The organism is Streptomyces sp. NPDC048295, assembly GCF_040652135.1.
Taxonomy (GTDB): Bacteria; Actinomycetota; Actinomycetes; order Streptomycetales; family Streptomycetaceae; genus Streptomyces.
In genome coordinates, this window is the sequence record NZ_JBEZLL010000007.1 from 55,953 (window position 1) to 113,623 (window position 57,671).

Annotated in this window: 40 protein-coding genes (2 of these 40 cut by a window edge); 19 read left to right on the forward strand and 21 right to left on the reverse strand. The window is 71.9% G+C overall.

Going from position 1 to position 57,671, the window contains the following annotated elements:
- Nucleotides 1-684, reverse strand: partial view of a Gfo/Idh/MocA family oxidoreductase gene (locus AB0D53_RS12520; RefSeq protein WP_362444077.1) — the 5' portion only. 228 nt of this gene lie to the left of the window's left edge; the window shows 684 of its 912 coding nt (coding positions 1-684); its start codon is at nucleotides 682-684; the stop codon falls past the left edge of the window.
- Nucleotides 685-892: 208 nt separating this feature from the next.
- Between AB0D53_RS12520 and AB0D53_RS12525 the strand changes: the two genes are divergently transcribed.
- The 5 genes from AB0D53_RS12525 (at nucleotide 893) to AB0D53_RS12545 (ending at nucleotide 6,674) form a co-directional block, all read left to right on the forward strand.
- A complete protein-coding gene (locus tag AB0D53_RS12525) occupies nucleotides 893-2,368 on the forward strand; it encodes a hypothetical protein (RefSeq protein ID WP_362444080.1) in 1,476 nt (491 codons plus the stop codon).
- Nucleotides 2,365-3,525 (forward strand): hypothetical protein, encoded by a 1,161-nt coding sequence (locus tag AB0D53_RS12530; protein ID WP_362444083.1) that lies wholly within the window; start codon nucleotides 2,365-2,367, stop codon nucleotides 3,523-3,525. The genes AB0D53_RS12525 and AB0D53_RS12530 overlap by 4 nt, the downstream gene beginning before the upstream one ends.
- A gap of 102 nt (nucleotides 3,526-3,627) precedes the next feature.
- Nucleotides 3,628-4,662, forward strand: coding sequence for a glutamine synthetase (glnII, locus tag AB0D53_RS12535; RefSeq protein WP_362444086.1), 1,035 nt, complete (start codon nucleotides 3,628-3,630; stop codon nucleotides 4,660-4,662).
- 133 nt (nucleotides 4,663-4,795) lie between these two features.
- Nucleotides 4,796-5,707, forward strand: a complete 912-nt coding sequence (locus AB0D53_RS12540; RefSeq protein ID WP_362444089.1) for a hypothetical protein — start codon at nucleotides 4,796-4,798, stop codon at nucleotides 5,705-5,707.
- A gap of 346 nt (nucleotides 5,708-6,053) precedes the next feature.
- The gene (locus tag AB0D53_RS12545; protein ID WP_362444092.1) at nucleotides 6,054-6,674 is read left to right on the forward strand and encodes a winged helix-turn-helix domain-containing protein; all 621 of its coding nucleotides are present in this window, start codon (nucleotides 6,054-6,056) and stop codon (nucleotides 6,672-6,674) included.
- Nucleotides 6,675-6,761: 87 nt separating this feature from the next.
- Here the strand turns inward: AB0D53_RS12545 and AB0D53_RS12550 are convergent, their stop codons facing one another.
- The gene (locus AB0D53_RS12550; RefSeq protein ID WP_362444810.1) at nucleotides 6,762-8,852 is read right to left on the reverse strand and encodes an MMPL family transporter; all 2,091 of its coding nucleotides are present in this window, start codon (nucleotides 8,850-8,852) and stop codon (nucleotides 6,762-6,764) included.
- Between the two features lie 299 nt (nucleotides 8,853-9,151).
- Here AB0D53_RS12550 and AB0D53_RS12555 point away from each other — a divergent pair, with 299 nt between their 5' ends.
- Together AB0D53_RS12555 and AB0D53_RS12560 are read left to right on the forward strand one after the other, a co-directional pair.
- Complete coding sequence (locus AB0D53_RS12555; RefSeq protein ID WP_362444095.1) at nucleotides 9,152-10,420, forward strand: sensor domain-containing protein; 1,269 nt, start codon at nucleotides 9,152-9,154, stop codon at nucleotides 10,418-10,420.
- Nucleotides 10,405-11,052, forward strand: coding sequence for a response regulator transcription factor (locus AB0D53_RS12560; protein ID WP_329813825.1), 648 nt, complete (start codon nucleotides 10,405-10,407; stop codon nucleotides 11,050-11,052). The genes AB0D53_RS12555 and AB0D53_RS12560 overlap by 16 nt, the downstream gene beginning before the upstream one ends.
- Before the next feature lie 49 nt (nucleotides 11,053-11,101).
- Here the strand turns inward: AB0D53_RS12560 and AB0D53_RS12565 are convergent, their stop codons facing one another.
- A complete protein-coding gene (locus AB0D53_RS12565) occupies nucleotides 11,102-12,766 on the reverse strand; it encodes an alpha-L-fucosidase (protein ID WP_362444099.1) in 1,665 nt (554 codons plus the stop codon).
- A gap of 156 nt (nucleotides 12,767-12,922) precedes the next feature.
- A complete protein-coding gene (locus tag AB0D53_RS12570; RefSeq protein WP_362444102.1) occupies nucleotides 12,923-13,414 on the reverse strand; it encodes a MarR family transcriptional regulator in 492 nt (163 codons plus the stop codon).
- Between the two features lie 82 nt (nucleotides 13,415-13,496).
- Here AB0D53_RS12570 and AB0D53_RS12575 point away from each other — a divergent pair, with 82 nt between their 5' ends.
- The 3 genes from AB0D53_RS12575 to AB0D53_RS12585 all read left to right on the forward strand — a co-directional run bounded on the left by AB0D53_RS12575 (nucleotide 13,497) and on the right by AB0D53_RS12585 (nucleotide 18,957).
- Complete coding sequence (locus AB0D53_RS12575; RefSeq protein ID WP_362444105.1) at nucleotides 13,497-14,042, forward strand: carboxymuconolactone decarboxylase family protein; 546 nt, start codon at nucleotides 13,497-13,499, stop codon at nucleotides 14,040-14,042.
- A gap of 160 nt (nucleotides 14,043-14,202) precedes the next feature.
- Nucleotides 14,203-17,301 (forward strand): alpha-N-acetylglucosaminidase TIM-barrel domain-containing protein, encoded by a 3,099-nt coding sequence (locus AB0D53_RS12580; protein WP_362444109.1) that lies wholly within the window; start codon nucleotides 14,203-14,205, stop codon nucleotides 17,299-17,301.
- A 528-nt stretch (nucleotides 17,302-17,829) separates the two neighbouring features.
- Nucleotides 17,830-18,957 carry a hypothetical protein gene (locus tag AB0D53_RS12585; protein ID WP_362444113.1) on the forward strand — a complete coding sequence of 376 codons (1,128 nt, stop codon included), beginning with the start codon at nucleotides 17,830-17,832 and terminating at the stop codon, nucleotides 18,955-18,957.
- Between the two features lie 135 nt (nucleotides 18,958-19,092).
- Here the strand turns inward: AB0D53_RS12585 and AB0D53_RS12590 are convergent, their stop codons facing one another.
- Nucleotides 19,093-19,818 (reverse strand): BTAD domain-containing putative transcriptional regulator, encoded by a 726-nt coding sequence (locus tag AB0D53_RS12590; RefSeq protein WP_362444116.1) that lies wholly within the window; start codon nucleotides 19,816-19,818, stop codon nucleotides 19,093-19,095.
- Between the two features lie 452 nt (nucleotides 19,819-20,270).
- Here AB0D53_RS12590 and AB0D53_RS12595 point away from each other — a divergent pair, with 452 nt between their 5' ends.
- From AB0D53_RS12595 to AB0D53_RS12610, 4 genes are all read left to right on the forward strand, one after another.
- Entirely contained in the window at nucleotides 20,271-22,205 is a 1,935-nt protein-coding gene (locus AB0D53_RS12595) for a hypothetical protein (protein WP_362444119.1), read from the forward strand.
- Between the two features lie 77 nt (nucleotides 22,206-22,282).
- Entirely contained in the window at nucleotides 22,283-23,188 is a 906-nt protein-coding gene (locus AB0D53_RS12600) for a metal-dependent hydrolase (RefSeq protein WP_362444122.1), read from the forward strand.
- Nucleotides 23,189-23,190: 2 nt separating this feature from the next.
- Entirely contained in the window at nucleotides 23,191-24,273 is a 1,083-nt protein-coding gene (locus AB0D53_RS12605; protein ID WP_362444125.1) for a PDR/VanB family oxidoreductase, read from the forward strand.
- Between the two features lie 83 nt (nucleotides 24,274-24,356).
- The gene (locus tag AB0D53_RS12610; protein WP_362444128.1) at nucleotides 24,357-25,079 is read left to right on the forward strand and encodes a TetR/AcrR family transcriptional regulator; all 723 of its coding nucleotides are present in this window, start codon (nucleotides 24,357-24,359) and stop codon (nucleotides 25,077-25,079) included.
- A gap of 14 nt (nucleotides 25,080-25,093) precedes the next feature.
- Here AB0D53_RS12610 and AB0D53_RS12615 read toward each other — a convergent pair whose 3' ends face one another.
- The 8 genes from AB0D53_RS12615 to AB0D53_RS12650 all read right to left on the reverse strand — a co-directional run bounded on the left by AB0D53_RS12615 (nucleotide 25,094) and on the right by AB0D53_RS12650 (nucleotide 41,155).
- Nucleotides 25,094-27,130 (reverse strand): NB-ARC domain-containing protein, encoded by a 2,037-nt coding sequence (locus tag AB0D53_RS12615; RefSeq protein ID WP_362444131.1) that lies wholly within the window; start codon nucleotides 27,128-27,130, stop codon nucleotides 25,094-25,096.
- Between the two features lie 187 nt (nucleotides 27,131-27,317).
- The gene (gene pulA / locus AB0D53_RS12620) at nucleotides 27,318-32,633 is read right to left on the reverse strand and encodes a pullulanase-type alpha-1,6-glucosidase (protein ID WP_362444134.1); all 5,316 of its coding nucleotides are present in this window, start codon (nucleotides 32,631-32,633) and stop codon (nucleotides 27,318-27,320) included.
- A 211-nt stretch (nucleotides 32,634-32,844) separates the two neighbouring features.
- Nucleotides 32,845-34,575 carry a carbohydrate-binding module family 20 domain-containing protein gene (locus AB0D53_RS12625; RefSeq protein WP_362444139.1) on the reverse strand — a complete coding sequence of 577 codons (1,731 nt, stop codon included), beginning with the start codon at nucleotides 34,573-34,575 and terminating at the stop codon, nucleotides 32,845-32,847.
- 410 nt (nucleotides 34,576-34,985) lie between these two features.
- The gene (locus AB0D53_RS12630; RefSeq protein ID WP_362444813.1) at nucleotides 34,986-36,032 is read right to left on the reverse strand and encodes a LacI family DNA-binding transcriptional regulator; all 1,047 of its coding nucleotides are present in this window, start codon (nucleotides 36,030-36,032) and stop codon (nucleotides 34,986-34,988) included.
- Nucleotides 36,033-36,190: 158 nt separating this feature from the next.
- On the reverse strand, nucleotides 36,191-37,867 hold the full coding sequence (locus AB0D53_RS12635; protein ID WP_362444142.1) for a glycoside hydrolase family 13 protein: 1,677 nt from the start codon (nucleotides 37,865-37,867) through the stop codon (nucleotides 36,191-36,193).
- 114 nt (nucleotides 37,868-37,981) lie between these two features.
- Nucleotides 37,982-38,848 (reverse strand): carbohydrate ABC transporter permease, encoded by an 867-nt coding sequence (locus AB0D53_RS12640; RefSeq protein ID WP_362444145.1) that lies wholly within the window; start codon nucleotides 38,846-38,848, stop codon nucleotides 37,982-37,984.
- On the reverse strand, nucleotides 38,845-39,861 hold the full coding sequence (locus AB0D53_RS12645) for a sugar ABC transporter permease (protein WP_362444148.1): 1,017 nt from the start codon (nucleotides 39,859-39,861) through the stop codon (nucleotides 38,845-38,847). Before AB0D53_RS12645 ends, AB0D53_RS12640 begins: the two co-directional genes overlap by 4 nt.
- A 19-nt stretch (nucleotides 39,862-39,880) precedes the next feature.
- Nucleotides 39,881-41,155, reverse strand: coding sequence for an extracellular solute-binding protein (locus AB0D53_RS12650; RefSeq protein ID WP_362444151.1), 1,275 nt, complete (start codon nucleotides 41,153-41,155; stop codon nucleotides 39,881-39,883).
- 358 nt (nucleotides 41,156-41,513) lie between these two features.
- Here AB0D53_RS12650 and AB0D53_RS12655 point away from each other — a divergent pair, with 358 nt between their 5' ends.
- Nucleotides 41,514-42,551 carry a LacI family DNA-binding transcriptional regulator gene (locus AB0D53_RS12655; RefSeq protein WP_362444154.1) on the forward strand — a complete coding sequence of 346 codons (1,038 nt, stop codon included), beginning with the start codon at nucleotides 41,514-41,516 and terminating at the stop codon, nucleotides 42,549-42,551.
- 150 nt (nucleotides 42,552-42,701) lie between these two features.
- Nucleotides 42,702-43,661 (forward strand): phosphatase PAP2 family protein, encoded by a 960-nt coding sequence (locus AB0D53_RS12660; RefSeq protein WP_362444157.1) that lies wholly within the window; start codon nucleotides 42,702-42,704, stop codon nucleotides 43,659-43,661.
- A 28-nt stretch (nucleotides 43,662-43,689) separates the two neighbouring features.
- On the opposite strand, the gene AB0D53_RS12665 is transcribed toward AB0D53_RS12660, so the two are convergent.
- Together AB0D53_RS12665 and AB0D53_RS12670 are read right to left on the reverse strand one after the other, a co-directional pair.
- Nucleotides 43,690-45,288: an amidohydrolase gene (locus AB0D53_RS12665; protein WP_362444160.1), complete on the reverse strand. Its 1,599-nt coding sequence runs from the start codon at nucleotides 45,286-45,288 to the stop codon at nucleotides 43,690-43,692.
- Between the two features lie 11 nt (nucleotides 45,289-45,299).
- Nucleotides 45,300-46,784, reverse strand: a complete 1,485-nt coding sequence (locus AB0D53_RS12670; RefSeq protein WP_362444163.1) for an APC family permease — start codon at nucleotides 46,782-46,784, stop codon at nucleotides 45,300-45,302.
- Nucleotides 46,785-46,924: 140 nt separating this feature from the next.
- Between AB0D53_RS12670 and AB0D53_RS12675 the strand changes: the two genes are divergently transcribed.
- Nucleotides 46,925-47,539, forward strand: coding sequence for a TetR/AcrR family transcriptional regulator C-terminal domain-containing protein (locus tag AB0D53_RS12675; protein WP_362444166.1), 615 nt, complete (start codon nucleotides 46,925-46,927; stop codon nucleotides 47,537-47,539).
- Between the two features lie 333 nt (nucleotides 47,540-47,872).
- Here AB0D53_RS12675 and AB0D53_RS12680 read toward each other — a convergent pair whose 3' ends face one another.
- Entirely contained in the window at nucleotides 47,873-50,863 is a 2,991-nt protein-coding gene (locus AB0D53_RS12680) for a bifunctional [glutamine synthetase] adenylyltransferase/[glutamine synthetase]-adenylyl-L-tyrosine phosphorylase (RefSeq protein ID WP_362444170.1), read from the reverse strand.
- Between the two features lie 134 nt (nucleotides 50,864-50,997).
- On the opposite strand from AB0D53_RS12680, the gene AB0D53_RS12685 reads away from it, so the two are divergent.
- Entirely contained in the window at nucleotides 50,998-51,510 is a 513-nt protein-coding gene (locus tag AB0D53_RS12685) for a pyridoxamine 5'-phosphate oxidase family protein (RefSeq protein WP_362444173.1), read from the forward strand.
- Here the strand turns inward: AB0D53_RS12685 and AB0D53_RS12690 are convergent.
- From AB0D53_RS12690 to AB0D53_RS12705, 4 genes are all read right to left on the reverse strand, one after another.
- The gene (locus AB0D53_RS12690; RefSeq protein WP_362444176.1) at nucleotides 51,503-52,324 is read right to left on the reverse strand and encodes a putative protein N(5)-glutamine methyltransferase; all 822 of its coding nucleotides are present in this window, start codon (nucleotides 52,322-52,324) and stop codon (nucleotides 51,503-51,505) included. The two genes, AB0D53_RS12685 and AB0D53_RS12690, sit on opposite strands and share 8 nt — an antisense overlap.
- A gap of 195 nt (nucleotides 52,325-52,519) precedes the next feature.
- Nucleotides 52,520-53,578: a hypothetical protein gene (locus AB0D53_RS12695; RefSeq protein WP_362444179.1), complete on the reverse strand. Its 1,059-nt coding sequence runs from the start codon at nucleotides 53,576-53,578 to the stop codon at nucleotides 52,520-52,522.
- Nucleotides 53,575-54,876, reverse strand: coding sequence for an MFS transporter (locus AB0D53_RS12700; RefSeq protein ID WP_362444182.1), 1,302 nt, complete (start codon nucleotides 54,874-54,876; stop codon nucleotides 53,575-53,577). The genes AB0D53_RS12695 and AB0D53_RS12700 overlap by 4 nt, the downstream gene beginning before the upstream one ends.
- Complete coding sequence (locus tag AB0D53_RS12705) at nucleotides 54,876-56,222, reverse strand: discoidin domain-containing protein (protein WP_362444185.1); 1,347 nt, start codon at nucleotides 56,220-56,222, stop codon at nucleotides 54,876-54,878. Before AB0D53_RS12705 ends, AB0D53_RS12700 begins: the two co-directional genes overlap by 1 nt.
- A 520-nt stretch (nucleotides 56,223-56,742) precedes the next feature.
- Between AB0D53_RS12705 and AB0D53_RS12710 the strand changes: the two genes are divergently transcribed.
- Nucleotides 56,743-56,943 carry a hypothetical protein gene (locus tag AB0D53_RS12710; RefSeq protein WP_362444188.1) on the forward strand — a complete coding sequence of 67 codons (201 nt, stop codon included), beginning with the start codon at nucleotides 56,743-56,745 and terminating at the stop codon, nucleotides 56,941-56,943.
- Between the two features lie 221 nt (nucleotides 56,944-57,164).
- Here AB0D53_RS12710 and glnA read toward each other — a convergent pair whose 3' ends face one another.
- A protein-coding gene (glnA, locus tag AB0D53_RS12715) for a type I glutamate--ammonia ligase (protein WP_072483343.1) crosses the window boundary here: on the reverse strand, nucleotides 57,165-57,671 show its 3' end. 855 nt of this gene lie beyond the right edge of the window; the window shows 507 of its 1,362 coding nt (coding positions 856-1,362); the start codon falls outside the window, past its right edge; the stop codon is at nucleotides 57,165-57,167.

Here is a 57,671-nt window from a genome sequence, read left to right on the forward strand (position 1 = left end):
GGTCACCGTGCTGGACGCGCCGGAGGAGTGGCGGAGGACGAGGTGCGTGGTGTCGGACGGGCCGCGGGCCGCGGTCAGCCGGGTCACGTCGCCCAGCACCGGGATCAGGACCGACAGGACGTGCGGGCCGACGTCCCACAGGCCGCCCTTCTCGCGGCGCCACGGCGAGGCGGCGTACTCGTTCGTCGCACCCGGGGCGAACAGTGCGCCGATCCACTCGGCACGGGCGGTGAACCAGCCGTCCACGGCGGCCTGTTCCTCGATCCAGGCGGATGTCTCGGCCGCGAACCGCAGGGTGCAGAAGACGACGGAGGCGATCCCGGTCTGCTCGGCGGCCCGGACGACCTCGCGGGCGCCCGCGACGGTGGTCGCGACCGGCTTGTCCAGCAGCAGATGGCGGCCGGTGGCCGCGGCGCGGGCGGCGAGCGGGGCCTGGACGTCCGGCGGCAGGGCGAACGCGACGGCGTCGCTGGCGGCGAAGAGCTCGTCGATGCCCGCCTCGCCGCTGTACGCCGTGGTGCCGTGCGCGGCGGCCAGCTCCTTCGCGGCCTCGGGGCGGCGGCCCCAGACACCGCTCAGTGCGACGCCGGGGTGGGCGGCGAGGGCGGGGGCCTGGGTGTTCCGGGCCCAGGGGCCCGTACCGACGAGGCCGATGCGCAGGGGGGTCGGGGGAAGTGTCGTCATGGGGCAAGTCTGCCGGGTCGGCCGGGCCCACCTCGTATTGAGTTGGCGCGGGGCGCTGTCGGTGGCTACGTTTGCGGGGCCGGCCGCGGGACTCCGGCTGCGACTTCCGGGACTTGCCTCTGAAGCACTGATTTCGCTGTTCGCGCCCCCATTCCCCGGCCGGCGCTCCGCCCGGGTGCACGGCGGCGCGTGACTCCACGGGGGAACCATGACCACCAGCACCGGAACCGACGCCGGTCTCGTCGCCGCCGAGGACGTGCTGCTCTTCGTCAACGCCGCGATCACCGCGACCGGGCAGCGCGAGTTCCGCTCGACCGCGTACGAGCAGCGGCTCTCGCTGGACTTCCTCCACGAGTACGTGCGGGTCAACTACCGCCGGGTGTACGCCGCCGCGCTCGCCCTCGACATCAACGACCACAACGCCGCGCTCGTCGTCCGGGGCCTGCTGGAGCACGCCGCCGACGCGAGCCCCGGGGAGAAGCGCACCGAGGGCCGGCTGATCGCCGCCCGGCTGGCGAAGCTGCCGCCGCAGCGCGTGTACCGGCTGTTCCGGGCGCTGCGCGCGGCCGGGGTGAACAACCGGCGCACCCGCGCGATCATGCGGGACTGGCTGGCCGCCCGGCCCGACCCGGCGCACGACGCGGTGAAGTACCGCTCCGGGCTGAAGACCGCCGCCCGCCATGTCCACCTCCGGTTCGGCGGGCCCGGGGAGCCGGACGAGACGGGGGACTTCCTGTTCCGGCCGGGATACCGGACGAGCTACCGGCACGGGCTGCTCGACGCCTGGCGGCGGGCCCACTACGAGCAGGGGGCCGTGGAGGAGCTGCCGTTCACCGTCGCCGAGGGCTTCGCCGCCCGGCGCGGGATGAAGCGCGAGGTGTTCCTGGAGCGGATGGCGCCGCGGATGACCCGGCTGGAGCGGCTGCGGACCCTGGGGCAGCGCGCCGCCGGGGACGACGCACGGCTGCCCGCGGACGTGGACCTGACCGTGATGCCGCTGACCCGGCTCGCCCTGTACGTCCTGTCGCTCGGCTTCGAGGCGCGCAGTGCGCACCGCGCGGAGCTGACCCGTGCGCTGCGCTCGGCGGCCCGGCGCGCGGCGGGGCCGCACGCCGGGGGCTGGGGCCGGGTCGCCGCCGTGCTGGACGACAGCTACTCGTCGTCCGGGTCGGGCGAGAAGCGGCGCCGGCCGCTCGCCGTGGCGCTGGCCTGCCACTTCCTGCTGGAGGCGCTCGCCGCGCCGGGCGCGTACACCCCGCTGTGGACATCGGGCCGCACCGATCCGCTGCTGGCCAGGCCCTGGGGGCCGACCCCGCTCGGCAGCCGTGTGCTGGACGCGCTGGAGCTGGGCCCCGACCGGCTGGTCATCGTCTCGGACGGCTGGGACAACGCGCCGCCCGGACTCGCGGGCGAGGTGCTGCGGGTCTGGCGGACCCGGCTCGATCCGGACCGGCGCACGGCGGTGGTGCATGTGAACCCCGTATACGACGCGGACGGTTTCGATGTGCGGCGCCTGGCGCCGAGCGTGCCCACGGCGGGTGTCCGGGACGCGGAGGATCTGCCGGCCCTGGTGGAGATCGCGGGGTTCGCCGAGGGACGTACGGGAGCGGCGGCGCTGTACGCCTATCTGGACCGGCAGGTGGCACGTTTCGTGAGCGACGACGGGACAGGAGCGGCATCGTGAACAGGCTCGAAACGACCGGGCTCGCCACCCGCCCCGCCCAGGTGTGGGGCGGCATCCGGCTGGTGCCGCTGGTGCGCGAACAGCCCGTCGAGGGGCTGCGGCTGCACGAGGAGCTCTACGCGGACCACGGGTACGGCGTCGTGGACCTCGGGCCGCGCACGCACTACGCCTCGGTCGTCCCGCACGGCTTCGTCGCCGACTGGTCCGGCGAGGGCGAGCAGTCCGCCGCGTACGGTACGCAGCTCGGCGCCGCGGCGGGCTCCGGGGCCGGCAGGCGGCCGGCGCCCCGGACCGCGCGGCTCCACCGCCACCGCCACCACCGGATGGCGAAGCGCCGGCCCGGCGACCGGCTGCGTTTCCTGCCGCTGCACCTCGCGCTGGAGGGCTATCTGGCCCTGCACTTCGGCGGCCCCTCCGTCGCCTGGGAGGAGTGGTCGCGGCAGGCGCTGCGCGACGGGCTCTCGCCGCGCGCCGAGGACGCGTACATGGGGTGGTCGGTGCGCGGGCTCGGTGACGCGCTGCGGGTCTTCGAGATCCATCCCGGCCAGTGCGGAGTGATGGTGTACGCGGCCGACGCGCTCGCCGCCGCGTTCGTGCTGCCGCACCCGGACGACTACCGGCTGCTGCACCCGTCGCTGGTCGAGGACCTGTACGGCGAGCTGATCCACCAGTACGCGCTGTACGGCGCTCCGGTGCCGGAGTTCGCGGCGCGGATACCCGACGGTCCGGGGCTGCGGTCGCTCGCCGCGCTGCGGGCGGCGGCGCGGGAGTGCGAGCGGGAGTGGGCCGAGGCGCACGACACCCTGTTCGCGGGTGAGCTGCTGGACAGCTCGTACGCCTTCGACCGGGTGTACCGGATGGGTTCGTTCACGCTGTGGCGGTTCCTGCCGCCGTTCCGGACGGGCGGGGCGGGGCAGCACATCGGTGAGACGATCACCGATCACAAGGGGCAGGTCGCGTACCTGAAGACGTTCCGGCTGTCCGAGGCCCAGGTCAGGCGCGGCCATCTGCTGCACCGGCTCGCCGACGCGGACTGGCGGCTCGCGGAGGCGGCCCGGGCGCTGGGCACCACGGAGGAGGAAGTGGTCCGCCGGATCCGCGCGGCCGGCTTCGAGTCGCTGCTCAGGGCCCGCGCGCAAGGCGGAAATCCTCGGTAACACGGGGTTCACATCCGGGCAACGGACGGGAAATCGCGTCTTGCGAAGCTGCGCTGCGTAGACCGGACCGCAGGACCGCAGCACCCGCAAAGGATGGCTTCCGTGACGTTCAAGGCTGAGTACATCTGGATCGACGGCACCGAGCCGACCGCCAAGCTCCGCTCCAAGACGAAGATCATGGCCGGGAGCCCCTCGCAGGACGTGGCCCAGCTGCCGATCTGGGGCTTCGACGGTTCGAGCACCAGCCAGGCCGAGGGCCACGCCTCCGACCGGGTGCTGAAGCCCGTCTTCAGCTGCCCGGACCCGATCCGCGGCGGCGACGACATCCTCGTACTGTGCGAGGTCTTCGACATCGACATGACGCCGCACGCGTCCAACACCCGTGCCGCGCTGCGCCCGGTGGCCGAGCGCTTCGCGGGCCAGGAGCCGGTCTTCGGGATCGAGCAGGAGTACACCTTCTTCGACGGCCACCGGCCGCTCGGCTTCCCCGAGGGCGGCTTCCCGGCCGCGCAGGGCGGCTACTACTGCGGTGTCGGCGCCGACGAGATATTCGGCCGCGAGATCGTCGAGAGGCACCTCGACAACTGCCTGAAGGCGGGCCTCGGCATCTCCGGCATCAACGCCGAGGTCATGCCCGGCCAGTGGGAGTTCCAGGTCGGCCCGCTGTCCCCGCTGGAGGTCTCCGACCAGCTGTGGGTCGCCCGCTGGCTGCTGTACCGCACCGCCGAGGACTTCGGTGTCTCCGCGACCCTCGACCCGAAGCCGGTCAAGGGCGACTGGAACGGCGCGGGCGCGCACACCAACTTCTCCACCAGGGCGATGCGCGAGGGGTACGACGCGATCATCACCGCGTGCGAGTCGCTGGGCGAGGGCTCCAAGCCGATGGACCACGTCAAGAACTACGGCGCGGGCATCGACGACCGGCTGACCGGTCTGCACGAGACCGCCCCGTGGAACGAGTACAGCTACGGCGTCTCCGACCGCGGCGCCTCGGTCCGCATCCCGTGGCAGGTCGAGCAGGACCGCAAGGGCTACATCGAGGACCGCCGCCCGAACGCCAACGTCGACCCGTACGTCGTCACGCGGCTGATCGTCGACACCTGCTGCGCCGCGCTGGAGAAGGCCGACCAGGTCTGATCCCGCTCCGCCGTCCGCACGAGGGGGCGCCCACCCGGCCGGGTGGGCGCCCCCTCGTCGTGGCACCACCCGGCGACCGCGCCCGCTTCCCCGGCCCCGGGGCGTTGTCAGTGGGCCGTGTCAGGGTGGACACATGCTCGACATCAAGGTGGAGACCGAGAACTCCGAGACGTACACCCGCATTTCGGAGCGGGCGCTGAACGATCTGGTGCACCGGATCGGCATGAAGGGTGACCGGTTCCTGGTCGTGCAGCGCATACCCGACCTCCCCGGGACCTACGTGCAGGTCTGGTTCGATCACGGTGACGGTTACCAGCTGGAGCGCCGCTCCGGTGGCCCCGCCACGCACTACCGGACGTCGATCGGTTCGCCGGAGCGGGTCGCCGGGCTGATGACCCGCTGGGCGCGGCAGGAGCCGGAGTGGGACGCGGGTGTGGAGTGGGAGAGCGCCGGGATGCCGGAGCCGGAGCCCGTGCCCGAGATCCCGGCGGAGATCCGGGCGCGGCTGGAGGAGCGGATACGGGTGCTGCTCCGCTGCGGGTACGGGACGGTCCAGGAGCTCTCCCGGACGGCCGAGGACCACCTGGTGAAGGACGGTGTGCGTCCGGTGACGCCCGCACAGGCGCAGCAGCTGGCCGAGCGGTTGTGGCTGGAGCGGGTCGAGGAGCAGCGGCAGTGGTCGGACGTGACGGACGCGGACCGGCTGACGCGGGCGTTCGCCCGGCTGGAGCAGGGCGGAATCACGGCGAGGGAGCACTTCACCTGCTGCCGGTCGTGCGGTCTCGCCGAGATCCGGGGCGCCGGGCAGGAGGACGCGCGGGGCTTCGTCTTCTTCCACACGCAGGGCACCGAGAGTGCCGCGGCGGGGCACGGCCTGACGCTGTACTACGGCGGGTTCGGCGAGACGGCCGACGAGACCGCCTTCGTGGGCCGGGAGGTCGTCGAGGCGCTCGGCGACGCGGGGCTGACGGTGGAGTGGGACGGGTCGCCGGACCGGGCGATCGAGCTCACCGGTCTGGACTGGCGCAAGCGGCTGGTGGGTTGAGCCGGTCGCGGGACGAGGCGGAAACCGGCCCGCCGGTCGTGGCGCCGGACGGGCGGCCCTGGTGAGGAAGGTAACGCAAAGGGTCCGTATCGACGGGTGGAAGAGGTCTGCTGCGGCGTCGGGTTCTCTGGTTCAATGGGGACATGGCCAGCATCCACCAGCACACCTCGACAGGTCGCAGCGACCTCGAGCCGTTCTGGCCTTCCCGTCAGCACCATGACTTCGACCGGGTGTGTTGTCGCGCGTCGAACGCGCAGGCCCTCTAAAGCCGCTCACCCCGGCCTTCGGTCCGCGCGCAAGCAAGTCCGTCCACCGACGACTCCTTCGCGCGAAAGAGCTGACCCTCATGGCGAACACTCGTACCTTCTCCGCCGCGGCCGCTGCCACCGCAGCGCCTTCGGCGTCCGCTGCGGCCACCACCTCCGCCCGTTCCCTCTCCGCCAACCGCCACCGGCTGCGCGCCGTCGACCCCGACGAGGTCGTCCAGCTGGCCGATGTGGCGGAGTTCCTGCCACCGGGCGCCACCTGGCTGCCCGCGCCCCAGCACACCGTTCCGGCCGTGCCGGGCCGGCCGCCGATGATCGGCTATCTGGTGCTCGTACCGGCCGATCAGCAGCCTGCCGTCACGGCGGCGGCCGCCGCGGCCGCCCAGTACGTGGTGCCGACACCGGTGGAGGAGCCGGCCACCGGGCCGGTGCGCATCGACCCCGTGCAGCGCACCGCCGCGGTGGACGGGAACACCCTCGACCTCACGTACCTGGAGTTCGAACTGCTCGCCCATCTGGTCGCGCACCCGCACCGGGTGCACACCCGCGACCAGTTGGTGACCACGGTCTGGGGCTACGGGCACGTGGGCGACGGGCGCACAGTGGACGTCCACATCGCCCGGCTGCGCCGCAAGCTGGGCGTGGAGCACCGGCGTTCGATCCAGACGGTGCGGCGCGTCGGGTACAAGTACACGCCCTGACGCCTCGGAAGACACGTGGAGCGGCCCTGGTCCGGTACGTACCGGACCAGGGCCGCTCCATGTGCCGGGCGGGGCGGGCCGGCACGGTCAGCCGAGTCGCCCGGACCCCGCCGGCTCCCGCACCGGCTCGTCGTGCTCCAGGCTCGGCAGCCGGGTCAGGGCGCGCGGGGTGCGCCAGTTCCGCTCGCCGAGCAGGGCCATCACCGAGGGCAGCAGGACCATCCGTACGACCGTGGCGTCCAGCAGCACCGCGACGGCGAGGCCGACACCCATCTGCTGCATGTCCTGCATCGACAGCGTCCCGAAGACCGCGAAGACCGCGACCATGATCACGGCGGCGCCGGTCACCGCGCCCGCCGTCCTCCGGACGCCCTCGTCGATCGCGGCCCGGGTGGTCAGCCCCCGGTCGCGGGCCTCGCGGATCCGGGAGACCACGAACACGTGGTAGTCCATGGAGAGTCCGAACAGGACGACCAGGACGAAGAGCGGCATCCAGGACTCGATCGCGCCGACTCCCTCCGAGCCGATCAGCGAAGCCCCCCAGCCGTGCTGGAAGACGGCGACCATCACCCCGTAGGCGGCGGCAACGGAGAGCAGGTTGAGCACGATCGACGTCATGGCGATGACGTACGAGCGGAAGCAGAACAGCATCAGCAGGAAGGTCACCGCCGTGATGAAGGCGAAGACGGGGACGATGCCGCGCTTGAGCTGTTCGGTGAAGTCGACGGAGCCCGCGGTCTCGCCGGTCACGTACACCTGGGCACCGGTGGCGTCGAAAGCGGCGGGCAGCCGCTCCTCGCGGAGTTCGAGGAGCGAGGCCCGCCCGTGCGGGAGCGGTACCTCGATCTCCGCGACGTTCTGCGCCTTGTGGACGGTCACCTTCTCGAAGCCGTCGAGCGCCTCGCGCAGCGCGGGGGCCTGGATGTCGTCGGCCTTCACCACCACGCGTGCCGGGTCGGGGCCGCCCGGGAAGTTCTCGCTGATCTGCCGGTAGGCGACCGAGAGCTGCGAGTGGGAGCCGAACTGCTTCTCCAGGCCGAGCTGTTCGGTCTTCATGCCGATGGCGGGCGCGGCCAGCGCGAGCAGGACGACGACCGAGGCGACCGCGAAGGTCCGCGGCCTCGACAGCACCGGCCGCAGCACCCTGCCGGCGATCCCGCCGCCGGTGCGGGCGCGCCGGCCCCCTCGCCGGCCGAGGAAGGGCAGCCGTCCCGCTTCGACCCGGTCGCCCAGCCAGGACAGCAGCGCGGGCAGCACCGTCACCGAGCCCAGCACGGCGACGAGGACCACGATGATGGTGGCGAGCGCGAAGCCCTTGAACAGCATCAGGCCGGACAGGAACATGCCGGCCATCGCAACCGCCACCGTGAGCCCGGAGACCAGCACCGCCCGGCCGCTGGTCGCCGCCGCGATCCGCAGCGCCGTCTCCGCGTCGTGTCCCGCCGCCCGCTCGTCGCGCTCGCGCCGCAGATAGAACAGGCAGTAGTCGACGCCGACGGCGAAGCCCATCAGGAACATCACCGAGTACGTGGTCTGGAACAGGTGCAGTTGGTGGCTGGCGAGCGACAGCAGCCCGAAGGCGGCCAGGCACGCGGTCAGTGCCAGCCCGACCGGGAGGAGCGCCGCGACGACGGCGCCGAAGGCGACCAGCAGAATGCCCAGGGCCAGGGGTACGGCGGTGAATTCGGCCTTCTTGAAGTCCTCGGAGAGCAGGTCGCCGAGCCACTTCCCGGCGCTGGCCTCGCCGAACTGGTGGATGGTGACGTCGGGGTGGTCCGCCCGGACCCCGTCCACCGCGTCGAGCACGGGCTGCACCCGGTCCGGCGCCGTCGCCGCGTCCCCCTTCAGGTCGAAGGTGATCAGCGCCTCCTTGCCGTCCTCGGAGGGGACCGGCGCAGCCAGGTCCGCCACCTCGCCGGTCCTTCCGAGGACCGCGGAGAGCTCGCGGGCGGCGCCCTGCCAGTCCCCCGCCCTCGCGGCGGACACCATGACCAGCTCGCCGGCGGGCCGCCCGAGTCCGGCGTCGTCGAGGATCTGCTCGGCCCGTGCGGAGTCGCCCGCACCGTTCTCCGAAGCGGACATCTCGACCAGCCCTGATGCCCCGCCGATGCCCGTGGCGAGCACGACGAAGAGCAGCCAGCCGAGAATGGCGGTCTTGCGGTGGTGCGCGCTCCACATACCGATGCGTGCCGCGAGGTTGCGCCTCATGGCGTGTTCGCCCCCAGAAGTCAGTTGTTGCCGGTGGAAACGCGGCGCCGGACGCGCCGCCGATGAACGCTGACGAATCTAGGAACGGGGAGCCGCCCGCCCCAGCCGCCGAAGCCCCCTTCCCCGGAGCCGTAGGGCGAGGCCGGCGGGGTGGTGCTGGGTACACCCCGCCCGGGTGGTGGAACAGCTGACGTCCAGGGCCTCCACCGGGTGAGACTGTCTGCGGAGCGGGTCCGGCAGGAGGGCCCGGCGAGGGGAGACGGACCGGGATGGACGCGAAGCAGGGGCGAATAAGGGCCGCGATACTGGCCGCCGGACGCGGAGTCGTGGTCTCGGTCGCGAGCCTGGCCGGTTCGATCACGCTCTTCGTCTGGGCCGTGCTCTCGATCGCCTTCATCCCACTGGGCATCGGCCTGTTCACCACCCCCTATGTGCTGGAGCTGGTCCGCAAGCACGCCAACCGGCGCCGGCTGCTCGCGGTCACCTGGTCCGACGTCCGTATCCCGGTCCCGTACCGGCCCTTCCCGAAGGATCTGCGGACCGGGTTCACCGGACAGGTGGAGCGGACCACGCTGATGCTGAAGGACCCGGCGACCTGGCGCGACATCCGGTGGCTGCTGGTCGACATGACGGCCGGCTATGTCGTGGCGACCCTGGCCTCCGCGCTCCTCATCTATCCGCTGGAGGGTCTTGTGCTGGCGGCCGGCCTGTGGCGGGTCTTCACCGACGACCGCTACTGGTACGGCTTCGTCCCGGTCGACAGTCAGGCGACGGGCCTTGCCGCCGCCGCGCTCGGTGCGGTGCTGTTCGCGACCGGTGTGCTGGTCAGCGAGCGGCTGCTGCGGCTGCACTTCGTGATCGCCCGCTCGCTGCTGGCCCCCACCCAGGACGAGGAGCTGGTCCGGCGCATCGACCGGCTGACCGAGACCCGGCACCAGGCCGCGGACACCGCCGCCTCCGAACTGCGGCGCATCGAGCGGGATCTGCATGACGGCGCGCAGGCCCGGCTGGTCGCGATGGGCATGAGTCTGGGCACGGTGGAGGCGCTGATCGAGAAGGACCCGGCGCAGGCGAAGAAGCTCCTGGCCATGGCCCGGGAGTCGTCGGCCGAGGCGCTCACCGAGCTGCGCGACCTGGTCCGGGGCATCCACCCGCCGGTCCTCGCCGAGCGCGGACTCGGGGACGCGGTCCGGGCCTTGGCGCTGCGGCTGCCCTTCGAGTCGGAGGTCGACGCGGAGCTGGGCGGCCGGATGGACGCCGCGGTCGAGTCGGCGGCGTACTTCGCGGTGAGCGAGACGCTGACGAACGCCGCCAAGCACTCGGGGGCGGACCGCGTCTGCGTGGACATCCACCACGAGAACTCCGCGCTGCGGATCTCCGTCACCGACAACGGCAGGGGCGGTGCGAGGGTCGGCGGCGGCTCCGGGCTGAGCGGAATCGAACGCCGACTCGGTACATTCGACGGCATCATGGCCGTCAGCAGCCCCGCGGGCGGTCCCACCATGGTGACCATGGAGATCCCTTGCGAGTTGTCCTAGCCGAAGATCTCTTCCTGCTGCGCGACGGCCTGGTCCGCCTGTTGGAGGCGTACGACTTCGAGATCGCGGCAGCCGTCGAGAGCGGGCCCGAACTGACCCGCGCCTTCGCCGAGTCGGAGCCGGACGTCGCGATCGTCGACGTCCGGCTCCCGCCGTCCCACACGGACGAGGGCCTGCAGTGCGCGCTGGCGGCCCGGCGGGCGAAGCCGGGGCTGCCGGTGCTGGTGCTCTCGCAGCACGTGGAGCAGCTGTACGCGCGCGAGCTGCTGGCGGACGGCAACGGGGGCATCGGTTATCTGCTCAAGGACCGGGTCTTCGACGCCGGCCAGTTCGTCGACGCGGTGCGCAGGGTCGCGGCGGGCGGCACCGCGATGGACCCGCAGGTGATCTCGCAGTTGCTGTCGCGGCGCTCGCAGGACAAACCGATGGGCATGCTCACCCCGCGCGAGCTGGAGGTGATGGAGCTGATGGCGCAGGGCCGTTCGAACGCGGCGATCGCCTCGCAGATGGTGATCACGGAGCGGGCGGTGGCCAAGCACACCTCGAACATCTTCGGCAAGCTCTCCCTGCCGCCGTCCGACGACGACAACCGCCGCGTCCTCGCGGTGCTCGCCTATCTGGACCGGGGCTGAGCCGGGCACGGCCGTGCGGCCCCTGCGGCGGAAACGCACGGCCGCCGGGTCACGGCGCGGTGCTCAGGTGCAGTGTCGTCGCCCCCAGGTGCGGCGTCGCCCGGGACTCCAGCACCTTCACCCGCACCGAGGTGGCGGTGACGGGCGTGGCCAGGGACAGGATGCGGCGGTGGCCGATGGTCGTGCCCTCGGCGATCCGCTGCCAGCTCCCGCCGACGCGGGCCTCGACGGCGAACCTCTCCACCCGCTGCCCGTGCCGGACGTCCTCGCGTACGGCGATCCGGTCGAAGGTGTACGGGGCCGGGTGCTGCTTGCGTACGTCGGTGCCGTAGATCCGGCGTACGTCGGAGCCGAAGGCGGTCAGTGCGGCGACGTCGGCGTCGTCGATCCGGCCGTCCTTGCCCGGCGGGACGTTGAGCAGCAGCGAGGCGTTGCGGCCGACGCTCTTCTCGTACAGGTTCATCAGCTGGGCGGGCGTCTTGGGCTTCTGGTCCGGGTGGTGGAACCAGCCGGGCCTGATCGAGACGTCCGCCTCGGCCGGGTACCACTGGAGGTAGTTGACCTCCGGGTCGAGGAGCCGGGCCCGGGAGCCGATGTCGGGTTCGGTCGAGTCGTTGGGCAGGCTGCCGAGCCCGGTCCACGGGTCGGTGATGTGCGGGGTGACGCTCCACTCGGTCTCGCGGGCGACGCCGTTCTCGTTGCCGACCCAGCGCACACCCTGCGGGCCCTGGAAGACGACGGTGTTCGGCGAGAGCGCCTTCACTATGTCGAACCACTGCTTGACGTCGTACTTCTGGGTGATGCCGGAGCCCGACCAGGGGTTGGCGCCGTCGAGCCAGAGTTCCTCGATCGGGCCGTACTGGGTGAAGAGTTCGTAGAGCTGATTGAGGTAGTAGGTGTCGTAGTCGTCGGCCTTCACCCGGAAGGTGGGCAGCTTGCCGCTCCGCACGGCGGCGGCCCGGTCGTCGCCGGGGACGAGGGTGGGGATCGTGCGCTCCGTGACCGGGCTGCCGTTGCCGAAGCGGCCCTCGCCGGCCGGGGCGCGGTCGCCGTCCTCCAGCGCCATGCGCTCGGGGAGGCTGAGCGGCTTGCCCTCGGCCTGCTTCTCGCGGATCGTGTCGACCCACTGCGCGTGCCAGGCGTGCGGGAGTTCGGCGCCGTCGGAGGGCGAGAGGTAGAGCCCGACCTTCAGGCCCGCCTTGCGGGCGGCCTTCACATAGGCGGCCACGACGTCGGGGCTGCCGGGGCTGAGCGCGACGGAGTGGTCGGTGTACCGGCTCGGGTAGAGCACGAAGCCGTCGTGGTGCTTGGCGGTGAGCATGACCTGTTCGACACCGGCGGCCTTGTAGGCGCGCATCCACTGGTCGGCGTCGATGGCCCCGGGTGCGAAGAGCTTCTCGTCCTCGGTGCCCGAGCCCCACTCGCGGTCGGTGAAGGTGTTCATCCCGAAGTGCGTGAACGCGGTCACCTCCCGCTGCTGCCAGGCGAGCTGGCCAGGGGTGGGGACGATGTTCGCGGCCTTCTCGATGATCCGTTCCGGGCTGTCGCAGGGCTCGACCGTCATCTGCGAGGCGGGCTTCACCGGTGCGCTGCACGGGGTACCCGGTGGCGCCGTCCGCTGGTGCGCGGGCTGCTGCGCGATCGCCTGTACGGGGACGAGCGCGGCGGCCGCCGCCAGTGCGAGCGCACTGAGCACACGGGTGCGTCGTGCCATGGTTCCCTCCCGTTCCCGACCAGTAATGGTCGGATCTCTTGGGTTCCGACGTGGGCATGCTGCCGCACACAGAGGCCGGCGGGAAGGGCGCGCACGAGATACGTCCTATCTCTCGTCCGCAAAGTCCAAGCCGCCCCCACAGCCACCCCGGCCGCCTCAGTCGTTGAACCAGCCCGGCACATCGAGCCGGAGCGCGCTCGCGGGCACCATCGCGCGCAGATCCGCCTCCATGGCCCGCACCCGGTCGGCACCGAGCACCTCGACCCACCGGGCCCGCAGCCGGTCGAAGCCCTCGGCCGATCTGACCAGCACGTCGACGCCCCGCGCGGTCAGCCGGACCAGCTTGCGCCGGCCGTCACGGGGGTCGTCGACGCGCTCCACGTACCCGAGCCCTTCGAGCTTCTCCACGGTCTTGCCGGCCGCCTGCTTGGAGACCCCGAGCCGCCGGCCGATCTCGCTGGCGGTCGCCCCGTCACGGCCGACCGCCTGGAGCGCGAAGCCGTACGCGGGGCGGACGTCCGCATGGCCGTGCCCGGCGAGTTCATGGTGCAACTCGTCGACGATCGACCGGAATCCGGCGAACAGCAGCAGGGGCAGCTCGAAGCCCGCCGCGTCCCTCCCGCCCCCTTCCGCCCGCCGCTCAGCCATTGCAGAACTCGACAACCTGGTTTACCTTTTCGTCAATCACGTTGTCGATTTTAGCGTGAGCAACCACCACGAGAGGTCAGCCATGCCCGCATCCGTGTTCCCCGACCACACCGTCGATTCCGCCCCTGCCGCCGCCCGCCGCACCATGGAGGCGGTGACGGCAAAGCAGGGCTACCTGCCCTCCGGCGTCGCCCGGATCGCCACCTCGCCGGAATTGCTCGACGGCTTCCTGAGGGCGAGCGCCGTCTTCGAGTCCACCACCCTCGACCCGCTCTCCCGCGAGGTCCTGATCATGACGATGGCGACCCGCAACGACTGCCACATCTGCGTGGCGATGCACACGGCGAGGCTCGACGCGCTCGGTGCGGACCCCGAGCTGATCGCGGCCCTGCGCGAGCAGCGGCCACTGGCCGACGAACGGCTCGACGCGGTAAGGGAGTTCACCCTGGCCGTGCTCGCCGCGGCCGGCGCCGTGGACGACGCCGCCCTCCAGGCGTTCCTGGGGCACGGCCACACCGCGCGCAACGCGCTGGAAGTGGTCCTGGGCATCGGCACGTACACGATGTCGACACTGGCCAACCGGATGACCGGGGCACCGGTCGACCACCAGCTCGCCGCCTTCGCCTGACGGCGGGGCGCCCGGCCGCCCCGCCGTGAGGGCCGAACGGCTGGATCGACACAAACCGCCGAACGCCCCATTGCCCGCCCCCGCACCCGTCATTAACGTGCGCACCGCACGCACTTGTTGTCGCATGCACCACCATGAACAACACCGAGGAGTGCGGATCATGACGGAACCCTCCCTGCCCTTCAGCTCCTCCCGGCTGACGAGACGTACGCTGCTGGGCACCGCCGGAGCCGTCGGCGCCGCCGCCGCGCTGGGGGCCGCCGCCCCGGGGCGCGCCACCGCCGCTCCGGCCCCGGACCTCGCGCCCGCGCACGACGCGCTCGGCCGTCTGCTGCCGGACCACGCCGGGCAGTTCCGGCTCCGTTCCCTCCCCCGGGGCGACGGCGCGCAGGACCGTTTCCGGGTCACCGGTACCACCGGGCGGATCGAGATCGCCGCCACCACACCGGCAGCCGCCCTGACGGGGGCGCACTGGTACCTCAAGTACACCTGCGACGCGGTGATCTCCTGGTCCGGCAGCCGCACCGCGCTGCCCCGCCGGCTGCCCGCTCCCCGCACCCCCGTCGAGCGCTCCGCGACCGTCGCCCACCGGTTCGCCCTCAACGACACCCATGACGGCTACACCGCCCCGTACGCCGACTGGCCGCGCTGGGAGCGGATGCTCGACGTCCTGGCCCTGCACGGCTGCAACGAGGTGCTGGTCACCGCCGGGCAGGAGGCCGTCTACCACCGGCTGCTCCAGGACTTCGGCTACCACGACGCCGAGGCCCGCGCCTGGCTGCCCGCCCCCTCCCACCAGCCGTGGTGGCTGCTCCAGAACATGAGCGGGTACGGCGGCCCGCTCGGTCCCGAGCTGATCGGGCGGCGCGCCGGGCTGGGCCGGCGCATCGCCGACCGGATGCGGGAGCTGGGCATGGCACCGGTGTTCCCCGGCTACTTCGGCACGGTCCCGGACGGCTTCACGGACCGCAATCCGGGGGCCCGGGTCGTTCCCCAGGGCACCTGGAACGGGCTGCGCCGACCGGACTGGCTCGACCCGCGCACCCCCGTCTTCGCCGAGGTGGCCGCCGCCTTCTACCGGCACCAGGAGGAACTGTTCGGTCCGGCGGAGCACTTCAAGATGGATCTGCTGCACGAGGGCGGCAGCGCCGGTGACGTCCCGGTGCCGGACGCCGCCCGTGCCGTCGAGTCGGCCCTGCACACCGCGCACCCCGGCGCGACATGGGTGATCCTCGGCTGGCAGGCCAATCCCCGCAAGGCGCTGCTGGAGGCGATCGACACCGACCGGATCCTGATCGTCGACGGCCTCTCCGACCTGGACACGGTCACCGACCGGGAGAAGGACTGGGGCGGAGCACCGTACGCCTTCGGCACCATCCCGAACTTCGGCGGCCGCACGACGATCGGCGCCAACACCGACCGCTGGACGGAGAAGTTCACGGCCTGGCGCGACAAAGCGGGCAGCGCCCTGGTCGGCACGGCGTACATGCCGGAGGCGACCGAGCGCGACCCGGCGGCGTTCGAGCTGTTCAGCGAGCTGGCCTGGCGGACCGAGAAGGTGGACCGGGAGGCGTGGTTCCGGGCGTACCCGAAGCTCCGCTACGGCGGCCGCGACCGCGCGGCGGAGGCGGCCTTCGCCGCGCTGGCCGCCACGGCGTACCGGCTGACGAGCACCGACGGCCGCCCCGTCGACTCGCTCTTCTCCCGTCGCCCCGGCATCACCTCCTCCGTCAACACCGCCTTCGACCCGGCCGGTTTCGACCGGGCGTTCGCGGCGCTCCTCGACGTACGCCCGTCGCTGCGCGACTCGGACACCTACCGCCACGACCTCACCGATCTCGCCCGGCAGGCCCTCGCCGACCGCTCCCGGACCCTGCTGCCTCAGCTGCGGGCCGCCCAGGCCGACAAGGACGTGGCCCGGTTCCGCGTGCTCGCCGCGCTCTGGCTGAAGCTGATGCGGCTGACGGACGCGATGTCGGGCTGTCACCGGGCCTTTCTGCTGGGGCCGTGGCTGGAGGACGCCAAGCGGCTGGCGACGAGCCCGGCGGAGGCGGTGCGGCTGGAGTGGACTGCACGCACCCTGATCACCACCTGGGCGGACCGGACCGCCGCCGACGACCTCAGCAACTACGCCAACCGCGACTGGCAGGGGCTGATGGCCGAGGTCCATCTCCCGCAGTGGCAGGCGTATCTGGACGAGCTGGCCGACGCGCTCGCGGAGGGCAGGGCGGCGAAGCCGTTCGACTGGTACCCGGGCGAGGAGGAGTGGACCCGCCGCACCGACAGCTATCCGCTGCGGCCGACGGGCGACGCCCACCGCACGGCGCGACGGGTCTACGAGACTCTGTCCACCGCCCCGTACCAGGGCACCATCACGGTCACGGCCGATCCGGTGGCGTTCACGCCGGGCAGCACCGGCACGGTGACGGCCGCCTTCCGCAATCTGAACGGGCTGCGGCCCACCGGCCGGGTCGACTTCGCGCTCACCGGCCTGGACGCCACGGCCACCGGCGGCACCTCCCTCGAAGAGGTCGCGGCCGGGGGTTCCGGTGCGGTGGGCTGGCGGGTCACGGCCCCGTCGGCGCCGCTGACCGCACCGCTGGTGCCGATGCCGTACGAGCTGAGCACCGCGTACGGGCCGCGCGGCGAGGAGCGGGTGACCGATCTGCGGCGCGGCGCGGTGTACCTGGCGGCGCCGCTGGAGCCGGGCTGGCGCACGTACACGGCGAACGCGGCGGTCTTCGGCCAGTTGGACGGGCGGTTCGCGATCAACGGGGCGGGCCAGGACCTGTGGAAGGGCACCAGCCAGTTCGGCACCGCGTACCGGGAGGGGGTGTGGGCCGACGGGGCGGAGGTGACCGTGCGGGTCGACGCACAGGAGAACACCGGGGGCTGGGCGCGCGCCGGGATCATGGTGAGCAACGCCCTCGCGGTGCCGGGCTCCGCCGGGTTCCTGAATCTGGCGGTGACACCGTCCAACGGTGTGGTGCTCTCGTACGACACGAACGGCGACGGCACCCTGGACACCTACCGGCGGATCACCGGGGTCAAGGCCCCGGTGCTGCTCCGGCTGACCCGGGCCGGGGACGGGTGCACGGGCTCCTGTTCCACCGACGGCGGGGCGAGCTGGCGGACGGTGGGCACGGTCGCCGTACCGGGGACGGCGGCGGTCCAGGACGTGGGGATCTTCATGAGCGCGACGAACGGCGGAAGCGGGCAGCGCGGCACGGCCGGGTTCAGCGGGTGGCAACTGCGCTGACGCGACGACCCCTTGCACCGCACCGGGGCGGGCCGGGGTGAGCATCGCGCGATTCGCGCGTTCCGGTGAACGCGCGTGCTGTCCGGGTGCACCCGGACAGCACGGCGCGTCGAGTGCACGTACGCCTTTCCGGGCCCTGTTACCGTACGCAGCCGGCCGAGCACACCGCCCGGTCGGGCTCTTGCCCTCAGCTGCGCGTATCGGGCCACCGCGGGGTGGCCGCAACCAGCTCGGCCGCCGTTCGACACCCCTCGGTGAGGTCGCATGACTCCAGGATTTCCTGGATCTTCCTGCTGTTCTTCGCACCGGCCGGTTTCGCCGGCCGGTAGCGGTTCAGGTCCCGGGAAACACAGCCGCCCGTAGGGAAACCTCGGCCATGACCGGGACGCAGGTGGCCGCCTGCGGAGAGCGTCCGCTGTCCGCCGTCGGGGCCCGGTCACGCCGGCGTCACGCCGCGGTGATGCCCAGCACCCGACGATGGCTGGTGCAGGCAAGCGCAAACCCGCTTCCACACGCAAGGAATCCACCATGATGAGAAGCATTCGGCAAGGAATTCCCCGCCTGATCGGCGTGTCGAGCTTGGTCGCCGCGCTCGCAGGCGGGATTGGCGCGACAAGTGCCGCAGCAGCGCCGCAAGCCCCGCCAAAGGCTCCGACCGCAAACATCTGCACTCGGGCCACACCCCAGTTCTGCTCCGGCAACGTCCTCCAGCAGGGCGCGCAGACCGGACGCGGCAACGGCAACGTCCTGCAACAAGGCGCCCAGACCGGACGCGGCGGCAACGTCCTCCAGCAGGGTGCCCAGACCGGACGCGGCAACGGCAACGTCCTGCAACAGGGCGCGCAGACCGGACGCGGCAACGGCAACGTCCTCCAGCAGGGCGCGCAGACCGGACGCGGCGGCAACGTCCTGCAACAGGGCGCACAGACCGGACGCGGCAACGGCAACGTCCTCCAGCAGGGTGCACAGACCGGACGCGGCGGCAATGTCCTCCAGCAGGGTGCACAGACCGGCGGCAACGGCAACGTCCTGCAACAGGGTGCACAGACCGGCCCCGGCAACGGCAACGTCCTCCAGCAAGGCGCCCAGACCGGACGCGGCGGCAACGTCCTCCAGCAGGGCGCACAGACCGGCGGCAACGGCAACGTCCTGCAGCAAGGCGCGCAGACCGGCCCCGGCAACGGCAACGTCCTCCAACAGGGCGCACAGACCGGCCCCGGCAACGGCAACGTCCTCCAGCAAGGCGCCCAGACCGGCGGCAACGGCAACGTCCTCCAGCAAGGCGCCCAGACCGGAGGCAACGGCAACGTCCTCCAGCAAGGCGCCCAGACCGGCGGCAACGGCAACGTCCTGCAACAGGGTGCACAGACCGGCCCCGGCAACGGCAACGTCCTGCAACAGGGCGCCCAGACCGGAGGCAACGGCAACGTCCTCCAACAGGGCGCACAGACCGGCCCCGGCAACGGCAACGTCCTCCAGCAAGGCGCCCAGACCGGAGGCAACGGCAACGTCCTCCAGCAGGGCGCACAGACCGGCGGCAACGGCAACGTCCTCCAACAGGGCGCACAGACCGGCCCCGGCAACGGCAACGTCCTCCAGCAGGGCGCACAGACCGGCGGCAACGGCAACGTCCTGCAGCAAGGCGCGCAGACGTGACCTCTGTCGCGTGCTGACCACGCCAAACCTGCCGGCCGAAGTCGGTAGTGTGAACCCGCCACTGGACAGTGGCGGGTTCGCCGACTCCAGGAGTGGTCAGGGCCGGCCCCGCGTGGTTTCGACGGGAACCTACGGCTACGGGGATCCGCTACCGGGGCGCGACCGCTGCAGTTCGGACACCAGCCGGCACAGCCGCGGTGTGGGTCGGAGTCCCAGCTCGTCGCGGAGCTGCTGCTCGTAACGTTCGAAGTTGTACAGCGCCTCGGACCGGTTGTCCTCCGCCAGGTGGGCCCGGATCAGCGAAGCCTGACTGCTCTCGCGCAGCGGATCCGCTGTGACGGCCGCATGGGCTGCCGTGACCGCCCAGGCGAACTCCTTCGTGTCGATGAAAGCTCCCGTCAGGGCCTCAAGAGCATGGAGTCGAAGCTGCCGCCACTGTTCCGCCTCCGGCAACACCCAGTCGTCGTACCAACCGGGCAGCAGATCGGCGGACAGCTGGTCGACAGCCGTCGCGTCGAGGTCGAGTTCCTCGGCCGGAACATGAGGATCGAGTATCCGTTGGGCCAACGACCGCACTCGGTACAGGTCGACGGTGACCTCCCGCGCGAGGCGCAACTCGGCGGGGCAGATGTTCAGTGCTTGCTTCCCGAGGGTCTGGAGGCGTGACAACGCCGACCGCAGGTTCGTGTTCGCACATTGCTCGGACGCTTCGGGCCAAAGACTCCCGGCAACCAGAGTGCGAGGGACAGCGGCCCGGGATTGTAGCGCAATGAACGCCAGCAGTCGCTTCGAGCCGACTGGCACGGTCACTGGTTCATCGCCGACGACGATGTCGAAACCGCCGATAAGAGAGATGTTCACGGGCGGCCCGGACCTGGTGGGCGGCAGAGAGAAAGCGAGATCATATGAGCTCATGGCTTTGTGATCGCGTGGGGGTCGGTCTACCCGGCGCCCGTCAACTGGCCGCGCCGTCTTTGCTGGGGGCCAGCGATCTGTACACCTCCCGCATAGCCATGCTGCTCTACCTGCCGAGAGATGTCGAATTGTCCTAATCGGGGCTGAAGACCTGTGCCCTTTGGCCGAGCATCCGGGTCCGGCACACGAGTCGAACCGGCGGGCGGCGGACACGGTCGCCGTGCCGGGGACGCCGGTGGCCCAGCCGTGGGGATCTTCATGAGCGCGGCGAACGACCAGAGCGGGCAGCGCCGCACGGCCAGGCTCTGCGGATGGCAACTGCACTGAGAAGACGGCCCGTTGCACCGCGCACGGACACGCCGGGGTGACCATCGCACGATTCGCTCGTTCTGCTGAACGTGCGTCCACTGCCAGAAGTGCCTTCCACAGCCGCCCCGGCCGACGGGGAGCAGGCCGGGGCGGTGCTCGTCGAGCACTATCCGCGACTGGTCCGGCTCGGCTATCTCGTGCTGCCGCCGTCCCTCGGTGTCCACCGCCGGGTTCTGAAGGCGCACGCGCTGGCCCAACGGTGCCTGCTGTCCGGACGCCGGGCGGGCTCCGGGGTCGGGGTCCCGGGGCCGCGCGGGCCCGGCGGCGCGGCGGCGGTGGATCCGTCCTATGCGCTCGCCCGCCGGAGGGTGCTGCGTGCGGCGCTGGCGGCGGACCGGCCGCGGCGCGGTCTCGGCCGCGTCCGGCTGCCCTCGCTCCTCCCTCTCGTGTGGGGGCTGCGGCTGTCCCCGCACGCGGGCGGATCGGACGGGCTCGCCCTGGCGAACGCCCTGGCCGCACTCTCCGGTCCGGGGCGCGCCGCCCATGCGCTGCGCGGCCTGGAGGGGCTGGGCGACGCGGAGGTGCGGCGGGTGCTCGCGGACGCCGGGGTCGAGGATCCGCACGCGGCACTGGCGGCGGCCCAGGGCGCTCCGGCGCCGTACGCGCTCCTCGGCTCACGGGAGTTCGACCCCTGCTCGCTCCAGGCCCGGCCGCCGGACCTGCTGCGCCGCAGGCAGCACGCGAAGGCGGCGCTGGCGGCCGTCGCGGCGGCGCTGGTGTGCGGGGCGCTGCTGGGGCTGCCGGGCAACGGCTGGGGGCCGGGCGCCCGGCCCCCGTCGTCGTACACCCATGACGCCGCTGTGGAACAGGCCCTGGATCCGGTCAGGTTGAGCCGGGTGTCGGCGGACTTCTGGCGGCGCTCTCCGCGTACCGACTTCACCGCCTGGCCCACCCGCGGCAACCGCGCCGAGGACACCGGGCTGTTGCGCCGCGCACTCGCCGGCTGGGCGCACCCGGACGGCGAGGTGCGGATCTCGGCGACCCCGGAGACCCCCATCGGGCCTCCGATGGGGGCGCCGCAACTGCTGTACGCGGGCGAGGTGGACCGGGTGGCGGTGGTGCTGTTCTACGACGGGCTGCGCATCGTGCGGTACGCGGAGCCCGGTGCCGGCCGGGACGGGTACGTCGCGCTGGACTTCGCCCGGGCCGACGGTGCGGACATGGCATCGGCCGCCGCGCTGATCGTGGCGCGGGCCGACGACCGGATCCGCTATCTCACCGCGCCCTGGGTGACCTCGGTGTCGGTGCGGGACCTGTTGGCGCCGGACGGCGTCCCGCGTCCGCTGCGCCGCGACCGCGACGGGGTGACCGCCGCGCTGACCAGCCCGGCCACGGCCCGCGACTGCCGTGCGTGGCAGGCGATCGAGATCCGCGACGGCTCGGCGGCCCGCCTGCTGGCGGACCTCGGTGAGCTGACCCCCGCCCGGCTGACCTCGGGCCCGCCGTCGGCGCCGCACGACGTCACCGGGCGGGCGGAGCGGGACAGTTGGGCGCGGACCGCCTGTCTGCTGCCCGCGGTGCGCTCGCGCGGGGTGCGGTCGGTGAACTCCTGGCAGTACGCCGAGCAGCCGCTGCCCGAGGGCAATGGTTCCGCGCGCTGGCTCTGCACCAGGGCGGAAACCTGGCGGGGCACCGGGAGCCGGGTCCTCGCCCAGTTCCAGGCCCCGTCGGCGCCGGCCGTCGCGACGGGCGGGCCGCCCGGGGCGGTCGCGGCGCGGGCCGAGGACTCCCCGGCCTGCGGGGTGCGCGACCCCCGGGTGCTGGCCGGGGTGCTCTGGAAGTCGCAGGGCGGCCGTTGGTACGTACTGGCGGCGGGCAGTGAGCAGTTCGCCTCGCTGACCGCTTCGGGCGGGGTGGAAGGGCGCTCCGACAGCCGTCTTCTCGCCGTGCCGGCCAGGGCGGGCGACCGGGCCCGGCTCAACGGGACGCTGGCGGACGGCAGTCGGGTGGGCGGACTGCGCTGACGGCCCGCCTTCGTGGACCCCCAGAAAGTCGCCGCACGCCCCTGTTCCCGCGATCTACCTCTCAGTACATTGACGACATGTCTAATACGCAGCCAGCGCCGGTCGCGTCGGAGCGGACGCCCCTCAAGGCCCGCAAGGTCTCCTTCGCCTGGGAGAGGACTCCTCTGCACTGGGTGCCGGGTGACCCGTTCACCACGCACACCATCAATGTGCTCCATCTCCTGCTGCCCGCCGGGGAGCGGTGGTTCATCCACGTCTACCGGCAGGTGCTGCCGTACATCCACGACGAGCAACTGCGCCAGGACGTCATCGGTTTCATAGGCCAGGAGGCCGTGCACTCCCAGGCGCACGACGACGTCCTGCCCCGCCTGAAGGAGCTCGGTCTCGACCCGACGCCGTACACCGCGCAGGTCGACTGGTTCTTCGAGAAGCTGCTCGGCGACCGGACGCTGCCGCCGGGCAGGGCGCGCAGGTGGTGGCTGATGGAGCGGGTGGCGCTGATCGCGGCGATCGAGCACTACACCGCCTTCCTCGGCGACTGGGTGCTGAACGCCGACGAGCTGGACCGGCGCGGCGCCGACCCGATGATGCTGGATCTGCTGCGCTGGCACGGCGCGGAGGAGGTCGAGCACCGCTCGGTCGCGTTCGAGGTGTTCATGCATGTCGACGGCGGTTACCGGCGGCGGGCCCGCACCTGGGCGACGGCCTTCAGCGCACTGGTCTTCCTCTGGCAGCGCGGCATCCGCTTCTTCATGGAGAACGACCCGAGCCTGCTGAACGGCAAGGGCTCGTTCAAGGAGTTCTACCTCAGCGGCAGGCGCGGCACCCTGCCCGCCACCGGTGATCTGCTGCGTTCGGTCCCCCGCTATCTCAGCCGCGGCTACCACCCCTCGCAGGAGGGCAGTACGGCCCAGGCCATCGACTATCTCGCCCACTCGCCCGCGGCCACGGCCGCCGAGGCCCGTATGACGGGAACCAGCTGACCATGCCGCTCCCCCTGCCCCGCCTGCGCACCGTCGTCCTGGTCGCGGGCGCCGCACTGCTGGCCAAGCGCGCCCTGCACCGCCGCATCCAAAACTCCCCGCTGTGGCCGCTGCCGGCGCTGGAGGAACCGGTCTCGGGCCACTCCGAGCGCCGCACCACCGCCACCCGGCGGCTGCTGATCACCGAGCGGACCACCCCGGCCGAAGGCGTCGTCCAGCTCCGGCTCAAGGGGTCGGGCCTGCCGGCCTGGCAGCCCGGCGCGCACCTCGACCTCCTGCTGCCCTCCGGCCTGGTCCGCCAGTACTCCCTGTGCGGGGACCCGGCCGACCCCGACACGTACACCATCGCGGCGCGGCTGGTCGAGGACGGCCGCGGCGGCTCCCGCGAGGTCCACGAACGGCTCCGCGAGGGCGAGGAGGTGGAGATCCGCGACCCGCGCAACCGCTTCCCGCTCGCGGAGGCCCCCGCGTACCTGTTCATCGCGGGCGGCATAGGCATCACTCCGATCCTGCCGATGCTGCGGTCGGTCGCCGCCTCGGGCGCCGACTGGCGGCTGCTGTACGGCGGACGGAGCCGCGCCACGATGCCGTTCCTGGACGAGATCGAGCGGCTGGGCGCCGAGGGCGGCCGGGTGACGGTGGTGGCCGAGGACGAGGCGGGCCTTCCGGACGCGGCCGCGGCCCTGGCGGACACGGTGGAGGGCACGGCCGTCCACTGCTGCGGCCCAGAGCCCCTGATGGAGGCGGTCGGCGCCGCGCTCCCGCCCGGCCGCACCCTCCATCTGGAGCGCTTCACCGCGGCGGCCGCGTCGTCGGCCGGCTCCGCCCCCTTCGAGGTCGAGCTGCGCCGCTCCGGCCGTACGGTGCGGGTGCCGGCGGACCGGTCGGTGCTGGCGGCGGTGCGCGACGAGCTTCCGTACGTCTCGTACTCCTGCGAGCAGGGCTTCTGCGGAACGTGCCAACAGCGCGTCCTGGAGGGCGAGATCGACCATCGCGACGAGCTCCTGACGGACTCCGAGCGGGAGGACTCGATGCTGATCTGCGTGTCCCGGTGCCGGGGCGAGCGGCTGGTACTGGACCTTTAGTGCCGGTGCGGCGGATCAGGACCGGCGGAGCCGCGGACGCCCGCCGCCCCTCCCCCGCCGCTCCACTCGGTACGCTGTCCAGCATGACGACCGGGGTGCGGCGCAGGATGGGCGTCGAGGAGCGCAGACAGCAATTGATCGGTGTCGCGCTGGAGTTGTTCAGTCACCGCGCCCCGGACGAGGTGTCGATCGATGAGATCGCGGCCGCCGCGGGGATCTCGCGGCCCCTGGTCTACCACTACTTCCCGGGCAAGCAGAGCCTGTACGAGGCAGCGCTGCGACGGGCTGCCGACGAACTGGCGGCCCGGTTCGTGGAGCCCCGCGAAGGTCCGCTCGGGGCCCGGCTGCTGAGGGTGATGCGCCGGTTCTTCGACTTCGTCGACGAGCACGGGCCCGGCTTCTCGGCGCTGATGCGGGGCGGTCCCGCGGTGGGATCCTCGACCGCGAACGCGATGATCGACGGGGTGCGGCAGGCTGCCTGCGAGCAGATCCTGGCCCATCTGGGGGTCGAGAATCCGCCGGACCGGCTGGAGCTGATCGTGCGGTCATGGGTGTCGCTGGCCGAGTCGACGGCGCTGATCTGGCTGGACGGGCGGCGGATTCCGCGCGAGGAGCTGGAGTTGCAGCTGGTGCACGACTTCGCCGCGCTGGCCGCGGTGAGTGCCGCGTACAACCCGGAGATGGCGGGCGTCGTGCTGCGGGTGCTCGGCCAGGAGCCGGCGGACGGACCGTTCGGCGAGCTGCTGAACCGGCTCTCCGACCTGGCCCCCGCCGTACCGGCCGTTCCCCCGCAGCGGCTGTCGTAGTCGGCGCGGATTGCCTACATGAGCAGCTCGCCCTGGAGCGCGGCGGCCAGGCCCACTTCCGCGTTGTCAGCCCTGCCCCGTTCGAAGGCCCGCTGGTAGGCGGCGTCACCGACGGCCTCGCGGGCCTGGCGTTCGCATGCCTCGCGCAGGGGCCCCAGTTCCGGGGTGCCGCGTTGCGGATGGCCGACCATGCGCCAGTACACCTGCCCCGTGCCGTACACCCGGGCGGCGCGGGCGCCCGCGCCCTGGGCGGCGATCGCCGCGGCCAGGATGTCCAGGCCCAGCGCGATGCCGAAGCGGTCGCGCATGCGGTGCTTGCCTTCGAGCATCGAGCGGGCGTGGGCGGCGGAGGTTTCGGCGTCGCCCCGCAGCAGGGCGATCAGGGCGAGCTGGTAGTCGACGTAGCTGCGGGTCCAGCACTCGTCCTGGGCCTCGCAGACCGCGCGCAGGACCGCGGCCGCCTCCGCCGCCTCGTCCAGCCGGCCGAGCCCGGTCAGGGCGAAGACCGTGATGAGCCTGCACCGCAGCCGGTAGGCCTTCTCCAGCGGGGTGGCGGAGCCGGTCGAGCGCAGGACCCGGTCCACCTCGCGCAGGCCCGCCTCGGGGCGCCCGGTCATCAGATCGGTGAGGCCGCACAGATAGGCGGCGGCGAGGATGCCCTCGTCGGTGCCGTCGCGCGCCGCTTCCCTGGTGCACTCCCGGCCCAGCCGTCGGGCGGCCGGGTAGTCGCCCTGAAGCATGACGGTGATGCCCAGCACCCACAGGACGCGGGTGCGGTGCGGGCCCTCGGCCGGTCCGGCGGCCAGGGCGCGCCGGGCGTACTCGCGGGTCTGCGGCAGGTGGCCGCAGCAGCACCAGAAGAAGCCGATCCGTCCCGCCATCTCCTGGGCGGCCGAGGTGTCGTGGGCCAGCAGGTGGTCGAGGGCGGCGCACAGGTCGGCGTGCGCCTCGGCGATGCGGTGGTACCAGCTGATCTGGTCGTCGCCGGTCCAGCCGGCGTGGGCCTTGCGGGCCAGGCCGAGGAAGCAGGCGGCGTGCCGGTCGGCGGCGGCGCGTTCCTCGCCGAGTTCGGCGAGCCACATCCGTCCGTACTCGCGGATGGTGTCGAGCATGCGGTGCCGGGTGCCGTCCCGGCCGACGACGGACTTGGTGACCAGGCCGCCCAGTGCCCGGGACACCCCGTCCGCGGTGAGCGGTCCCCCGGCGCAGACCTCGCGGGCGACGGCCTCGTCGAAGTCGCCCCGCAGGACGGTCAGCCGGGCCCAGAGCAGCCGTTCCAGCGGGGTGCACAGCTCGTGGCTCCAGCCGATGGCGGTGCGCAGGGTGCGGTGGCGCGGCGGCCAGAGCGAGGCGTCGGCGGGTACGTCGAAGCGGGACCTGATCCGTGCGGCGACCTGCTCGACGGTGTCCCGGCCGAGGGCTCCGGCCGCGAGTTCGATGGCGAGCGGAATGCCTTCGAGGCGGCGGCAGATCTCGGCGGCGGCCTCCGCGTCGCCCGGCTCGTCGAGGGCGAGGCCCGGGGCCGCGGCGGCCGCCCGGTCCCGGAACAGCGTCAGTGCGTCGGCCGCGCCCTCGACGGGCAGCGGGTCCACCTCGACGACCTGCTCGCCCCTGATGTCCAGGGGCTGCCGGCTGGTGGCGAGCACGGTGAGGCCGGGGGACGTGGTGAGGATCTCGCCGAGCAGATGCGCGCAGGCGGGGCGCAGATGCTCGCACGAGTCGAGGATCAGCAGCAGTTCCTTGTCGACCAGCCATTCGCACAGCGCGTCGATGGGCATGCGCAGGGTGTGGTCGGAGAGCCCGACCGCGTCGGAGACGGTCGCGATGAGCAGCCCGTCGTCATGGAGCGGTGACAGGTCCGCCCACCACGCGCCGTCGCGGTGGACGGCCGCGGACTGCCGGGCCGCGCGGACGGCGAGCCTGGTCTTGCCGACACCGCCGCTGCCGGTGAGCGTGGTCAGCCGGTGCGTGGCGAGTGTGTGCTCCAGCCTGGCAAGTTCCGCTTTCCGTCCGACAAAGCTGCTTGTCTCCTCGGGGATGTTGCTCGCCATGGTCACCGTCGCCGAAACAGGTGGACCGGCCGGTCCCGGCCCCTGGTTCCCGTACGGAGCAGGCATACGAGGACGCCTGGCGTACCGGAGAGGGGCCGGGACCGGCCGGGGGTGGAAGGCGCGCCGGGGGTGCGGTGCTGCGGCATTCCCCGACGGCTGCTGCCTCCCAACGTAGTCCCGTCATGGCTCAGTTCAGGGAAAACACCGCCACGGTACGCCCCGGGACGGTGAACCTTCCCGAACTCCTCTCGTACGAGGCCTTCTTGACAGTAGAATCCGCGCCCGCGGCCTGGACCGGGTGCAGTGCGTACTCCTTCCCCGCCAGCGCGGGGACCGTCTGGGTCTCGGTGCCGGGGGCCGCGTTGAGGACGACCACCAGCTTCCCGAGCCGCATGGTGATCACGCCCGGTGTCTCGTCCTTGCCGGAGAGCGGGAAGGACAGGGCGGACTGCACCTGCTCGGTGGTGGAGAGGTTGAAGTCCTGCTCCGTGGAGCGGATGGTGAGCAGGTCCCGGTACGCGGCGGAGGCGCCGTCGATCTGCGCGCAGCCGGGCCGGAGCGCGGCGTCGGCCAGCAGCGGCTTCGCGTAGGCCCACTTGGACCCGTTGTCGGCGGCCGGCGGCAGTCCGCGGCCGAAGCCGTTGCCGTCGCGGCAGTCCCAGTGCAGGGCGTTGAACCAGTCGCCGCTGTCGTACGAGTTGCGGTCCAGGGACTTGGAGCGCAGCAGGTCGGTGCCCGCCTGGGAGAGCGAGGGCCCCTGCGAGAGGGTGGCCGTCGCCATGGCCAGGACCTGCATGCGGGCCCGGTCGGCCGCCGGAGTGCCCGCCGGGAGCTTGAAGGCGAGCGTGTCGTAGAGCGACTCGTTGTCGTGGGCGTCCGCGTAGGCGAGGGCGTCGCCGGGGGCGGCAGCGTATCCGGCGGGGGCGCCGTTGTAGTCGACGCCGGAGCCCCTGACCGTGTTCCCGGCCGAGTCGGTGAAGGTGTAGCCGGCGAGGTTGCCGGTGAGGCCGACCTTGATCAGGTCCTGGTAGTGCAGCAGCCGGGCCTTCTGCTCGGCCCGCGTCCCGTTGGCGGCGGAGGTGTTGGGGTCGGTGTAGAGGCCGGTGGCGAAGCCCTGCACACCCGGGTCCTCGTCGAAGGGGCTGCCGCCGCGTACGGCGTCGCGGGCCCGGTCGGAGAAGGTGGCGATGCCGGTGCCGGCCATGTTCTTCTGGGTGGCCTGGACGAAGCGGGCGTCGTCGGCGATCTCGCCGAAGTTCCAGCCCTCGCCGTACAGGATGATCTTCTTCCCGTCGACGCCGTCCTCGGCGACCGTCAGGGCGTCGAGCGCCTTGCGGACGGCGAGGATGTTGGCCTTGGGGTGGTGGCCCATCAGGTCGAAGCGGAAGCCGTCGACCTTGTACTCCTTGGCCCAGGTGACGACCGAGTCGACGACCAGCTTGCCCATCATGGTGTTCTCGGGTGCCGTGTTGGCGCAGCAGGTGGAGGTGGCGACGGTGCCGTCGTCCAGCAGCCGCTGGTAGTAGCCGGGCACGATCCGGTCGAGTACGGACTTGTCGTCCTGGCCGGAGGCGACGGTGTGGTTGTAGACGACGTCCATGACGGTGCGCAGCCCCGCGCCGTTCAGCCCCTGCACCATCTGCCGGAACTCGACGGTGCGGCGGGTGCCGTCCGGGTCGGAGGCGTAGGAGCCCTCGGGGACGGTGTAGTGCAGCGGATCGTAGCCCCAGTTGAAGCCGTCCTTCGCGGCGGCCCGGGCCACGCAGGCCTGCTGCTCCTCGGAGTCGGGGGCGTACACGGACAGGTCGCAGGCGGGTTTCTGCTGCGCGGACTTCTTCTCGGGAATGGTGCCGATGTCGAAGGCGGGCAGCAGATGGACGTAGGAGGTGCCGGAGTCCGCGAGCTGCTTGAGGTGCTTCATCCCGTCGGAGGCGGTGTCGGTGAAGGCGAGGTACTCGCCGGGGTGCTTCGAGGTGCGGTCCGCGATGGAGAAGTCGCGGATGTGCAGCTCCTGGATCTGGGCGTCGCGCAGCGGGACGGCGGCGGGCTTCTTCAGCCCGGACCAGCCCTTCGGGGCGAGGGCCGGGGCGTCGAGGTCGATGACGAGGCTGCGCGCGGAGTCCGTGGTCAGGGCGGTGGAGTAGGGGTCGGTGACCTTGTTGGTGACCATCCTGCCGACGGTGGGGGCCCAGACGTCCACCACGTAGCGGTAGGGCTTGCCCGTCCACTGCTTCGTGCCCGTGACGGACCAGACGCCGGTGCGGTCGTCGCGCCGCATCGGGACGTTCTTCCCGTCGAGTTCGAGGGCGACCGTCCGCGCGGTGGGGGCCCAGACGGAGAGGGTGGGGCGGCCGCGGTGGTCGAAGACCGGGCCGAGCGCGGCACGGGCCGCGTTCTTGCCGTACAGGTCGTCGAGCACGCCCGCGCTCTGTACGCCGGTGGCCGCGAGCAGGGCGCCGTTGGCGGCGCGCTGGGTGGCGATCAGCTGGCCGCGCAGGGCCTCACGGATCCGGTCGCGGTCGCGGACGTCGACGGTGAACGCCGGGTAGTCCTTGAGGTTCGGGTGCGCGGCCTTCTGCGCGTCGGTGAGCGCGGAGGGGGTGAGCCGCAGCCACTGGCCCTCGTCGGAGAGCGCGCCGTCGACGACGGAGATGCCGCCGTTCTTCGCGTGGACGAGCTGCTGGCTGGTGGCCCCGGTGGTCTTCACCTTCCATACGACGGTGTCGGCGTCGATCCACTGCGCCTCGGCCCTGGAGAGGTCGGGGGCGGGTACGCCTCCGGTCTGGGGCAGCAGGTAGCCGGGCGTGGCGCCGAGCATCCAGACCTCGTGCCCGTAGGTGGCGATGTCGAGCGACTGGTCGCTGGGGAGGTCCTTCTCGTCCCCCTTGTGCAGGATGTAGCTGAGTGAGGTGGCGCCGTCGGTGAGCGGCACCTCGAAGGTGACTCCGGAGGCGTCCTTCTTCACCGGCTGGAGCGGCCTGGCCCAGTCGGTGGGCTCCTTGGCGCCGGTCCAGGTGTGCAGCCCCCAGCCGTCGTAGTCGCCGTCGGGGCGGTAGTAGTGCAGGACGGCCTTGGTGGTGTCCTGCGGCGGGTAGGCGCCGTCGGGGGCCGTGTCGGCCTGGCCGTCCTCGCCCTGCCCGATCCAGACCTGTCCGGTCCTCGCGAGGTCGACGGTGCGCTGCGGCCCGTCGGCGGTGCCGTCCTTCTCGACGGTGTACGGGACACTGGACGCGCCCTCGTCGAGCTTGAGCCAGGCGAAGGCCCCGTAGGCGTCGCGCCCCGTGAAGCCTGCCGTGGTGTCGCCGGACCTGAGCTTCCAGCCGTCGTAGTCGCCGTCCGCGCGCTTGTAGTGGACGACGGCGTAGTCGCGCTGGACGGCGACCGGCTTGGTCTCGGCGGGGGCCTGCCCCGCGGTGGTCGCGGCGAGGGCGCTCGCGGTGCGGCCGGCGCGGTCGACGACGACCGCCTTGTAGCGCAGCGGTGTGCCGGCCGCCACCTTGTCGTCCAGGTGCTGGGTGACCTTGTACGGGGCGTGGTCGGCGGAACCGAGCGTGACCCACTTGCCGTTGCCGGTCTGCGCGGCGAAGACGACGCGGTTGAGCTGTCCGCCGTCGACGTCGGCGGACAGCTCCACGGTGCCGGTGGCTCCGGCGGCGGGTGCCTTCAGGGTGATCGAGGGCTTGGTGGCCGGGGCGCCCATCGGCTTCTCGGCGCGCAGTACGAGGCTGGAGAGGGCGGGCACGGTGACGGTGATCTTCTTGTCGGCGCCGCTGCGGAGGGTCGCGGAACCGCCGTACAGGACGCGGAAGTTCATGCCGGCCGATGCGGTGGGCAGCTCGACGGTCCGTGGGGTGGCGGCGTTGTTGGCGGCCACGAGGTACTCGTTGGGCTGCTCGGGGTCCGTGCGGGAGAAGGCGTAGACCGGCCCTTGCGCGTAGCGTTCGGTCTGGACGCCGTCGCGCAGCGCCGGGTTCTTCCGGGTGAGTTCGGAGAGCGCGGCGATGTTCCGGTACAGCGGGTGCTTCGGGTCGTACGCGTCGGCGGCGTGGGTGCGGTCGGTGCCCAGCTCGTCGTCGTCGAGGTAGTCGGCGGTCTTCGAGGCGAACATGGTCTGGCGGGCGTCCCGGTCGCCGCCCGCGCCGGTGAAGCCCTGCTCGTCGCCGTAGTAGACGACGGGGTTCCCGCGGCCGAGGAACATCAGCTCGTTGGCGAGTTCCGCGCGCCGGACGAGTTCCGCGTCGCCGGCCTTCGGGTTGTCCTGCTTCAGGAACGCGCCGATGCGGCCCATGTCGTGGTTGCCGAGGAAGGTCACCTGCTCGTAGGCGTTGGCCTTGTCGGTGGTGTAGCGGTAGTCGTCACCGAAGACCGCCGCGAGTTTCGCGGCCGGGGCGCCCTGCGAAGCGTATTGGCGTGCCGCTTCCTGGAAGGGGAAGTCGAGTGTGGCGTCGAGCCGGCCCCGGGTGACGTAGGGCGAGGTGACGGCGGTGTCGGCGGAGTAGACCTCGCCGAACATGAAGAAGTCCTTGCGGCCGTGCTCGGCCGCGTAGGTGTCCAGGGCGGTGGCCCACTGGGTCCAGAAGTCCAGGTCGACGTGTTTGACGGTGTCGATCCGGAAGCCGTCGATGCCGAAGTCCCGGACCCACTTCTCGTAGATCTTCTCCATGCCGGAGACGACCTCGGGACGCTCGGTCCACAGGTCGTCCAGCCCGGAGAAGTCGCCGTAGGTGGCGGACTCGCCGGCGAAGGTCGAGTCGCCCCGGTTGTGGTACATCGTCGGGTCGTTGAGCCAGGAGGGGACCTTGGTCCCGGTGTTCTTCGGGGTGTACGGGAACGAGTCGGCGTCCACCTTCGCCAGGCCCTTGGCGTCGTCGAACGGGCGGCCGTCCTTGTCCAGGTACGGGTAGGCGCCCTTCGGCCGGTAGCCGTAGGCCTTCTCGGCGTAGTCGACGGTGTCCGCGGTGTGGTTGGTGATGACGTCGAAGAAGACCTTCATGCCCTTGGCGTGGGCCCTGTCGATCAGCTTCGACAGGTCGGCGTTGGTGCCGAAGTGCGGGTCGACCCGGGTGAAGTCGGTGATCCAGTAGCCGTGGTAGCCGGCCGAGGCGTCCTTGCCGGTGCCCTGGACGGGGCGGTTCTTGAAGATCGGGGCGAGCCAGATGGCGGTGGTGCCGAGGCCCTTGATGTAGTCGAGCCGGTCGGTCAGGCCCTTGAGGTCGCCGCCCTGGTAGAAGCCCTTGTCCGTGGGGTCGTACCCGGTGTCCAGGCGCGAACCGGTGAGTCCGCCCCGGTCGTTGGCAGTGTCGCCGTTGGCGAACCGGTCCGGCATGACGAAGTAGAACTGTTCACGCGTCAGGTCGTGCCGGGCGGGTGCCTGGGCGAGCTTCGCGTCCGAGGGCGGCCCGGGGGGTCTCGGCGCCGCGGACGCGGTTGCCGCCGGGACGACGGGGAGCAGCGCCGCGCAGAGTGCGGCGACGGCTCCCCGTCCGAGGGTGGAACGGGACACGGGCTGGGTCTCCTTGTGTGCGGGTGGGGGTTCTCGGGGTGGGCTGGACCGATCCCGGGAACGGGGAGGTCTCCCCGGCCGGGGTCCGGGGCGCGGGAAGGCCCCCCGGCCGGGGTCCGGGGCGGTCCCCGGCCGGGGGCGGGCGCGTACCCGCGGGACCGGCCGCCCCGGCGCGTCCTGCGACCGGGGCGGCGGGCGGACAGCGGCGGGGTCAGCTGCGCCAGACGTCGCTCGTCAGCGTGGCCCTGCCGGTGGAGGGCACCGTCGCGGTGCGGTTCGCCCCGCTCTCCCAGGTGACGTTGCCGCTCGCGTCCTTGCGGATGTACTTGTACTCGAACGAGGTGCCCGCGGGCATGGCCACGTCCAGCTTCCAGACCGGGTACGTCGCCGGGTCGAGCTTCAGGGCACCGGCGGTGCTCCAGTTGCCCAGGGCCGGCTGGTTGCCGGTGACGTAGACGTTCTGGCCGAGCTGCGTGGTGGCGTTGACGCCGAACGAGGCGCCGGAGGTACCCGTGCCGGGGTCGGTGCCCGGGTCCGTGGTGCCGCCGCCCGTGCAGGTACGGGCGTTCACCTGGAGGGCCAACGCCGTGTTCGCTCCCAGGGTCGCGGTGAACTGGCCCGAGCCGTTCACCGTGACGCCCTTGCCGGACTGGATGTCGCAGTAGTCACCGGCGGGCAGCGAGGTCTGGAACGTACGGGTCAGCGAGGAGCCCTCGTGGTTGATCGCGACATAGGCCTTGGAACCGCGGCCGAACGCGATCTGGTCGCCGCCGTTGTCCCACCAGCCGGTGACCGCCTCGCCGCGCGCCGTGTTCCGGAAGCCGACCATGGAGGAGATCTCGCGCCAGGCGTGCTGGCACTTCCACCCGTCGCTGTAACAGGCGTTCACCGTGCCGCCGTTGGGCGGGCCCGCGTCCTTGTCGGACCACTCGTAGCCGGAGTGGACGTCGGGCGAGCCGTACGGCCAGGCCAGCATGAAGACATTGGCGAGGGTGTAGTTCGCGCCGTCCTTGTAGTTCAGCGTGTCGCCGCCGCGCTCGGTGTCGTGGTTGTCGACGAAGACCGCCGCCTTCGACGAGGGCATGAAGCCCCAGCCCTCGCCGTAGTTCTTGAGATGGGCGAGGTTCTCGTTGTTGAAGACCTGCTTGAGGCCGCGGGCGTAGCGGAACTCCTGGACGTCGCCCGTACCGGTGTACTCGTCCGGCGAGACGGCCTCGCCCGCGCCGTAGATCGCTTCCTGCTTCCAGTAGGCGTTCGGATTGCTCAGCCGCGACTTGATGTTGGCGAGGTCGGCCGCGGGCATGTGCTTGGCGGCGTCGATGCGCAGGCCGTCGACGCCCAGGGAGAGCAGGTCGTTGAGGTATCCGGCGATCCTGCCGCGTACGTACTCCTCGCCGGTGTCCAGGTCGGCGAGGCCGACGAGTTCGCAGTTCTGGACGTTGGCGCGGTCCTGGTAGTTGCTGATCTGCGCGGTGCAGTCGTCCATGTCGGCTGCGGAGTAGACGCCGGGGTAGTCGTACTTGGTGTACGAGGACCCGCCGGTGCCGGTGCCCGATCCGGCCGACATGTGGTTGATGACGGAGTCGGCGACCACCTTGACGCCGGCACTGTGGCAGGTGCTGATCATGTTGGCGAAGGAGGCGCGGTCGCCGAGCCGTCCGGCGATCCGGTAGCTGACGGGCTGGTACGAGGTCCACCACTGGCTGCCCTGTATGTGCTCCTGGGGCGGCGAGACCTGTACGTAGCCGTATCCGGCCGGGCCGAGCGAGTCCGTGCACGCCTTGGCCACGGAGTCGAATTTCCACTCGAAGAGGACGGCGGTGACGTCCTTGTCGCCGGGGGCGGCGGCCTGGGCGGTCGAGGTGGGGGCCACGAGGGGGGCCACGAGGGCGGCGACGCCTGCTGCCAGGGCGAGCGCCGCGGACAGTGGTCTGCGTGCCATGTTTCCTCCTGCTGTGGGGGAAATGCGGGTGACGGTGCAGCCTCACGTGGCAACGCGCCCTGCCCTCAAGGCTCCTGAAGGTTCTTGCTGCAAGAATGCAAACCTTGCCGCGACGCCGACCGTACGAGCCTGTCAGTCCCCGGTCAACCCTTTGGACACCACCCGCTCACATCCAGGAAATACGGCAGTTTTCTTCCTGCAAGGACTTACGCAAAACATTGCAGCGCTGTTAAGTTTCTCCCGACTCCGGTCCGGTCGGCCGAGGGTTCCGGCGATCCCGGACCCCACGCGCCCGGCCGGCCGGGCCGGTCACGGACAAGAGAGGCACCCGGAGTCGCTCACTCCCCGCAGGCCCATTCAGGGCCGGCTCCCGGTGCCTCTCCTGTACGCCCCGACCGGCCCCGCGGGCCTCAGACTCCCCGGACCGCCGCGGTGGATCCCCGTACCACCAGCTCCGGTTGGAACACGTACTCCGTACGCTGCACCGGGCTGCCGCCGATCTCCTCCAGCAGGGCGCTCACCGCTGCCGCCGCCATCGCCTGCACGGGCTGGCGCACCGTCGTCAGCGGCGGATCGGTGAACGCGATGAGCTGCGAGTCGTCGAAGCCCACCACCGACACGTCGCGCGGCACACCGAGCCCACGCTCCCGGGCCGCCCGCACCACGCCCAGCGCCATCAGGTCGCTGCCGCAGACGATGCCCGTGCACCCCTGGTCGAGCAGCGCACCCGCCGCGACCTGGCCGCCCTCGACGCTGAACAGCGTGGGGCAGACCAGGAGTTCGGCCTCGGCCCGGTCCAGGCCCAGCAGGTTCACCGAGGCGTCCAGGAAGCCCTCGCGCTTGCGGCGGGACGGTACATAGCGCTGCGGTCCGATCGCCAGACCGATCCTGCTGTGGCCGAGCTCGGCGAGGTGCCCGACGGCCATCCGCACGGCGGCGGAGTCGTCGGGCGAGACGAACGGCGCGCTGATCCGCTCGTTGTAGCCGTTGATCAGGACGAACGGTACGCCCCGTTCGGTGAGCACGGCGTACCGGGCGGGGTCGGCCGACATGTCGGCGTGCAGCCCGGAGATGAAGACGATCCCGCCGACGCCGCGCTCGACGAGCTGCTCGACGAGTTCGTCCTCGGTGGCGCCGCCGGGCAGCTGGGTGCAGAGCACCGGGGTGTAGCCGTGTCCGGCCAGCACCTGCTCGACGGACTGCGCGAACGCCGGGAAGATCGGGTTGGTGAGCTCGGGCGTCACCAGTCCGATCAGCCCGGCGCTGCGCCTGCGCAGCCGCACGGGACGTTCGTAGCCGAGGATGTCCAGCGCCGCGAGCACCCGCTGCCGGGTGGGGTCGGCGACGCCCGGTTTCCCGTTGAGCACCCGGCTGACGGTCGCCTCGCTGACCGCTGCCTGGCCGGCGATGTCCGAGAGTCTCGGCGCACCGCCGGTCCCAGGGCCCGTCTTCCGGATCTTGCCGGGCTCGCGGGGGCCGACACGCGCGTCTGCGGCGCTGTCGTCAGTCGCCGACGCTCCGCGTGGGCTCCCTTCTCCGCCTTGCAGCTGCACGCGCCGGCCCCCGCTCCCTGATCCGGCCTGATCCGGAAGAGAGGCCCTGGGCAGGGGGACGGTCACACCGTCCACCACACCGTGGTGTCCGCGGGCAGCTCGATCTCGGCGCCGTCGGTGACGACCGGGCTGCTGGACACCAGGACCGTGCCGCGCACCGGGATGCGCACCGGGCGGCCCGTCGTGTTGACGGTGCAGACGAAGCCGGGGCGGGCGAAGATCAGCAGGCCCTCGGGGGCGCCCAGCCACTCCACCGCCGTGCCGGCGCCGAGCCCCGGGTGCGCCCGGCGGGCGGCGATCGCGGACCGGTAGAGCTCCAGCGTCGAGCCGGCCTCGCCGGTCTGCGCCTGGACGCTCAGCTCGCCCCAGCCGTCGGGCTGGGGCAGCCAGCTGCCGCCGTCGCCGAAGCCGTACGAACTGCCGTCGCGGGTCCACGGGATCGGCACCCGGCAGCCGTCGCGGAAGCCGTCCTGGCCCTCCGCGCGGAAGAACGACGGGTCCTGGCGGACCTCGTCGGGCAGGTCGGTGACGTCGGGCAGGCCGAGCTCCTCGCCCTGGTAGACGTAGGCGGAGCCGGGCAGCGCCAGCATCAGCAGGGTGGCGGCGCGGGCCCGGCGCAGGCCCAGCTCGCGGTCGCCGGCCTCACGGATCTGGGTGCCGAGGCCGGGCGGGTTGGCGAACCGGGTGGTGTGCCGGGTCACGTCGTGGTTGGAGAGCACCCAGGTGGCGGGGGCGCCGACCGGGCGCATCGCGTCGAGCGAGGTGTCGATGACTTCGCGGAGCTCGGCCGCGTCCCAGGCGGTCGAGAGGTACTGGAAGTTGAACGCCTGGTGCATCTCGTCGGAGCGTACGTAGTTGGCGGTGCGCTCGACGGTGGGGGTCCAGGCCTCGGCGACGGCGATGCGGTCGCCGGGGTACTCGTCGAGGATGGTGCGCCAGGAGCGGTAGATCTCGTGCACCCCGTCCTGGTCGAAGAACGGCATGACGTCGTTGCCGAGCAGCTTGAGCTGGTCGTGGCTGCCGAGGTCGGGCAGGCCGGCGGCCTTGACGAGGCCGTGGGCGACGTCGACCCGGAAGCCGTCGACGCCCATGTCGAGCCAGAAGCGCAGGATCGAGCGGAACTCGTCGGCGACGGCCGGGTGTTCCCAGTTGAAGTCGGGCTGCTCGGGTGCGAAGAGGTGGAGGTACCAGTCGCCCGGGGTGCCGTCCGGGTCGGTGGTCCGGGTCCATGCGGGGCCGCCGAAGACGGACTCCCAGTCGTTGGGCGGCAGTTCGCCGTCCTCGCCCTTGCCGGGGCGGAAGTGGTAGCGCTCGCGCAGGGCGGAGCCGGGGCCCTCGGCGAGGGCGCGCTTGAACCACTCGTGCTGGTCCGAGGAGTGGTTGGGCACCAGGTCCACGATGATCCGCAGGCCCAGGTCGTGGGCGTCCCGGATCAGCGCGTCGGCGTCCAGCAGGGTGCCGAACATGGGGTCGACGGCACGGTAGTCGGCGACGTCGTAGCCGGCGTCGGCCTGCGGGGAGGAGTAGAACGGGCTGAGCCAGACCGCGTCCACACCGAGTTCCTTGAGGTACGGGAGTCTGCCGCGTACGCCTGCGAGATCGCCCATGCCGTCGCCGTTGCCGTCGGCGAAGCTCCGTGGATAGACCTGGTAGATCACCGCGTCCTGCCACCAGCCGGTCTGGTGGGCCGGAGCGTCGGCGGACGTGCCGGTGGAGGGGGCAGCGAGGTGCTGGGTCATGTCGTCCCTGAGGTGTCGGGGTGGGAGGCGGCGCCGGGACCGGGTCGGACACCGGCGACCGCCGTGACTTGGTGCGTGCGGGTCGTGCGGGGCGTGCTGAGGCCCGACAGGCTCTCAGCCCTTGACGGCTCCGGCGGACATGCCGGTGACCAGGTGGCGCTGGGCGAAGAGGAAGACCAGGGCCGCGGGTATCGCGATCAGCACGGACGCCGCGGTCATCGGCCCCCACTGGGCCCCGTACTGGTTGACGAAGAGCTGCAGTCCGCCCGCGAGGGTGAGGTTGTCCTCGCCGACCATGAAGGCGGAGGCGTACGCCACTTCGCCCCAGGCGGTGATGAAGGAGTAGAACGCGGTGACGGCGAGGCCGGGCTTGGCGAGCGGCAGGATCAGCCGCCAGAACGTGCCGAACGGGGTGAGGCCGTCGACCTGGCCCGACTCGTCGATCTCGGCCGGGATGGTGTCGAAGAAGCCCTTCATCATCCAGGCGCAGAACGGCACCGAGATGGTGAGGTAGGTGATGACGAGGCCGGCCGGCTGGTTCAGCAGCCCCATGCCCGCCATGATGTTGTAGATCGGGACGATGAGGACGGCCACCGGGAACATCTGGGTGACCAGGAGCGTCCACATCAGCCCGCGCTTGCCGGGGAAGCGGAAGCGGCTGACGGCGTAACCGGTGGAGGCGGAGACGATGACGCCGAGGAGCGTGGTGAGCCCCGCGACGAGCAGTGAGTTGCCGAACCAGGTGAGGAACTTCGTGTTCTGGATCAGGTTCGTGTAGTTCTCGAACGTCGTCTCTTTGAAGAAGTCCGTGGTGGTCGCGTACGCGGCGGGCTTCAGCGAGGTGAGCAGGACCCACAGCACGGGGAAGACGGCGATCACGGACGCCACGATGAGCGTGAGGTGCAGCGCGGCGGAGGCGGCCGGCGAACGCTCGCCGCGCAGCCGGACCTTGCGTGCGGTGGGTGCGGGGGCGGTGGTCACCAGTCGTCTCCCTGGGTGCGCAGGACTCGCCGGTAGACGGCGGCGAAGATCAGCAGGAGTACGAGGATCAGTACGCCCCAGGTGGAGGACTGCGCGAAGTCGCGCGGGCTGATCTCGAAGGAGAACTTGTACGCCTGGGTGACCAGGATCTGGGTGGCCTCGCCGGGTCCGCCGCGGGTCAGCAGGAAGATCACCGGGAACATGTTGAAGGTCCAGATGGTGGAGAGCAGGATCACCGTGGTGGAGACCGGCCGCAGTCCGGGCAGCGTGATGTGGCGGAAGCGCTGCCAGGCGGTGGCGCCGTCCATCTCGGCGGCCTCGTAGTGCTCGGTGGGGATCGACTGCAGTCCGCCGAGCAGGGCGACCATCATGAACGGCACACCGAGCCAGACGTTGACGGCGATGACGGAGAACTTCGCCCAGGTGGGGTCGTTCAGCCACGGGATGCCGTCGATCCCGGCGCCGGAGAGGATCTCGTTGAGCAGCCCGCGCTTCTCGTTGTAGAGGAAGCGCCAGGCGAAGACGGAGACGAATCCGGGGATGGCCCAGGGCAGGATCAGCGCCATCCGGTAGGCGGAGCGGCCGGCGATGCGCCGGTTGAGGATGTTGGCGAGGGCCATCCCGAGGCAGAAGGTGATGGCCACGCAGGAGACCGTCCACACCAGGGTCCAGCCGAGCGTGCCGAGGAACTGGTCGCCGGTGAGCGCTTCGGTGTAGTTGTCCAGGCCCACGAACTTGTACGTGGCGGGCATGTGGTTGACACCGATGGACCGTTCGACGTTGCGCTCGTTGGCGTCGGTCATCGACAGGTAGATGCCGCGGACCAGCGGATACCCGATGATCACGCCGATCACCACGACGACCGGGGCAACCATGGTCCAGGCGTACCAGTGGGTCGACAGGGCCCGTCGGAGCTTGCCCGGCGGCGGGGGGTTGCCAGTACCGCGGCTCCGGCCGCGGGCGACGTCGTCGCCCGCGGCCTTCGCCACCGACTGGCTGGTGTGGACAGCCATCAGCCGGCCTGCCTTCCTGTTACTTCCAGCCCTTGAGGAGCTTGCGGTAGGAGTCGCCGGTCGTCTTGACGGCCTTCTCCGGCGTGGCCTGGCCGGTGAGGACCTTGGTGTACTCGGTGACGAGCGGGGCGAAGAGGCTGCCGGTCTCCGGGATCCAGGGGCGCTCGACGGCGGTCTCGACGACGGGCTTGAAGAAGCCGACGATCTCGTTGTCGACGACGTCCTGCTTGGCGTAGGCGGAGGTACGGGTCGGCAGGAGGCTCAGCTCCTTGGTGACCTTGGCCTGGGTCTCCGCGGACGTCATGTAGTCGACGAAGGCGTAGGAGGCGTCGAGGTTCTTGGAGCCCGCGTAGACGGCGAGGTTGTGACCGCCCTGCGGGGCGCCCTGCGCGGCGGAGCCGGCCGGGACCGGGGCGACGCCCAGGTTGGCCTTGTCCTTGAACTCCTTGCCGGCGAGGGTGTCGGCGACGGCCCAGGGGCCGTTGATCATCATGGCGACCTTGCCGTCCTTGAAGGACGCCTGCATGTTCTCCCAGCCGTCCGTGGCATCGGTCTCGGCGGCGCCCGAGTCGACGAGGTCCTTGACGACCTTCATCGCCTTGACGCCCTGGGGGTTGTCGATGGTGACGGTCTTGGCGGAGGCGTCGACCATGTCGCCGCCCTCGCCGTACAGGAAGGAGAGGAACCAGTAGGCGTCGTCGCCGCGCAGGTACATACCGGTCTTGCCGGTCTTGTCCTTGATCTTCTTGGAGACGGTCTTCAGCTCGTCGACGGTCTTGGGGACCTCGACACCGGCCTCCTTGAAGATCTTCTTGTTGTAGAAGATGCCCATGGAGTCGATGACCTGCGGCACCGCGTACGTCTTGTCCTTGTACTTGGTGGACGCGGCGGCCTGCTTCAGGAAGTCGTCGGAGTTCTTCAGCGCGGCGGTGCCGTCGAGCGGGGCGAGGTAGCCGAGGTCGGCGAACTCGGGGGTCCAGGCGACCTCGGAGCGGATGACGTCGGGGGCGTCGGAGCCGGACTGGGCGGCGTTCTTGAACTTGTTCTGCGCGTCGCCGAAGGGGACGTTGACGTACTTGACGTGGACCTTCGGGTGCTTCTTGGTGAAGTCCTCGGCGATCTTCTTGAAGACCTTGTCCTCGCTGCCCGCGGTGGAGGTGTCCCACCACGTCACGGTGCCGGAGAGCTCGCCCGAGCTCTTGCTCGTGCCGTCGGACTCGCTGTCGCTGCCGCAGGCGGTCGCCGCGAGCGCCAGGGCCGCGACCAGGGCGGTGGCCGTTATGCCACGTCGCATCTGAACTCCTTCAACTGCCGTACCGCTCCGTCGCGGCGCCGGGTCGACGAGAACGTAACAAGGATGAAAGAACGCCGAAAGAGTTTGCGGAAGATTTCTGCAAGCGCCGACGATCGTTACATTCGCGTGTCCTCACGGTTGCCGTCAAGCCCCTTGACGGCCGACGTCTCTCCCTGGCAGGGGCAGGCCACGGCCCGTAAGCCGTGCGGTGCGACGATCGGACCGCCGTCCGCAAACCCGGTTCGCAAGAGCTTGCAAGAGCTTGCCGGAAATCCACCGCCGGCCGCCGCAGGAGTGCGGCCGTCCGATTCATGTGCATGGTGGGCAATCCGACATACGCCCGGTACAGTCCACTTCCATGACCGCACGGCTTGCCGATATCGCAACTCAGGCGGGGGTCAGCGAAGCGACGGTCAGCCGCGTACTGAACGGCAAGCCCGGTGTTGCAGCGGCCACCCGCGAATCCGTTCTCGCCGCGCTCGACGTTCTCGGCTACGAACGGCCCGTACGGCTGCGCAGGCGCAGCGCGGGGCTGGTCGGGCTGATCACGCCCGAGCTGGAGAACCCCATCTTTCCCGCCCTGGCCCAGGTCATCGGCCAGGCGTTGACGCGGCAGGGCTACACACCGGTGCTGGCGACCCAGACCCCCGGCGGCTCCACCGAGGACGAGCTGACCGAGATGCTGGTCGACCGCGGTGTCTCGGGCATCATCTTCGTCTCCGGACTGCACGCCGACACCTCGGCCGACATGCAGCGCTATGAGCAACTGCGCGCCAAGGGTGTCCCGTTCGTCCTGGTCAACGGCTTCTCCCCCAAGGTCCAGGCGCCGTTCATCTCGCCGGACGACCGGGCGGCGATGCGGCTCGCGGTGACGCACCTGGTGTCGCTGGGGCACCAGCGGATCGGACTGGCGGTCGGCCCGAAGCGGTTCGTGCCGGTCCTGCGCAAGATCGAGGGCTTCCACGCCACGATGCAGGAGCAGTTGGACCTCGCACCGGACGAGGTGGAGGAGCTGATCCAGCATTCGCTGTTCACTCTGGAGGGTGGCCAGGCCGCGGCGTCGGCGCTGATGGAGCGGGGCTGCACGGCGGTGGTGTGCGCGAGCGACATGATGGCGCTCGGCGCGATCCGGGCCGCCCGCCGGCTGTCGATGGAGGTGCCGCGCGACCTGTCGGTGGTCGGCTACGACGATTCGCCGCTCATAGCGTTCACCGATCCGCCGCTGACCACGATCCGTCAGCCGGTGACGGCGATGGGCCAGGCCGCCGTGCGTACGCTCCTGGAGGAGGTCGGCGGCACGCCCGCCCCGCACAGCGAGTTCGTCTTCATGCCCGAACTGGTCGTTCGCGGTTCAACGGCTGCCGGCCCCGGGCCCGCTCCGGCCCTCACCGCCTGAGGTGACCCGACGGGCTCCGGCCCGCCCAGGATCCCATGCCCGTTCCCGGCGCGCAGTTCGGGCACTCGTTCCCGGCACGTGTGATGTGCGGCCCGGACCCGACCGGAGGATCATCGGGCGGAGGGGCAATTTCTGGCAGACTCTGTGCCTATGGGTGAATTGAGCGTGACGTCGCAGGAAGGCCGGCCGGAGGCCACCCCGTCACCCGTCGTGGACGAGGCGGCCCCCGCGGCGAACCCGAAGCGGAACACCGGACGGCGCAACAGAGGCCCGGCGAGAATGCGTTCCCTGCGCTGCCCCCGCCGGCCGCGCATCTGGTTCGAAATCCTGCTCGTGGCGGCCAGTTACCGGGTGTACTCACTGGTCCGCAACGCCGTCCCGGAGCAGCGGACCGCGGCCCTGCGCAACGCCGACTGGATCTGGTCGGCGGAGCGGCACCTGGGCATCGCCGTGGAGCAGACGGTCAACCACGCGGTGAATTCCGTGACATGGCTGATCGTCTCGATGAACTACTACTACGCGACACTGCACTTCGTCGTCACGGTCTGCGTACTGGTGTGGCTGTTCCGCTGCCACCCCGGCCGTTACGCGGCGGCCAGGCTGGCCCTGTTCGCGACGACGGGTGTGGCGCTGCTCGGTTACTACCTGTACCCGCTGGCGCCGCCCCGTCTCATGAGCGGCGGTCACTTCATCGACACCGTCCTGGTCCATCACACCTGGGGTTCGATGGCCTCCGGCAACTTCAAGAACATGTCGAACCAGTACGCCGCGATGCCGTCGATGCACATCGGCTGGTCGCTCTGGTGCGGTCTGACCGTCTTCGCACTGGCCTCCGCGCCCTGGGCGCGCCTCCTGGCCCTGCTCTACCCGACGCTGACCCTGGTCGTCATCGTGTCGACCGCCAACCACTTCTGGCTGGACGCGCTGGGCGGCATGACCTGCCTGGCCTTCGGTCACGCGGTGTCGTACGCCTGGTACGGCTCGCTGCCGCACCACCTCACGAAGCGGGTGCCGCTGCCGGGCGGGAGGGCGCGGCTGGCCTGCCTGTCCGCCGGTGCGCCGGTCCGGACGCCGCATCCGGCGGCGGACGCGGCGGCGGCCCGCCGCTGAGGCCGCGCCCGGCCCGCCCGCCAGGGCCTCACCCGCGGTGCGCCACGCGTCCCCCGCACACCGTCAGCCGCACCGGCGCCTCCCCCAGCTCGTCCGCGGGCGCGGTCACCGGATCCAGCCCGAACGCCGTCAGATCGGCCCGGTGGCCCACGGCGATCCGGCCCGCGACGTCCTGCTCCCCGGCGGCGACCGCCGCGTGCGAGGTGCAGCCCTCCAGCGCCATCAGCCCGGTCAGCGCCTGCTCGGCGGTGACCGGCTCGGTGTCGTGCGCCCCGGGCAGCCGCCGCAGCCGGGCCGTGGCCAGCACCTGCCGTACGTCGTAGTGGGCGATCGGCCAGTCGGAGCCCAGCGCCAGGTACGCCCCGGCGTCGCGCAGGTCCCGGCAGCGCCAGGCCCGCCCGGCCCGCTCGTCGCCGAGCCGCCTGGACCACTCGTCGCTGTGGTCGGCGCGGGTGTAGGCGGTGTGTGTGGGCTGCATCGAGGCGATCACCCCGAGCTCGGCGAACCGGGCGGCCAGGCTGCCGGGCACGGTCTCGATGTGCTCGATGCGGTGACGGAGCCGGCCGCCCTCCCCCAGCGCCTCGACCGTGTCCAGCACATGGCGCACGGCAGCGTCCCCGATGGCGTGCGTGGCGGTGCGCACCCCGGCGTGGTGGAGTCGGTGGACGGCGGCGGTGTACGCCTCGGGGTCCGGCCAGAACGCCTCGGTGCCCTCCCCGTGGCAGTCGGCGTGCTCCAGCCACGCGGTGCCGCCCTCGACGGTGCCGTCCATGAAGAACTTGACGCCGCCGACGCGCCAGAGCCGGCCCGCCTCGCTCTGCAGCCGTACCAGCCCGTCCAGGGCCTCCCCGTCGGCGCCCGGCATGCACCAGGGGGCCAGCCGCAGCCGGACGGGCAGGTCCGTCTCCTCCTCCACGGCGGCCAGCAGCCCGGGTACGGAGCCGTCGGCCAGGTCCATCACATGGGCCCCGGTGAGACCAGTGGCGGCCATGCCGGAGAGCAGCTCCACGAGACGGGTGCGGCGCTCCGCGTACGAGGGCCTGGGCACCTGTCGGCCGACCAGGTCCATCGCGGCGTGCTCGATCAGGTGCCCGGTGGGGCGGCCGTCGGGGCCGCAGACGACGGTGGAGCGCTGGGCGAAGGAGCGCGGGCCGGTGATCCCGGCGCGTTCCAGGGCCACCCCGCTCGCCAGGGCGGAGTGCCCGTCGTAGAGCCGGATGAAGGCGGGGGCGCCGCCGATGGCGTCCTCGATGAGGGCCCGGTCGACGGGCCGGCCGCCGAAGGCGTTGTGGTCCAGGCCCCAGGCGACGATCCAGCCCTCGGTCCGTTCGGCCGCCGCCAGCGCGGCACGCAGCTGGTCGAGGTCACGGACGGCGCCGAGGTCCGTGCCGGTGGTCATCTCCAGGCCCCAGACGGGGTGGCTGTGCGCGTCGACCAGGCCGGGGGTGAGGGTGGCCCCGGACAGATCGATCCGCTCCGTGCCGTTGCCGCGCCACTCGCGCAGCCCGGCCTCGTCGCCGACCGCGGTGATCACCCCGTCCTTGACCGCCACGGCGGTGGCCTCCGGCCGGGCCGGATCGAGGGTGCGGACACGGGCTCCGGTGAGGAGGAGATCGGCTGCGGACACGGTGGGACTCCTTAGACGGTGGTGGAGGCGGTGGTGGCGGGGGCGGGGGCGGTCTCGGCCCCGGGCTCCTGCGGCGGAGCCGTCGGCGGCTCGGCCGCGAAACGGGCGTACACCTCGGGCTTGTTGCGCTTCAGCCGGTGGGCGAGTGCGAGTCCGGTCAGGAAGACCGCGGGCACCAGCGAGACGAGCACGATGTTCACCCCGGTCGAGGCGCCGGAGAACAGGTCGACATGGTCGGTGACCAGGAAGATCGCGGCTGCCAGCAGCACGGCGGCGACGACGGGCGCGACGACGGTGCGGAATCTGCCCTCACCGTGCGCGAACCGGCGGAAGTAGAGCGGTACGGCGATGGCGGCCAGCAGTTGGAGCAGCATCAGGCCGAGCATGCCCGGGGTGTTGACCCAGAGCAGCAGTTGCGCGTACGGGTCGGCACCGGCCGCCGCGAAGCCGATGACGATCACGGCTCCGAGGGCGATCTGGGCGAGCCCGGCCACGTAGGGGGAACGGTGGCGGGGGTGGATGCGGCCCAGGGCCGCGGGCAGCACCCCTTCCTCGGAGAGCGCGAGTCCGTACCGGTTGATGGCGTTGTGGAAGGCGAGCAGCGAGGCGAGGACGCTGGTGACGATGAGGATGTGCATCAGGTCCGCGGCCCAGGAGCCGACGTAGTGGGTGATGGCGGAGAAGAAGAGCCCGCCCGGGTCGGTGGCGGCGGCCTCGACCACGTCGGCGTCGCCGAACGCCTGGATGACGGTCCAGACGATGAACGCGTAGAAGAGCCCGAGGAAGGCGACGGCGATGTAGGTGGCGCGGGGAACGGTACGGTCCGGGTTCCGTGCCTCGCGCCGGTAGATCACCGTGGACTCGAAGCCGGTGAACGCGGCGAACGCGCAGGCCAGCACGGCCGCCGTGCCGGGCACGAGGACATGGCCGGGGGTGAAGGAGGCGAGTGAGATCCCGTCGGCTCCGCCGTCCAGCAGCACGCCGCCGGCGAGCAGGACGAGAATGCCGGTCTCGGCGACGAGCAGCACCCCGAGGACCTTGGCGCCGAAGTCGATGGAGCGGAAGCCTCCGTACCAGACGATCAGCAGTCCGGCGAGGGAGATCGGCAGCCAGGGGAGGTCGATGCCCCACAGGGCGTGGGCGGTGTCGGCGGCGGTGGAGCCGAGCAGTCCGTAGACGCCGATCTCCATGCCGTTGTAGCCGAGCATCGCGATCAGGGCGGAGGCGATGCCGATGGGGCGGCCCAGGCCCCGGGTGATGTACGCGTAGAACGCGCCGCCGCTGCGGACGTGGCGGCTCATCGTGGTGAACCCGATGGCGAAGATCGCGAGCGTCACACCGGCCAGCAGATAGCCGACGGGGGCACCGATGCCGCCGAGCAGGATGGCGATGGGGGCGACTCCGGCCATCACCGTGAGCGGGGCGGCCGCCGAGATGACGAAGAACGCGATGTCGGCGGTGCCGAGGGTGCCTCTTCCGAGGGTTGGCGCATCCATGTGAAAAGGGGAGCCCTTCTGCGACTGGCGGGGCAGGACCGGCGGCCAAAAACCTAAAGGCTTTCGGTTTTGCGCAATGTAGCCTCACCCACGGGCATCCGGGAAGACCTTCCGGTGGACACACGTCAGGAGAACCACGCATGGGACGGCCGCGCACACCGCTGCTGGACCGGGAGCGCATCACCACCACGGCGCTCGAACTCATCGACGAGCAGGGCGAGTTCAGCGTCCCGCAGATAGCCCGCAGGCTCGGGGTGCAGACCGGGTCGCTCTACCACCATGTGGACGGAAGGGCCGGCGTCGTCGAGCTCATCCGGGAACGGGTGTGCGCCGCGATCGACTCCGCGACCCTCGACGTGGAGCCCTGGGACGCGGCCATGACGGCCTGGGCCCGCTCCTACCGCGGCGCCTTCGCCGCCCACCCGCGCGCGATCCCGCTGCTGACCACGTCACCGGTGCGCGCCCCGAAGGTCCTGGACCAGTACGAGCGGGCGGTCCGGCTGCTGCTGGGCGTCGGCTTCGCGCTGAGCGAGGTGATGACGGTGATCACCGCGCTGGAGAACCTGGTCCTGGGCTCGGCGCTGGACCTGGCGGCCCCGGAGACGATGTGGGAACTCCCCGACGACACCACGACCCCACGCCTCGCACAGGCACTGGCGGCGGTGGGTACGGGCCGGGCGGACGCGGCCTTCGAACTGGCGCTGGGCGCGTTCATCGGGCACTGCCGCGGGCTGCTGGACGCGAAGGAGGCGTGACGGCGCGGGTACGCGGTGGCGCGGCGCGGGTGCGCGGTGGCGCGGCGCGGGTGCGCGGTGGCGCGGCGCGGGTGCGAGTGCGAGTGCGGGTGCACGGGTGCGCAGTGGCGCGGCGCGGTCACGCCGGTACGCGGTGGCGCGGCGCGGGTGCGAGTGCACGGCGCGGGTGCGGGTGCGCGGTGGCGCGGCGCGGTCACGCCAGTACGCGGCGGCGCGGCACGGTAGCGCCGGTACGCGATGGCGCGGCACGGTCACGCGAGTGCGCTTCCACGCGGCACGGCAAAGCCGGTACGCACCCACGCGGCGAGGTCACATGGGCACGGGCACTCCGCCTCACGCCCCGTAGAACCGCTCCTCCACCACCGCCCGCGCCCGCCGGGTGATCCGCCGGTAGTCGTCCAGCATGTCCCCGACGTGCCCCGGCTCGTACCCCAAGTAGCGCCCCACCGCGGTGAGTTCACGCGGACCTGACGGGAAGGTGTCGCCCGGCCGGCCGCGTACCAGCATCACCGCGTTGCGCACCCGGGTCGCCAGCACCCACGCCTCGTCCAGCGTCGCCGCGTCCTCCCCGGAGATCAGCTCCGCGGCGCAGGCCGCGGCCAGCGCCTCGCGGGTGCGGGTCGTCCGGAGCCCCGGCTCCACCCAGCCGTGCTGCATCTGCATCAGCTGGACCGTCCACTCGACGTCGCTCAGACCGCCGCGCCCCAGCTTGGTGTGGAGCGTCGGATCGGCACCGCGCGGCAGCCGCTCGGACTCCATCCGGGCCTTCAGCCGCCGGATCTCGCGGATCGCGTCCTCGCCCAGGCCCTCCATCGGGTAGCGCAGCGGATCGATCAACTCGATGAACTCACGGCCGAGTTCCAGGTCCCCCGCGACCGGCTCGGCGCGCAGCAGCGCCTGGCTCTCCCAGACCAGCGACCAGCGCCGGTAGTAGGCCTCGTACGACGCCAGCGTCCGCACCAGCGGCCCGCTCTTGCCCTCCGGGCGCAGATCCGCGTCGATGAGCAACGGCGGGTCGGCGGTGGGAAGTTGGAGCAGTCGGCGCATCTCGGAGACCACCGCGTTCGCGGCCCGGGCCGCCTCCTGCTCGTCGACGCCCTCGCGCGGCGAGTGGACGAACAGCACATCGGCGTCGGAGCCGTAGCCGAGCTCGTGGCCGCCGAACCGGCCCATGCCGATGACCGCGAACCGGGTGGGGAGGGTGTCCCCCCACTGCTCGCGCACCGTGGCGCGCAGGGCGCCCGCGATCGTGACGGCGTTCAGATCGGTGACGGCGTTGCCCACCCGGTCGACCAGGGTCCCCGGATCCTCCTCGGCCGGGCTCTCCTCCGTACCGTACGAACCGATGAGGTCCGCGGCCGTGGTCCGGAACAGTTCGCGCCGGCGTACCGCGCGCACCACCGCGACGGCGGACTCGGCACCGTCCGCGCGCCCCACCGCGGCCAGCACCTCCTGCTCCAGGTGCTCCCGGGTGCGCGGCTTCAGCCCCTGCGGGTCGCCGAGGAGCGCCACCGCCTCCGGGGCGCGCAGCAGCAGGTCGGGGGCGAGCCGGCCGGCCGACAGGACCCGGGCGAGGTTCTCCGCGGCGGCGCCCTCGTCCCTCAGCAGCCGCAGGTACCAGGGGGTCTTGCCGAGGGCGTCGGACACCTTGCGGAAGCCGAGCAGCCCGGCGTCCGGGTCCGCGGAGTCGGCGAACCAGCCGAGCAGCACCGGCAGCAGGGTGCGCTGGATGGCGGCCTTGCGGGACACCCCGGACGACAGCGCCTCCAGGTGCCGGAGCGCGGCGGCCGGGTCGGCGTAGCCGAGCGCTTCGAGCCGGTGTCCGGCCGCCTTCGCGCTGAGCCGGGACTCACCGGGCGCGAGCTGGGCGACGGCGTCGAGCAGCGGCCGGTAGAACAGCTTCTCGTGCAGCCGCCGCACCACGGACGCGTGCCGCTTCCATGCCTGGTTGAGCTCGGTGATCGGGTCCGTGCGCATCCCGAGGGAGCGTCCGAGCCGCCGCAGGTCGGGGGCGTCCTCCGGGACGAGATGGGTGCGGCGCAGCCGGTAGAGCTGGATGCGGTGCTCCATGGCGCGCAGGAAGCGGTAGGCGTCGTCGAGTTGCGAGGCGTCCACGCGGCCGACGTAGCCGCCCTCGGCGAGTGCGCGCAGGGCCGCCAGCGTGGTGCCGCTGCGCAGGGTGGGGTCGCTGCGGCCGTGCACCAACTGGAGGAGCTGTACGGCGAATTCGACGTCCCGCAGCCCGCCGGGGCCGAGCTTGATCTCGCGGTCGACCCGGTCGGCGGGGATGTTGTCGACGACGCGGCGGCGCATCTTCTGCACGTCGGGGACGAAGTTCTCACGGTCGGCCGCCTGCCAGACGAGCGGCGAGACGGCCTCGACGTACTCCGCGCCGAGCTCGGGGTCGCCGGCCACCGGCCGGGCCTTGAGCAGCGCCTGGAACTCCCAGGTCTTGGCCCAGCGCTGGTAGTACGCGAGGTGCGAGGACAGGGTGCGGACCAGGGGGCCGTTGCGGCCCTCGGGACGGAGGTTGGCGTCGACGGGCCAGATGGTGCCCTCGACGGTCGTGTCGGAACAGATCCGCATCATGTGCGCGGCCAGCCGGGTGGCGGCCTGCACGGCCGCACTCTCCTCGAAGCCGTCGATGGGTTCCGCTACGAAGATCACGTCGACGTCGGAGACGTAGTTCAGCTCGTGTCCGCCGCACTTGCCCATCGCGATGACGGCGAGCCGGCACTGGGCGGCGTCGGCGGGCGCGGCCGTACGGGCGATGGCGAGCGCCGCCCGCAGTGTCGCGGTGGCCAGGTCGGCCAGCTCGGCGGCGGCCTCGGCGACGTCCGTCGTCCCGCACACGTCACGGGCCGCTATGGCCAGCAGGCAGCGGCGGTAGGAAACGCGCAGCGAGTCGGGGTCGTCGGCCCCGGCGAGACCCTGCTCGAACTCGGCCACGCCGGGGTGGAGATCGGTGGCCTCGTAGGTGACGAGGGCCTGCCAGTCGCGGGGATGGCGGGCGAGGTGGTCGCCGAGCGCCTCGGAGGCCCCGAGCACCCCGAGCAGCCGGTCCCGCAGCGGTTTGGCGGTGACCAGCGTGTCCAGCAGGATCTGGCGCTCGTCCGCCTCCTCGGCCTCCACCAGCCGGGCGAGCCCCCGCAGGGCCAGATCGGGGTCGGCGGTGGCGCCGAGCGCTTCGAGCAGGACCGGGTCGGCGCGTACGGAGGACAGCTCGGGCAGGTCGAGGAGCCGCTCGGCGGCGGAGGGGTCGGTGAAGCCGTGCCGCAGCAGTCGGGTGAACGTGCTGCTCCTGCGCCCCGGCACCGTCGTCATTCCGTGCTCTCCCGCTCGCCGCTCACACACCACCCAGCGTTCCGAGCCTAGCCCGGCACCGATGAATTCGGTGCGGGTGCGCGGTCTGCACTTCGCAGACACGATCTACTCAGGACCGGACCGGGAGGCCCCTCATGACTGGATTCGAACCCTACGCCGAGCTGGACGGCGACTACAGCGACAAGAACGCGACGGCCTGCCCGTGGCCGATGGCGAGGGACCTGCTGACCGGGGCGGAGCTGTACTGGCTGTCCACGGTCCGCCCGGACGGCCGCCCGCACGTCACTCCGCTGATCGGGGTGTGGGCGGACGGCGCGCTGCACTTCGCCACCGGTGCCGAGGAGCGCAAGGCCCGGAACCTGGCCGCCAACCCCGAGGTGGTGCTGACGACCGGCACCAACACCCTGGCGGAGGGGCTGGACGTGGTGGTCGAGGGACCGGCGGAACGGGTGACGGACGAGGGCCGGCTGAGCCTGCTGGCCACGGCGTGGGAGGCGAAGTACGGCCCGGAGTGGCACTTCGACGTCCGGGCCGGCACGTTCGTGAACGCGGGGCACACGGCGCTGGTGTTCCAGGTGCGCCCCCGCAAGGTCTTCGGCTTCGGCAAGGGCGCCCGCTTCAGCCAGACGCGGTGGCGGTTCAGCTGACCGTGTCGCCCCCGCGGGGGCCGGCCGGGCCGGGTCTGGTGGCGATGACGACGGTGGCGTACAGCTCCTCGGAGCGGACCACACACGGGGTCAGGCCGCTGCGGGCGACGGTCTCCTCGGCCCGTGCCGCCTGCCGTTCGCTCGTCTCGACCAGCAGGTGCCCGCCCGGTGCCAGCCATCGCGGGGCCTCGGCGGTGACCCGTCGCAGCACGTCGAGACCGTCGAGGCCGCCGTCGAGCGCCACCCGCGGTTCGTGGATGCGGGCCTCTGGGGGGAGCAGCTCGACGTCGTCCGTGGGTACGTACGGCACATTGGCGAGCAGGATCTCCACCCGGCCGCGCAGCGATCCGGGCAGCGGTGCGAAGAGGTCGCCCTCGTACACCTGGCCCGCCCCGCCGATGTTGCGGCGGGCGTACCGTACGGCGGCGGGTTCGACGTCCGCGGCGTGCAGTTCGGCCCGGCCCAGTCGCGCGGCGAGCGCGGCGCCGAGCGCTCCCGAGCCGCAGCAGAGGTCGACGACGACCGCTCCGGGCCCGGCGAGGGCGGCGGCCTGGCGGACCAGGAACTCGGTGCGGCGGCGGGGTACGAAGACGCCGGGGCCGACGGCGATCCGCAGGCCGCCGAACTCGGCCCAGCCGAGGACGTGTTCCAGGGGGAGCCCGGCGACCCGCCGTTCGACCATGGCGGCGACCTCGGCGGGGCCGGTGGCCGTGGAGAAGATGAGTTCCGCCTCGTCCTCGGCGAATACGCAGCCGGCGGCGCGGAGGGTGGTGACGACGGTGGAGACGGCGGACGGTGTGGTGGGAACCGGCATGAGCGGAGCCTTTCGGAGAAGCCGATGGGCGCTCCGCAGCCGCACAGACCCTATGTCGGGTCGACCACGCGGTCGCGAGGGATGAGCACCCAGCCTGATACAGCGGTAATGGGTCTCACCTCCTCGGTCGGTCCCCGTGCGGGGATGCGTCACACTACACCGGTCGCCGGACGGGCACCGGCCCCGCCGCCCCGCTCAGCGCGCGGGCCCCGCCACCGCCACCGGTGACGACCCTCCCTCCACGGCCAGCCGGGGTGTGCCCGTCCCGTCCGCCGGCACGGTCCAGACGTCGCTCCCCCGGCCCGACTTGCCCGGCAGCGCGTACGCGAGCGTGCCGTCGTCCGTCCAGGCCGCCTGGTCGTCGACGCTGTGCTGTTCCGCGAGCGGGGTCTCCCGCATGGTCCGCAGGTCGAGTACGTACAGCCGCCAGGGCGCGGCCGCGTCGTCGGAGACCTTCTTCTTGAAGGCGAGCCGGGTGTTGTCGGGCGAGAGGGAGGGGCATTCGACGTTCTGCCGCAGCGCCTTCGCCGTCCAGTCCCGCATGTTCCCCTCGACGAGGTAGGTGCGGCCCTTGGTGGAGACGGTCGCGTAGAAGCGGTTGTCGTCGCGGGCGAAGGTCACGCCCCAGTAGTTGACGTCGGGGGCGTGGTAGCGGGCGCCGTCGATGGTGAGCTGGATGTTCTCCATGGACTTGATGAGGTAGCCGGTGCGCAGATCGAGGATGGCGGTGCGGGTGGAGAAGGAGGTGGTGGCGTACGAGTCGCCGGTCGCGAACACCGTCCAGGACAGCATCCGTCCGGAGGCGGAGACCCGGGCGCGGGTGGGGACGCCCGGCACGGTGATCCGGCGTTTCTCGCGCAACTGCCGGTCGAGGACGATCGCGTACGTCTTCGGCAGCACCCCGGGCCTGGCGCGCAGGCAGAGCGCACCGTCCTGCGAGGCGTAGAACCGGTCGCAGGCGGGCCCGCCGGTGGTCCGGGCCGCGGAGGTGCGGGCGCCCGCGGTACGGACTTCGCGGTTGCCGGCCGACGGCTGGTGGGCGACGCGTCCGCTGGCCGTGTCGCGGAAGTACAGCGCGGGCCCGGTGAGGGCGAACGAGGCGTCGGCCTCGGTCCGTTCGCTCTCGGCCCGCTGCCGCGCGTGCATCACGTACCCGACGGAACCGCCCGCGAGGAGCAGCACCACGGCCACCACGACGGCGATCCGGGCCCGGGGACCCAGCGGGTTCGCGGTTCCGGGGAACCTGGCACTCATGCGGTCCGCCTTTCGGGGATCTGGGCTCCCGGCTCTTCGGGAGCGGGGGTGCCGAAGGGGTCACGGGGCAGCAGGGCCCAGCCGCCCGCGAGGGCGAGGAGCAGGGCCGCGAGCGCCGCCCACAGCGCGGGTCCGGGCCCCCACAGGGTCCAGGCGGCGCCGAAGCCCGCCGCGGCGAGCATCCGGGCCAGTGCCTGGCCGGTCTGGAGCACGGCGAGTCCGGCCGCCCGGCCGTCGGCGGGCAGCACGGGTCCGGCGAGGGCCATCAGCACGCCGTCGGTGGTGGCGTAGAAGACGCCGAGCAGCGCGAGGACGGGCACCAGGAGCGGCAGGGCCGGTCCGCCGGCGGGGGTGAGGAGTGTGGCGTACACGCCGAGCAGGGCGAGGTGTCCGTACAGGAACGGCAGCCGCCGGCCGATCCGGTCGGCGATCCGGCCGGCCGGGACGGCCAGCAGCAGGTAGCAGGCGGCGGCGCCGAGCGGCAGCAGCGGGAACCAGCTGACGGGGAGGTCGAGTCGGCGCTGGAGCAGGAGGTAGACGAAGGCGTCGCCGACGGTGGCGGCACCGAGCAGGGAGGCGGCCGCGAGGATCCGCCGGAAGGCGGGGTCGCGCAGGGCCGTGAAGGCCTTGCGTCTGCGGGGAGCCGGGGCCGGGGGCACCGGTGCGGGCGGGTGCGCGGGGACGTACAGGACGAGGAGCAGCACCCCGAGCAGGCCGACGCAGAAGCTGACGACGAACACCGAGTCGTAGGCGTCGGCGGTCGCCCAGAGCAGGGCGAACGCGGCGAGCGGGCCGAGCAGGGCGCCCGTGGTGTCCATCGCCCGGTGCACGCCGAAGGAGCGGCCGAGCGCCTCGGGCGGGCTGCTCAGGGTGATCAGCGCGTCGCGGGGTGCGGTGCGGATGCCCTTGCCGACCCGGTCGGTGGCGAGGGCGGCCGCGATCCCGGCGGTGGCGCCGCCCGCGAGCAGCAGGCCGATCCGGGAGAGGGCGGAGAGGGCGTAGCCGAGCCCGGCGACCCGCTTGTGTCCGCGGCCGCGGTCGGCGGCGTACCCGCCGAGCAGTCGTACGACGGCGGCGGCGCCGTTGAACAGGCCGTCCAGGAAGCCGAATTGGAGGGGTGAGAGACCGAGTCCGAGGACCAGGTAGAGCGGCAGCACCGCGGTGACCATCTCGGAGGAGATGTCGGTGACGAGGCTGACCGTGCCGAGTGCGAGGACGGTGCCGGGGACCCGCCGGCCCGCCCCGACGGTGCGGGGCGGGGCCGGCGTGTCCCGGCGGCCTGTGGTCGCCAGGTACATCAGTGGCAGGTGTACTTCGGGCTGGTGTCCTTGTTCTTGCCGTCGGTGCCGACGTAGTTCCAGCTGTAGCCGGAGTCGGTGAAGTCCATCTTCAGGACGCCGTATTCACCGCTGATCCGCTTCTGGCTGTTGGGCTGGACCTCCTCGATGGGGTAGGGCTCGGCGCCGCCCATCCCGCCGACGATCTCGGTGATCCCGTCGGCGACGGCCTTCCCGTCGGGGTTCTGCGGGGCGAACCGCTCGTAGTGGTGGTCGTGTCCGTTGAGCACGAGGTCGGCCTTGGCCCCGTAGAGGATCTTCCAGACCGGCCTGCTGACCGGGTCGTTGCCGTGTCCGCCCGAGGAGTACAGCGGGTGGTGCCAGTAGGCGGCGATGCACGCCTTGCCGTTCTTGGCGAGGTCGGCCTTGAGCCAGTCGATCTGCGCGCTCTTGTCGAAGGAGTTGGAGTCGAGGGCGATGAAGTGCCAGTTGCCCTCGTCGTAGCTGTAGTAGCTCTTGCCCTGGGGATACGCGATGGCCCCGAAGTACGCCTTGTAGCCGGCCAGCGCCCCGGCCGGGTCGTACGTCTCGTGGTTGCCGGGGACCGGGCGCGTCCTGTCCTTGAAGGCGCCCCAGGTCTTGTCGTAGTAGGCGCGGAAGTCGGCGATCCGGGCGTCGTCGTACTGGCTGTCGCCCATCGTCAGATAGAACTTCGGGTTGATCTTCTGAGCCAGCGCCGCGGTCTTGGGGTGGGCGCAGTCGCTGTCGGACGCGGTGCACTGGGCGGCGATGTCACCGGCGGCGACCACGGTGAAGGCGCCGGTCTGCGGGGGTTCGCTGCCGGCGGTGCCGTAGACCTCCACCTCGTGGAGCGAGTACCCGTAGGCGGTGCCGCGCGCGGTGCCGTACACGCGCAGGTAGCGGCCCTTTCCGGAGAGGGAGGCCCAGTCGTCGGTGCCGCCGTTCCCGGCCGTCTCCTCGGCGAGCCGGGTCCAGTTGGTGCCGTCGGCGGAGATCTCGATCCGGTACGCCTTGGCGTACGCGTCCTCCCAGCTCAGCGTGACCCGTGTGACGTCGGCACCGGCGCCGAGGTCGACACTCAGCCACTGCGGGTCCTTGCCCTCGACGCTGGCCCAGCGGGTGGCCGGGTCGCCGTCGAAGGCGTTCTGCGGTCCGAATCCGGAGCCTTCGTCGGAGGAGGAGGAGGCGGCCTTGCCGCGCGAGATGAGGGGGTCGGCGGCGGCCCCGGCCCGTTCGGGGTAGGCGAGCAACAGGCCGCCGACGAGGACGAGTACGGCGGCGAGGACCACGCCCACCGTACGGCGCCGCGTGGGCGTGAGAAGCAAAGCTGAGCCGTTCGGATGCATCCCTGGACTCCTGGCCTTGTGGGGGTGGCGAGAGCTGGGCATCGGTACGTGTCGGCCCCGCACTCCCGGCCGGGGCGAGTGACGGGGACCCGGTGGCCGGGCCAGAGCTCTCACTGAGCGCGTCATGCCCGCACGACGGACACCGCGCCAAGCCACCGCCGGGAATGCTAGCGAACAGTAAAGTTTCCTACCAGTCCCCCAACTGGCTTCACTCCACGGCCTGTTCGGCATTCCGACGTTCGGTGATCCGGCGTTCGGCATTCTGTTCGACGACGAGCGGGCGACGGCCGGACAGAGACGCCGGTGTACACATCCGTCCGGCGTCGTCGATGTCGGACGCGGATGCCGGACGCCTTCCGATCCGTAGCTCTGCGCAGATCGGCCGCGGACGGCCATTCCGATCGCCGAACCGCACCGTCGGCACCGTCACCCGAACGGCGCAATATGACGTGCCACCCACATGGGTGAAAGCCAAGCTGACTAGTGCCCCAACCGAGGTAATTCGTGAAAGGGGAACCACATGCGCATTCGACGAATCCTCGCCGCTGCCCTCGCCACGGCAGCCCTCGCCGGACTCGGCCTCACAGGCATCGCCAACGCCACCGCACAGGGCGCCCCGTCCTACGTCACCCCCTCCCAGTGCAGGCAGGGCGGCGGAACGCCCGATCTGGCGGACAACCTCTGCAAGGGCGGTATGCACAACGGGGAACGGATCGACTGAACCCCACGAGGCGCTCGGCCAAACCTCACAAGGCGCTCCGCGGCCACGCGCCGCGGGGCGCTCCCGCGCGAGCGCAGCGAACTGCCGGGGTCCGCGCGGCCGTGGGCCGCACCCGAGGGGGTACACAGACGGCCCAGGGCGTCCAGAACGGTTTCGGGCCGACGGTGTCGCACCGTCGGCCCGAAACCGCGAGCACTGGATCCATAACCTCTGACCAGGGATTACAGCACCGGCAGCAGTGCCTTCAGCTCGAAGGCGGTGACCTCGGAGCGGTACTCCTCCCACTCCTGCTTCTTGTTGCGCAGGAAGAAGTCGAAGACGTGCTCGCCAAGCGTCTCGGCGACCAGTTCGCTCTTCTCCATCAGCGCGATCGCCTCGCCCAGGTTCTGCGGCAGCGGCTCAATGCCCATCGCGCGGCGCTCCGCGTCGGACAGCGCCCAGACGTCGTCGTCGGCGCCGGCCGGGAGTTCGTAACCCTCCTCTATGCCCTTGAGGCCCGCGGCGAGGAGCACCGCGTACGTCAGGTAGGGGTTGGCGCCGGAGTCGATGGAGCGGACCTCCACCCGGGCGGAGCCGGTCTTGCCGGGCTTGTACATCGGGACGCGGATGAGCGCGGAGCGGTTGTTGTGGCCCCAGCAGATGTACGAGGGGGCCTCGCCGCCGGCGCCCGCGGCGCGCGAGGAGCCGCCCCAGATGCGCTTGTAGGAGTTGACCCACTGGTTGGTGAC

Excerpts from the sequence above, each read along its gene's own strand:
- AB0D53_RS12690 (WP_362444176.1), bottom strand. The coding sequence starts at position 52,324 with ATGCCGGTTCCCACCACACCGTCCGCCGTCTCCACCGTCGTCACCACC.
- AB0D53_RS12585 (WP_362444113.1), top strand. The coding sequence starts at position 17,830 with ATGATGAGAAGCATTCGGCAAGGAATTCCCCGCCTGATCGGCGTGTCG.
- AB0D53_RS12680 (WP_362444170.1), bottom strand. The coding sequence starts at position 50,863 with ATGACGACGGTGCCGGGGCGCAGGAGCAGCACGTTCACCCGACTGCTG.
- AB0D53_RS12675 (WP_362444166.1), top strand. The coding sequence starts at position 46,925 with ATGGGACGGCCGCGCACACCGCTGCTGGACCGGGAGCGCATCACCACC.
- AB0D53_RS12575 (WP_362444105.1), top strand. The coding sequence starts at position 13,497 with ATGCCCGCATCCGTGTTCCCCGACCACACCGTCGATTCCGCCCCTGCC.
- AB0D53_RS12570 (WP_362444102.1), bottom strand. The coding sequence starts at position 13,414 with ATGGCTGAGCGGCGGGCGGAAGGGGGCGGGAGGGACGCGGCGGGCTTC.
- AB0D53_RS12645 (WP_362444148.1), bottom strand. The coding sequence starts at position 39,861 with ATGGCTGTCCACACCAGCCAGTCGGTGGCGAAGGCCGCGGGCGACGAC.
- AB0D53_RS12695 (WP_362444179.1), bottom strand. The coding sequence starts at position 53,578 with ATGAGTGCCAGGTTCCCCGGAACCGCGAACCCGCTGGGTCCCCGGGCC.
- AB0D53_RS12650 (WP_362444151.1), bottom strand. The coding sequence starts at position 41,155 with ATGCGACGTGGCATAACGGCCACCGCCCTGGTCGCGGCCCTGGCGCTC.
- AB0D53_RS12565 (WP_362444099.1), bottom strand. The coding sequence starts at position 12,766 with ATGGCACGACGCACCCGTGTGCTCAGTGCGCTCGCACTGGCGGCGGCC.
- AB0D53_RS12710 (WP_362444188.1), top strand. The coding sequence starts at position 56,743 with ATGCGCATTCGACGAATCCTCGCCGCTGCCCTCGCCACGGCAGCCCTC.
- AB0D53_RS12540 (WP_362444089.1), top strand. The coding sequence starts at position 4,796 with ATGCTCGACATCAAGGTGGAGACCGAGAACTCCGAGACGTACACCCGC.
- AB0D53_RS12685 (WP_362444173.1), top strand. The coding sequence starts at position 50,998 with ATGACTGGATTCGAACCCTACGCCGAGCTGGACGGCGACTACAGCGAC.
- AB0D53_RS12555 (WP_362444095.1), top strand. The coding sequence starts at position 9,152 with ATGGACGCGAAGCAGGGGCGAATAAGGGCCGCGATACTGGCCGCCGGA.
- AB0D53_RS12705 (WP_362444185.1), bottom strand. The coding sequence starts at position 56,222 with ATGCATCCGAACGGCTCAGCTTTGCTTCTCACGCCCACGCGGCGCCGT.
- AB0D53_RS12635 (WP_362444142.1), bottom strand. The coding sequence starts at position 37,867 with ATGACCCAGCACCTCGCTGCCCCCTCCACCGGCACGTCCGCCGACGCT.
- AB0D53_RS12625 (WP_362444139.1), bottom strand. The coding sequence starts at position 34,575 with ATGGCACGCAGACCACTGTCCGCGGCGCTCGCCCTGGCAGCAGGCGTC.
- AB0D53_RS12550 (WP_362444810.1), bottom strand. The coding sequence starts at position 8,852 with ATGTGGAGCGCGCACCACCGCAAGACCGCCATTCTCGGCTGGCTGCTC.
- AB0D53_RS12605 (WP_362444125.1), top strand. The coding sequence starts at position 23,191 with ATGCCGCTCCCCCTGCCCCGCCTGCGCACCGTCGTCCTGGTCGCGGGC.
- AB0D53_RS12615 (WP_362444131.1), bottom strand. The coding sequence starts at position 27,130 with ATGGCGAGCAACATCCCCGAGGAGACAAGCAGCTTTGTCGGACGGAAA.
- AB0D53_RS12545 (WP_362444092.1), top strand. The coding sequence starts at position 6,054 with ATGGCGAACACTCGTACCTTCTCCGCCGCGGCCGCTGCCACCGCAGCG.
- AB0D53_RS12580 (WP_362444109.1), top strand. The coding sequence starts at position 14,203 with ATGACGGAACCCTCCCTGCCCTTCAGCTCCTCCCGGCTGACGAGACGT.
- AB0D53_RS12610 (WP_362444128.1), top strand. The coding sequence starts at position 24,357 with ATGACGACCGGGGTGCGGCGCAGGATGGGCGTCGAGGAGCGCAGACAG.
- AB0D53_RS12660 (WP_362444157.1), top strand. The coding sequence starts at position 42,702 with ATGGGTGAATTGAGCGTGACGTCGCAGGAAGGCCGGCCGGAGGCCACC.
- AB0D53_RS12655 (WP_362444154.1), top strand. The coding sequence starts at position 41,514 with ATGACCGCACGGCTTGCCGATATCGCAACTCAGGCGGGGGTCAGCGAA.
- AB0D53_RS12525 (WP_362444080.1), top strand. The coding sequence starts at position 893 with ATGACCACCAGCACCGGAACCGACGCCGGTCTCGTCGCCGCCGAGGAC.
- AB0D53_RS12700 (WP_362444182.1), bottom strand. The coding sequence starts at position 54,876 with ATGTACCTGGCGACCACAGGCCGCCGGGACACGCCGGCCCCGCCCCGC.
- AB0D53_RS12670 (WP_362444163.1), bottom strand. The coding sequence starts at position 46,784 with ATGGATGCGCCAACCCTCGGAAGAGGCACCCTCGGCACCGCCGACATC.
- AB0D53_RS12600 (WP_362444122.1), top strand. The coding sequence starts at position 22,283 with ATGTCTAATACGCAGCCAGCGCCGGTCGCGTCGGAGCGGACGCCCCTC.